This is a genomic window from Kosakonia sp., from assembly GCF_032104925.1.
Taxonomy (GTDB): Bacteria; Pseudomonadota; Gammaproteobacteria; order Enterobacterales; family Enterobacteriaceae; genus Kosakonia.
The window spans coordinates 1-56,675 of record NZ_DAMCGF010000008.1; the positions used below are offsets into that span (position 1 = coordinate 1).

At 55.6% G+C, this 56,675-nt stretch carries 57 protein-coding genes and 1 tRNA gene (1 of these 58 running past the window's edge); 39 read left to right on the top strand and 19 right to left on the bottom strand.

Annotation, left to right across the window (positions count from 1 at the left end; all coding sequences use genetic code 11):
- Positions 1–310: 310 nt before the first annotated feature.
- Positions 311–856, bottom strand: a complete 546-nt coding sequence (gene orn, locus RT644_RS16275; RefSeq protein ID WP_020456224.1) for an oligoribonuclease — start codon at positions 854–856, stop codon at positions 311–313.
- Between the two features lie 94 nt (positions 857–950).
- Here orn and rsgA point away from each other — a divergent pair, with 94 nt between their 5' ends.
- From rsgA to mscM, 3 genes are all read left to right on the top strand, one after another.
- Positions 951–2,006 carry a small ribosomal subunit biogenesis GTPase RsgA gene (rsgA, locus tag RT644_RS16280; protein ID WP_020456223.1) on the top strand — a complete coding sequence of 352 codons (1,056 nt, stop codon included), beginning with the start codon at positions 951–953 and terminating at the stop codon, positions 2,004–2,006.
- 98 nt (positions 2,007–2,104) lie between these two features.
- Positions 2,105–3,073: an archaetidylserine decarboxylase gene (gene asd / locus RT644_RS16285; protein WP_020456222.1), complete on the top strand. Its 969-nt coding sequence runs from the start codon at positions 2,105–2,107 to the stop codon at positions 3,071–3,073.
- A gap of 24 nt (positions 3,074–3,097) precedes the next feature.
- A complete protein-coding gene (mscM, locus tag RT644_RS16290) occupies positions 3,098–6,430 on the top strand; it encodes a miniconductance mechanosensitive channel MscM (protein ID WP_020456221.1) in 3,333 nt (1,110 codons plus the stop codon).
- Positions 6,431–6,482: 52 nt separating this feature from the next.
- Here mscM and epmA read toward each other — a convergent pair whose 3' ends face one another.
- Entirely contained in the window at positions 6,483–7,460 is a 978-nt protein-coding gene (gene epmA / locus RT644_RS16295) for an elongation factor P--(R)-beta-lysine ligase (protein ID WP_200552105.1), read from the bottom strand.
- Between the two features lie 307 nt (positions 7,461–7,767).
- On the opposite strand from epmA, the gene frdA reads away from it, so the two are divergent.
- The 5 genes from frdA to blc all read left to right on the top strand — a co-directional run bounded on the left by frdA (position 7,768) and on the right by blc (position 11,677).
- Positions 7,768–9,558: a fumarate reductase (quinol) flavoprotein subunit gene (frdA, locus tag RT644_RS16300; protein ID WP_020456219.1), complete on the top strand. Its 1,791-nt coding sequence runs from the start codon at positions 7,768–7,770 to the stop codon at positions 9,556–9,558.
- Positions 9,551–10,285 (top strand): succinate dehydrogenase/fumarate reductase iron-sulfur subunit, encoded by a 735-nt coding sequence (locus tag RT644_RS16305; RefSeq protein WP_020456218.1) that lies wholly within the window; start codon positions 9,551–9,553, stop codon positions 10,283–10,285. Before frdA ends, RT644_RS16305 begins: the two co-directional genes overlap by 8 nt.
- A 10-nt stretch (positions 10,286–10,295) precedes the next feature.
- Positions 10,296–10,691: a fumarate reductase subunit FrdC gene (gene frdC, locus RT644_RS16310; RefSeq protein WP_020456217.1), complete on the top strand. Its 396-nt coding sequence runs from the start codon at positions 10,296–10,298 to the stop codon at positions 10,689–10,691.
- Positions 10,692–10,701: 10 nt separating this feature from the next.
- Entirely contained in the window at positions 10,702–11,061 is a 360-nt protein-coding gene (gene frdD / locus RT644_RS16315) for a fumarate reductase subunit FrdD (protein ID WP_017459187.1), read from the top strand.
- A gap of 85 nt (positions 11,062–11,146) precedes the next feature.
- Complete coding sequence (gene blc / locus RT644_RS16320) at positions 11,147–11,677, top strand: outer membrane lipoprotein Blc (protein WP_313627296.1); 531 nt, start codon at positions 11,147–11,149, stop codon at positions 11,675–11,677.
- Here blc and sugE read toward each other — a convergent pair.
- Entirely contained in the window at positions 11,674–11,991 is a 318-nt protein-coding gene (gene sugE, locus RT644_RS16325) for a quaternary ammonium compound efflux SMR transporter SugE (protein ID WP_020456215.1), read from the bottom strand. The two genes, blc and sugE, sit on opposite strands and share 4 nt — an antisense overlap.
- Positions 11,992–12,256: 265 nt before the next feature.
- Between sugE and RT644_RS16330 the strand changes: the two genes are divergently transcribed.
- Complete coding sequence (locus tag RT644_RS16330) at positions 12,257–12,859, top strand: helix-turn-helix transcriptional regulator (RefSeq protein ID WP_020456214.1); 603 nt, start codon at positions 12,257–12,259, stop codon at positions 12,857–12,859.
- A gap of 29 nt (positions 12,860–12,888) precedes the next feature.
- Here the strand turns inward: RT644_RS16330 and ecnB are convergent, their stop codons facing one another.
- From ecnB to efp, 3 genes are all read right to left on the bottom strand, one after another.
- Positions 12,889–13,035 (bottom strand): lipoprotein toxin entericidin B, encoded by a 147-nt coding sequence (gene ecnB / locus RT644_RS16335; RefSeq protein ID WP_020456213.1) that lies wholly within the window; start codon positions 13,033–13,035, stop codon positions 12,889–12,891.
- Positions 13,036–13,141: 106 nt separating this feature from the next.
- The gene (locus tag RT644_RS16340) at positions 13,142–13,273 is read right to left on the bottom strand and encodes an entericidin A/B family lipoprotein (protein ID WP_071925253.1); all 132 of its coding nucleotides are present in this window, start codon (positions 13,271–13,273) and stop codon (positions 13,142–13,144) included.
- Positions 13,274–13,332: 59 nt separating this feature from the next.
- A complete protein-coding gene (gene efp, locus RT644_RS16345) occupies positions 13,333–13,899 on the bottom strand; it encodes an elongation factor P (protein ID WP_017459193.1) in 567 nt (188 codons plus the stop codon).
- Between the two features lie 40 nt (positions 13,900–13,939).
- On the opposite strand from efp, the gene epmB reads away from it, so the two are divergent.
- On the top strand, positions 13,940–14,968 hold the full coding sequence (gene epmB / locus RT644_RS16350) for an EF-P beta-lysylation protein EpmB (protein ID WP_020456212.1): 1,029 nt from the start codon (positions 13,940–13,942) through the stop codon (positions 14,966–14,968).
- A 73-nt stretch (positions 14,969–15,041) separates the two neighbouring features.
- On the opposite strand, the gene RT644_RS16355 is transcribed toward epmB, so the two are convergent.
- The 5 genes from RT644_RS16355 to RT644_RS16375 form a co-directional block, all read right to left on the bottom strand.
- On the bottom strand, positions 15,042–16,679 hold the full coding sequence (locus RT644_RS16355) for a methyl-accepting chemotaxis protein (RefSeq protein WP_045514347.1): 1,638 nt from the start codon (positions 16,677–16,679) through the stop codon (positions 15,042–15,044).
- 332 nt (positions 16,680–17,011) lie between these two features.
- Positions 17,012–17,365, bottom strand: a complete 354-nt coding sequence (locus RT644_RS16360) for a DUF4156 domain-containing protein (RefSeq protein ID WP_020456210.1) — start codon at positions 17,363–17,365, stop codon at positions 17,012–17,014.
- A 377-nt stretch (positions 17,366–17,742) separates the two neighbouring features.
- Positions 17,743–19,389, bottom strand: coding sequence for a chaperonin GroEL (gene groL, locus RT644_RS16365; protein WP_020456209.1), 1,647 nt, complete (start codon positions 19,387–19,389; stop codon positions 17,743–17,745).
- Positions 19,390–19,433: 44 nt separating this feature from the next.
- On the bottom strand, positions 19,434–19,727 hold the full coding sequence (locus RT644_RS16370; protein ID WP_007372708.1) for a co-chaperone GroES: 294 nt from the start codon (positions 19,725–19,727) through the stop codon (positions 19,434–19,436).
- A gap of 28 nt (positions 19,728–19,755) precedes the next feature.
- The gene (locus RT644_RS16375) at positions 19,756–19,935 is read right to left on the bottom strand and encodes a hypothetical protein (protein WP_097406599.1); all 180 of its coding nucleotides are present in this window, start codon (positions 19,933–19,935) and stop codon (positions 19,756–19,758) included.
- 32 nt (positions 19,936–19,967) lie between these two features.
- Between RT644_RS16375 and yjeH the strand changes: the two genes are divergently transcribed.
- Positions 19,968–21,224, top strand: a complete 1,257-nt coding sequence (yjeH, locus tag RT644_RS16380; protein ID WP_313627297.1) for an L-methionine/branched-chain amino acid transporter — start codon at positions 19,968–19,970, stop codon at positions 21,222–21,224.
- 31 nt (positions 21,225–21,255) lie between these two features.
- Here the strand turns inward: yjeH and RT644_RS16385 are convergent, their stop codons facing one another.
- Complete coding sequence (locus RT644_RS16385) at positions 21,256–21,726, bottom strand: FxsA family protein (RefSeq protein ID WP_313627298.1); 471 nt, start codon at positions 21,724–21,726, stop codon at positions 21,256–21,258.
- 337 nt (positions 21,727–22,063) lie between these two features.
- Here RT644_RS16385 and aspA point away from each other — a divergent pair, with 337 nt between their 5' ends.
- The 5 genes from aspA (at position 22,064) to RT644_RS16410 (ending at position 27,621) form a co-directional block, all read left to right on the top strand.
- Positions 22,064–23,500, top strand: a complete 1,437-nt coding sequence (aspA, locus tag RT644_RS16390; protein ID WP_020456206.1) for an aspartate ammonia-lyase — start codon at positions 22,064–22,066, stop codon at positions 23,498–23,500.
- Between the two features lie 112 nt (positions 23,501–23,612).
- Positions 23,613–24,914 carry an anaerobic C4-dicarboxylate transporter gene (locus RT644_RS16395; protein ID WP_269232377.1) on the top strand — a complete coding sequence of 434 codons (1,302 nt, stop codon included), beginning with the start codon at positions 23,613–23,615 and terminating at the stop codon, positions 24,912–24,914.
- Between the two features lie 84 nt (positions 24,915–24,998).
- Positions 24,999–25,322: a divalent cation tolerance protein CutA gene (gene cutA / locus RT644_RS16400; RefSeq protein WP_017459202.1), complete on the top strand. Its 324-nt coding sequence runs from the start codon at positions 24,999–25,001 to the stop codon at positions 25,320–25,322.
- A complete protein-coding gene (locus RT644_RS16405; RefSeq protein WP_313627299.1) occupies positions 25,298–26,998 on the top strand; it encodes a protein-disulfide reductase DsbD in 1,701 nt (566 codons plus the stop codon). Before cutA ends, RT644_RS16405 begins: the two co-directional genes overlap by 25 nt.
- Positions 26,999–27,045: 47 nt before the next feature.
- On the top strand, positions 27,046–27,621 hold the full coding sequence (locus tag RT644_RS16410; protein WP_017459204.1) for a transcriptional regulator: 576 nt from the start codon (positions 27,046–27,048) through the stop codon (positions 27,619–27,621).
- On the opposite strand, the gene RT644_RS16415 is transcribed toward RT644_RS16410, so the two are convergent.
- Both RT644_RS16415 and RT644_RS16420 read right to left on the bottom strand, forming a co-directional pair.
- Positions 27,618–28,223: a LysE family translocator gene (locus RT644_RS16415; protein WP_114413851.1), complete on the bottom strand. Its 606-nt coding sequence runs from the start codon at positions 28,221–28,223 to the stop codon at positions 27,618–27,620. The genes RT644_RS16410 and RT644_RS16415 overlap by 4 nt on opposite strands.
- Before the next feature lie 37 nt (positions 28,224–28,260).
- On the bottom strand, positions 28,261–29,106 hold the full coding sequence (locus tag RT644_RS16420) for an AraC family transcriptional regulator (RefSeq protein WP_020456201.1): 846 nt from the start codon (positions 29,104–29,106) through the stop codon (positions 28,261–28,263).
- A gap of 183 nt (positions 29,107–29,289) precedes the next feature.
- Between RT644_RS16420 and RT644_RS16425 the strand changes: the two genes are divergently transcribed.
- From RT644_RS16425 to RT644_RS16435, 3 genes are all read left to right on the top strand, one after another.
- Positions 29,290–29,365 (top strand) — tRNA-Phe (locus RT644_RS16425).
- A 427-nt stretch (positions 29,366–29,792) separates the two neighbouring features.
- The gene (locus RT644_RS16430) at positions 29,793–30,404 is read left to right on the top strand and encodes a DUF2238 domain-containing protein (RefSeq protein ID WP_020456199.1); all 612 of its coding nucleotides are present in this window, start codon (positions 29,793–29,795) and stop codon (positions 30,402–30,404) included.
- Positions 30,405–30,482: 78 nt separating this feature from the next.
- Positions 30,483–31,436, top strand: coding sequence for a nickel/cobalt transporter (locus RT644_RS16435; RefSeq protein WP_313627300.1), 954 nt, complete (start codon positions 30,483–30,485; stop codon positions 31,434–31,436).
- Between the two features lie 34 nt (positions 31,437–31,470).
- Here the strand turns inward: RT644_RS16435 and proP are convergent, their stop codons facing one another.
- Complete coding sequence (gene proP, locus RT644_RS16440) at positions 31,471–32,973, bottom strand: glycine betaine/L-proline transporter ProP (protein WP_020456197.1); 1,503 nt, start codon at positions 32,971–32,973, stop codon at positions 31,471–31,473.
- A gap of 653 nt (positions 32,974–33,626) precedes the next feature.
- On the opposite strand from proP, the gene kdgT reads away from it, so the two are divergent.
- Positions 33,627–34,625, top strand: coding sequence for a 2-keto-3-deoxygluconate transporter (gene kdgT / locus RT644_RS16445; RefSeq protein WP_020456196.1), 999 nt, complete (start codon positions 33,627–33,629; stop codon positions 34,623–34,625).
- Between the two features lie 204 nt (positions 34,626–34,829).
- On the opposite strand, the gene RT644_RS16450 is transcribed toward kdgT, so the two are convergent.
- Both RT644_RS16450 and crfC read right to left on the bottom strand, forming a co-directional pair.
- The gene (locus RT644_RS16450) at positions 34,830–35,708 is read right to left on the bottom strand and encodes a diguanylate cyclase regulator RdcB family protein (protein WP_020456195.1); all 879 of its coding nucleotides are present in this window, start codon (positions 35,706–35,708) and stop codon (positions 34,830–34,832) included.
- The gene (gene crfC / locus RT644_RS16455) at positions 35,705–38,059 is read right to left on the bottom strand and encodes a clamp-binding protein CrfC (protein WP_313627301.1); all 2,355 of its coding nucleotides are present in this window, start codon (positions 38,057–38,059) and stop codon (positions 35,705–35,707) included. The genes RT644_RS16450 and crfC overlap by 4 nt, the downstream gene beginning before the upstream one ends.
- 601 nt (positions 38,060–38,660) lie before the next feature.
- Between crfC and RT644_RS16460 the strand changes: the two genes are divergently transcribed.
- The 13 genes from RT644_RS16460 to RT644_RS16520 all read left to right on the top strand — a co-directional run bounded on the left by RT644_RS16460 (position 38,661) and on the right by RT644_RS16520 (position 47,885).
- The gene (locus RT644_RS16460) at positions 38,661–38,996 is read left to right on the top strand and encodes a zinc ribbon domain-containing protein YjdM (RefSeq protein WP_045511864.1); all 336 of its coding nucleotides are present in this window, start codon (positions 38,661–38,663) and stop codon (positions 38,994–38,996) included.
- Positions 38,997–39,089: 93 nt separating this feature from the next.
- The gene (gene yjdN / locus RT644_RS16465) at positions 39,090–39,536 is read left to right on the top strand and encodes a VOC family metalloprotein YjdN (protein WP_313627302.1); all 447 of its coding nucleotides are present in this window, start codon (positions 39,090–39,092) and stop codon (positions 39,534–39,536) included.
- Positions 39,537–39,724: 188 nt separating this feature from the next.
- Positions 39,725–40,450 carry a phosphonate metabolism transcriptional regulator PhnF gene (gene phnF / locus RT644_RS16470; protein ID WP_044489777.1) on the top strand — a complete coding sequence of 242 codons (726 nt, stop codon included), beginning with the start codon at positions 39,725–39,727 and terminating at the stop codon, positions 40,448–40,450.
- Complete coding sequence (phnG, locus tag RT644_RS16475) at positions 40,451–40,903, top strand: phosphonate C-P lyase system protein PhnG (protein WP_045511862.1); 453 nt, start codon at positions 40,451–40,453, stop codon at positions 40,901–40,903. It abuts the gene before it with no gap.
- Positions 40,900–41,484, top strand: coding sequence for a phosphonate C-P lyase system protein PhnH (phnH, locus tag RT644_RS16480; RefSeq protein ID WP_045511859.1), 585 nt, complete (start codon positions 40,900–40,902; stop codon positions 41,482–41,484). The genes phnG and phnH overlap by 4 nt, the downstream gene beginning before the upstream one ends.
- Positions 41,484–42,548: a carbon-phosphorus lyase complex subunit PhnI gene (locus RT644_RS16485; protein WP_313627303.1), complete on the top strand. Its 1,065-nt coding sequence runs from the start codon at positions 41,484–41,486 to the stop codon at positions 42,546–42,548. Before phnH ends, RT644_RS16485 begins: the two co-directional genes overlap by 1 nt.
- Positions 42,541–43,389 carry an alpha-D-ribose 1-methylphosphonate 5-phosphate C-P-lyase PhnJ gene (locus RT644_RS16490; protein ID WP_020456187.1) on the top strand — a complete coding sequence of 283 codons (849 nt, stop codon included), beginning with the start codon at positions 42,541–42,543 and terminating at the stop codon, positions 43,387–43,389. The genes RT644_RS16485 and RT644_RS16490 overlap by 8 nt, the downstream gene beginning before the upstream one ends.
- Positions 43,386–44,144, top strand: a complete 759-nt coding sequence (gene phnK / locus RT644_RS16495) for a phosphonate C-P lyase system protein PhnK (protein WP_020456186.1) — start codon at positions 43,386–43,388, stop codon at positions 44,142–44,144. Before RT644_RS16490 ends, phnK begins: the two co-directional genes overlap by 4 nt.
- Before the next feature lie 10 nt (positions 44,145–44,154).
- Positions 44,155–44,841: a phosphonate C-P lyase system protein PhnL gene (gene phnL, locus RT644_RS16500; protein WP_020456185.1), complete on the top strand. Its 687-nt coding sequence runs from the start codon at positions 44,155–44,157 to the stop codon at positions 44,839–44,841.
- Positions 44,838–45,974 (top strand): alpha-D-ribose 1-methylphosphonate 5-triphosphate diphosphatase, encoded by a 1,137-nt coding sequence (gene phnM, locus RT644_RS16505; RefSeq protein WP_313627304.1) that lies wholly within the window; start codon positions 44,838–44,840, stop codon positions 45,972–45,974. The genes phnL and phnM overlap by 4 nt, the downstream gene beginning before the upstream one ends.
- The gene (phnN, locus tag RT644_RS16510; RefSeq protein WP_313627352.1) at positions 45,971–46,522 is read left to right on the top strand and encodes a ribose 1,5-bisphosphokinase; all 552 of its coding nucleotides are present in this window, start codon (positions 45,971–45,973) and stop codon (positions 46,520–46,522) included. The genes phnM and phnN overlap by 4 nt, the downstream gene beginning before the upstream one ends.
- Positions 46,523–46,582: 60 nt before the next feature.
- Positions 46,583–47,341 (top strand): phosphonate metabolism protein PhnP, encoded by a 759-nt coding sequence (phnP, locus tag RT644_RS16515; protein WP_020456182.1) that lies wholly within the window; start codon positions 46,583–46,585, stop codon positions 47,339–47,341.
- A gap of 208 nt (positions 47,342–47,549) precedes the next feature.
- Complete coding sequence (locus RT644_RS16520; protein ID WP_020456181.1) at positions 47,550–47,885, top strand: low molecular weight protein tyrosine phosphatase family protein; 336 nt, start codon at positions 47,550–47,552, stop codon at positions 47,883–47,885.
- Between the two features lie 5 nt (positions 47,886–47,890).
- Here the strand turns inward: RT644_RS16520 and yjdP are convergent, their stop codons facing one another.
- Together yjdP and RT644_RS16530 are read right to left on the bottom strand one after the other, a co-directional pair.
- A complete protein-coding gene (gene yjdP, locus RT644_RS16525) occupies positions 47,891–48,202 on the bottom strand; it encodes a DDRRRQL repeat protein YjdP (RefSeq protein WP_020456180.1) in 312 nt (103 codons plus the stop codon).
- A gap of 80 nt (positions 48,203–48,282) precedes the next feature.
- On the bottom strand, positions 48,283–50,847 hold the full coding sequence (locus RT644_RS16530) for an ATP-binding protein (protein ID WP_313627305.1): 2,565 nt from the start codon (positions 50,845–50,847) through the stop codon (positions 48,283–48,285).
- Between the two features lie 124 nt (positions 50,848–50,971).
- Between RT644_RS16530 and RT644_RS16535 the strand changes: the two genes are divergently transcribed.
- The 6 genes in view from RT644_RS16535 to RT644_RS16560 are tightly spaced (at most 51 nt apart) and all read left to right on the top strand, a layout consistent with a single transcriptional unit that may run on beyond the window.
- Positions 50,972–52,495, top strand: a complete 1,524-nt coding sequence (locus tag RT644_RS16535) for a sugar ABC transporter ATP-binding protein (RefSeq protein ID WP_020456178.1) — start codon at positions 50,972–50,974, stop codon at positions 52,493–52,495.
- Entirely contained in the window at positions 52,488–53,489 is a 1,002-nt protein-coding gene (locus RT644_RS16540) for an ABC transporter permease subunit (protein ID WP_020456177.1), read from the top strand. Before RT644_RS16535 ends, RT644_RS16540 begins: the two co-directional genes overlap by 8 nt.
- 40 nt (positions 53,490–53,529) lie before the next feature.
- Positions 53,530–54,471 carry an ABC transporter substrate-binding protein gene (locus tag RT644_RS16545; protein WP_313627306.1) on the top strand — a complete coding sequence of 314 codons (942 nt, stop codon included), beginning with the start codon at positions 53,530–53,532 and terminating at the stop codon, positions 54,469–54,471.
- A gap of 51 nt (positions 54,472–54,522) precedes the next feature.
- The gene (locus RT644_RS16550) at positions 54,523–55,209 is read left to right on the top strand and encodes a D-lyxose/D-mannose family sugar isomerase (RefSeq protein WP_045511839.1); all 687 of its coding nucleotides are present in this window, start codon (positions 54,523–54,525) and stop codon (positions 55,207–55,209) included.
- A gap of 11 nt (positions 55,210–55,220) precedes the next feature.
- The gene (locus tag RT644_RS16555) at positions 55,221–56,081 is read left to right on the top strand and encodes a ketose 1,6-bisphosphate aldolase (protein WP_045511837.1); all 861 of its coding nucleotides are present in this window, start codon (positions 55,221–55,223) and stop codon (positions 56,079–56,081) included.
- Positions 56,081–56,675, top strand: the 5' portion of a protein-coding gene (locus RT644_RS16560; RefSeq protein ID WP_313627353.1) for a carbohydrate kinase family protein. It continues 398 nt past the right edge of the window; the window shows 595 of its 993 coding nt (coding positions 1–595); the start codon lies at positions 56,081–56,083; its stop codon lies beyond the right edge, outside the window. The genes RT644_RS16555 and RT644_RS16560 overlap by 1 nt, the downstream gene beginning before the upstream one ends.

Consider the following 56,675-nt stretch of genomic DNA (forward strand, 5'->3'; position numbering starts at 1 on the left):
AACTCGCGACCCCGACCTTGGCAAGGTCGTGCTCTACCAACTGAGCTATTCCCGCTTATCATCGATTTTTCAGTAAGTTGCTTACGCTTTTCACTAAAATTTCGTGATGCCGTGTTGCACATTTCTGTGTCTTCACGGGAGGCGCATTATACGAGAAATCCTTCCTGCTGCAAGCCCCCGAAAGCAAATTTTCGCTTTTTTTGTTCAAGTGCCGATTTAATCGACAAAACGCGCATTTTTCCAGCAAAGTCGCGCGGTTAGTGGCTTACAGAGCCGAAGCTAAAATTTCCGGCTCCGCGCCGCTTTTGTATTACAGCTTAATAAAATGCTCGCGATAGTAAGCAAGTTCCGCCACCGATTCGCGAATATCATCCAGCGCCTGATGCGTGTTCTGCTTTTTCAGCCCTTCAAGCACTTCCGGTTTCCAGCGGCGCGCCAGCTCTTTCAACGTGCTGACATCCAGGTAGCGATAGTGGAAATAGGCTTCGAGCTCCGGCATGTACTTAAACAGAAAGCGGCGATCCTGGCCGATACTGTTGCCGCAAATCGGCGATTTCCCCGCAGGTACCCACTCTTTCAGGAACGCTATAGTCGCCAGTTCTGCCGCACGGTCATCCAGTTGGCTGGCCTTGACGCGATCCACCAGGCCGCTACCGGTGTGCGTACGTACGTTCCAGTCATCCATCAGCGCTAACTGCGCGTCGGATTGGTGAACGGCAATTACCGGACCTTCCGCCAGAATGTTGAGGTTTGCATCGGTCACCAGCGTCGCGATTTCAATAATGCGATCGCGCTCGGGATCTAACCCCGTCATTTCAAGATCGATCCAAATGAGGTTGTTTTCATTTGCGCTCATGCTATTTTCCACCCTTCTCGCGTAACTATATTCATCTAAAATTGCGTGTATCATAGTCGTTTTGCCCATCCGGGGCGACCAGGAGCCAGCACGATTGAGTAAAAATAAACTCTCCAAAGGGCAGCAGCGCCGCGTCAATGCGAACCATCAGCGCCGACTAAAAACGTCTGCGGAGAAAGCTGACTACGATGACAACCTGTTCGGCGATCCGTCCGAAGGGGTGGTGATCAGCCGCTTTGGCATGCACGCCGATGTGGAATCCGCCGATGGCGAAGTGCATCGCTGCAACATACGTCGCACTATCCGCTCGCTGGTGACCGGCGATCGCGTGGTGTGGCGTCCGGGTAAAGAGGCGGCAGAAGGCGTCAGCGTGAAAGGCATCGTAGAAGCGGTCCATGAACGCACCTCGGTGCTGACGCGCCCTGACTTTTACGATGGCGTCAAACCGATCGCGGCAAACATCGACCAGATCGTCGTGGTTTCCGCTATCCTGCCGGAGTTATCGCTCAATATCATCGACCGCTATCTGGTGGCGTGTGAAACCCTGCAGGTTGAGCCGTTAATTGTGCTGAACAAAATTGATCTGCTGGATGACGACAGCTTGCGCTTCGTTAACGAGCAGATGGATATCTATCGTGGGATTGGCTACAAGGTGCTGATGGTTTCAAGCCATACGCAAGACGGGCTGGCACCGCTTGTTGAAGCCTTGACCGACCGCATAAGCATTTTTGCGGGTCAGTCCGGGGTGGGGAAATCGAGCCTGCTCAATGCGTTGCTCGATTTTCAGGAAGATCAAATCCTCACCAACGACGTTTCCGACGTCTCTGGTCTTGGCCAGCACACCACGACTGCGGCGCGGCTGTATCATTTCCCACATGGCGGCGATGTGATTGATTCACCTGGCGTTCGCGAGTTTGGCCTCTGGCATCTCGAACCGGAACAAATCACCAACGGCTTTGTCGAATTCCATGACTATCTTGGTCATTGCAAATACCGCGACTGCAAGCACGATACCGACCCAGGTTGCGCCATCCGCGAAGCGGTAGAGAAAGGCGAAATCGCCGAAAGTCGGTTTGAAAACTACCACCGCATTCTTGAGAGCATGTCGCAAGTAAAAACGCGTAAAAGCTTTTCTGAATCTGATGACTGACAACTACGCTTAGCGTCGCTAAAATCGTCCCCTTTTTAAAGGCTTCGGCGCTTACGCGCCGGGTCAGGAACGACAAAAACAATAGCCTGGAGGCTACCTTGTTAAACTCATTTAAACTTTCGCTTCAATACATTCTGCCTAAACTGTGGCTCACTCGCCTGGCGGGCTGGGGCGCGAGCAAACGTGCAGGCTGGCTGACCAAACTGGTTATCGATCTGTTCGTGAAATACTACAAGGTCGATATGAAAGAAGCGCAGAAGCCGGACACCGCCAGCTACCGCACTTTTAACGACTTTTTCGTCCGCCCACTGCGTGACGAAGTGCGCCCGCTCGATACTGACCCGAACGTGCTGGTGATGCCTGCGGACGGGGTGATTAGCCAACTTGGCGCTATCGACAACGACAAAATTCTGCAGGCCAAAGGGCACAACTACACCCTGGAAGCGCTGCTGGCGGGCAATTACCTGATGGCGGATCTGTTCCGTAACGGTAGCTTTGTCACCACCTATCTCTCGCCGCGCGACTATCACCGCGTGCACATGCCGTGCAACGGCATCCTGCGCGAGATGATTTACGTGCCGGGCGATCTTTTCTCCGTAAACCATTTGACGGCGCAGAACGTGCCGAACCTGTTTGCCCGTAACGAACGCGTGATCTGCCTGTTTGATACCGAGTTTGGTCCGATGGCGCAAATCCTTGTCGGCGCGACGATTGTCGGCAGCATCGAAACCGTATGGGCGGGCACCATCACTCCACCGCGCGAAGGCATCATCAAACGCTGGACCTGGCCTGCCGGTGAAAGCGAAGGCGCGGTTGCCCTGCTGAAAGGCCAGGAGATGGGCCGTTTCAAACTCGGTTCTACCGTAATTAACCTGTTTGCGCCGGGCAAAGTGAATTTAGTCGAGCAGTTACAGAGCCTGTCAGTGACCAAAATTGGCCAGCCGCTGGCGATTTCCGCCGAAACCTTCGCGCCTGTTGATGCACAACCGGCACCGCTTCCGGAAGCGGAAATCAAAGCAGAGCATGACGCCAGCCCGCTGGTAGACGACAAGCAAGACGAAAGCTAAGCCTTAACCATTCTGGAGACTGATGTGCGCCTGATTATCGTTTTTCTGATGGCCTGGTGCCTCAGCCTGGGGGCTATCGCCGCAACGGCCCCCGATGCCCGGCAAATCGCCCAGGAGCTGGAGCAAGCCAAAGCGGCGAAAAACACGCCGGATCAGGCCGAAACCGTCGAGGTGCTCCAGGCCGCGCTAAACGCGCTCGAAGAACGTAAAGGTTCACTCGAGCGCGCCAAACAATATCAAGAAGTTATTGATAACTTCCCCAAACTCTCCAGAACGTTGCGCGCGCAGCTCGATAACCTGCGTGATGAACCGAAACCTGTTCCGGCGGGCATGAGCAGCGATGCGCTGAATCAGGAGATCCTGCAAGTCAGCAGCCAGTTGCTGGAGAAAACCCGTTTAGCGCAGCAGGAGCAGGAGCGCGCGCGGGAAATTAGCGATTCGCTAAGTCAGCTACCGCAGCAGCAAACCGACGCACGCCGCCAGGTCACCGAAGTTGAACGCCGCCTCGGGGCGCAAAACAGCAATACCCCGCTGGCACAAGCACAAAACTTTGGCGCGCAGGCGGAATCCGCGAAGCTGAAAGCACTGGTTGACGAACTGGAGCTGGCACAGCTATCAGCAAATAACCGCCAGGAGCTGGCGCGCATGCGCTCCGAGCTGGCACAAAAACAGAGCCAGCAATTAGACGCGTATTTACAAGCGTTGCGTAATCAACTCAACAGTCAGCGCCAGCGCGAAGCGGAACAGGCGCTGGAAAGCACCGAATTACTGGCCGAAAACAGCGCCAACTTACCAGCGGGAATTGTCGAGCAGTTCCGCATTAACCGCGAGTTGTCACAGGCGCTGAACCAGCAGGCGCAGCGTATGGATCTGGTGGCCTCACAGCAGCGCCAGGCCACCGGGCAGACATTGCAGGTTCGTCAGGCGCTGAATACCCTGCGTGAACAATCGCAATGGCTTGGCGCGTCCAATATGCTCGGCGAAGCGTTGCGCGCACAGGTCGCTCGTCTGCCAGAGATGCCAAAACCGCAGCAGCTTGATACCGAAATGGCGCAGTTGCGTGTGCATCGCATGCGCTATGAAGATCTGCTGAACAAGCAGCCGCAACTGCGACAAATCCGCCAGGCGGATGGTCAGGCGCTGACAGCTGAGCAAAACCGCATTCTGGAAGCACAACTGCGCACCCAGCGCGAACTGCTGAATTCGCTATTGCAGGGCGGCGATACGCTAATCCTTGAACTCACCAAGCTCAAAGTTTCCAATAGCCAGTTGGAAGACGCGCTAAAAGAAGTGAATGAAGCTACGCACCGCTATCTGTTCTGGACGGCGGATGTCAGCCCTATCTCCTTCGCCTGGCCGATTGAGATCGTACAGGATCTGCGTCGCTTGCTTTCGCTCGATACCATCAACCAGTTGGGCAAAGCCAGCGCCATGATGCTCACCAGCAAAGAGACGCTATTTCCGCTGTTTGGCGCGTTGCTGCTGGTGGGCTTTAGCATTTACTCCCGTCGTCACTTTACGCGCTTTCTGGAGCGTTCCAGCGCGCGCGTGGGCAAAGTGACGCAGGATCACTTCTGGCTCACCATGCGTACGGTGTTCTGGTCGATTCTGGTTGCATCGCCGCTGCCGGTATTGTGGAAAACGCTCGGCTACGGTTTGCAGGAAGCCTGGCCCTACCCGCTGGCAGTGGCGATTGGCGACGGCGTAACCGCCACCGTGCCGCTGCTGTGGGTGGTGATGATCTGCGCCACGTTCGCCCGCCCGACCGGCTTATTTGTCGCCCACTTCGGCTGGCCGCGTAATCGTGTGGCAAGAGGGATGCGTTATTACCTGATGAGCATCGGTTTTATTGTGCCGCTGATCATGGCGCTGATCATGTTTGATAACCTTAACGATCGTGAGTTCTCGGCGTCGCTGGGGCGGCTCTGTTTTATTCTGATTTGCGGGGCGCTGGCGATTGTGACGCTAAGCCTGAAGCGTGCCGGGATCCCGTTGTATGTTGATAAAGCTGGCAGCAGTGAAAATATGCCCAACCACCTGCTGTGGAACCTGTTGCTCAGCGCGCCTCTGGCGGCGATTCTGGCTGCCTGCGTGGGTTATCTGGCTACGGCGCAGGCGCTGCTGGCGCGTCTGGAAACCTCGGTCGCCATCTGGTTCCTGTTGCTGGTGGTCTATCACATCATCCGCCGCTGGATGCTGATCCAGCGTCGCCGTCTGGCCTTTGAACGCGCCCGCCACCGCCGCGCGGAGATCCTCGCCCAGCGCGCCCGTGGTGAAGAAGATGTTCCCCATCACACCAGTACCGAAGGCACTGCCGAGGTGGATGAGCCGGAAGTCGATCTTGATGCCATCAGCGTACAGTCATTGCGCCTGGTGCGTTCGATCCTGATGCTGATCGCCCTGCTGTCGGTGATTGTGCTGTGGTCCGAAATCCATTCCGCCTTTGGCTTTCTGGAAAATATCCCGCTATGGGATGTCACCTCAACGGTACAAGGCGTGGAAAGCCTGGAGCCCATCACCCTCGGCGCAGTGCTGATCGCCATCCTGGTGTTTATTATCACCACCCAACTGGTGCGCAACCTCCCCGCCTTGCTGGAACTGGCGTTGCTGCAACATCTGGATCTGGCACCGGGCACGGGTTATGCCATCACCACGATCACCAAATATCTGTTAATGCTGTTTGGTGGATTGGTAGGCTTCTCGATGATCGGTATTGAGTGGGCCAAATTACAGTGGCTGGTCGCGGCACTCGGCGTTGGGCTGGGTTTTGGCTTGCAGGAGATTTTCGCCAACTTTATCTCTGGCCTGATTATCCTGTTTGAAAAACCAATCCGCATTGGCGATACGGTGACGATCCGCGATCTGACCGGTAGCGTCACCAAGATCAATACGCGCGCGACGACCATCAGCGACTGGGATCGCAAAGAGATCATCGTGCCGAACAAGGCGTTTATCACCGAACAGTTTATTAACTGGTCGTTGTCGGATTCGGTCACGCGCGTGGTGCTGACGGTACCGGCACCCGCCGATGCCAACAGCGAAGAGGTAACGCAAATTCTTTACACCGCGGCCGAACGCTGTTCGCTGGTGATTGATAACCCGGCGCCAGAAGTGTTCCTCGTCGATTTGCAGCAAGGTTTGCAACTGTTTGAGCTACGCATTTATGCGGCGGAAATGGGGCATCGCATGCCGCTGCGCCACGAAATCCACCAGCTGATTCTGGCGGGCTTCCGCGAACACGGTATCGATTTGCCGTTCCCGCCGTTCCAGATGCGTCTGGAGAGTCTCGACGGCAAACGCACGGCAAGGACGCTGACGTCCTCCGGCAAAAGCAGCCGCCCGGCGGGCAGTTTGTAAGCCAACAAAAAAGGCGCCTCAGGCGCCTTTTTACTGTTCATTCATCGGGTCATCAGGCCCGGTCGACGGTAAATGCAATCACATCCGCCAGGCTTTCAGCCTGCAGCGCCAGCATCACCAGACGGTCCACGCCCAGCGCAACACCGGAGCAATCCGGCAGACCGGCTTTCAACGCTTCGAGCAGGTTTACATCTACCGGTTGCTGCGGCAAACCGCGCGCGGCACGTTTGCGATTATCCTGCTCGAAACGCTGCTGCTGTTCGCGGGCATCGGTCAGCTCATGGAAACCGTTCGCCAGCTCAATACCTTTGAAATAAACCTCAAAACGCTCAGCAACGCGGTGATCTTCGGTACTGATCTGCGCAAGCGCCGCCTGGCTTGCCGGAAAGTGATACACAAAAGCCGGACGATCTTTACCGATCTGCGGTTCCACGCCCATGGTGAACAGCAGTTGCAGCAACGTGTCCCGGTCTTCTTCCGTATCGGCGATATTGCTCAGATCAAGCTTCGCCGCCGCTTCACGCAGCTGGGTTTTATCAGCGGAGAGTGGGTCGATTTCCAGATAACGCTGGAAAGCCTGCTGGTAAGAGAGCGACTCCGCCGCCGGGCACTCCAGCACCTGTTGCAGCAAATCATCCACTTCATTCATCAGACGATACATGTCGTAGTGCGGGCGATACCACTCGAGCATGGTGAATTCAGGGTTGTGATGACGGCCCATCTCTTCGTTACGAAAACTTCTGCACAGCTGGAATACCGGGCCACATCCCGCAGCCAGCAGGCGTTTCATGTGATATTCCGGGCTGGTCATCAGATAAAGATTGAGCCCCTGAGAGTGGCCTGGGCCAACAAAACGGGTTTCGAACGGGAACAGGTGAATATCTGTCACCGTCGCCTGGCTCATACAGGGCGTTTCCACCTCAAGCACGCCGCGATCGGCAAAGAAACGGCGAATTTCCGCCATAATTGCCGCGCGTTTCAACAGGTTGGGGATGGATGCGCTCGGCTGCCAGGTTGCCGTCTCGCTCATGGTACTTTCTCCGATTTCAGACAAGGGCACGAAGTCTACCCGCATCGATCCGCAGAGACAAATTTTGCGCAAAATAATTTCATTAATGTCGTCTATAACTAGATGGATAAACATTTAATGGTGATATCAATCAAGATCGATGACATATCACCGCATAGAACAGCAAAAAAATCGAACGCATCAAATTTCCCCCGAATATCTACGGTTATACTGCCCTTACCCAAAAAGGAGCAGTGGAACATATCCGCAACTACCTTGAGCGCTTCAGGCTTATCGTTGCGGAACAACAATAATCTGGAGGAATGTCGTGCATACCTTTCAAGCCGATATCGCTGTGATTGGCGCAGGCGGAGCGGGATTACGCACCGCGATCGCTGCGGCGCAAGCCCACCCCAACGCCAAAATCGCACTGATTTCAAAAGTCTATCCCATGCGCAGCCACACCGTTGCTGCGGAAGGCGGCTCTGCCGCCGTCGCCCAGGATCATGACAGCTTCGAGTACCATTTCCACGATACCGTTGCTGGCGGTGACTGGCTCTGCGAACAGGATGTCGTTGACTATTTTGTGCATCATTGCCCGACAGAGATGACCCAGCTTGAACAGTGGGGCTGTCCGTGGAGCCGCCGTCCTGATGGAACGGTCAATGTGCGCCGCTTCGGCGGGATGAAAATCGAACGTACCTGGTTCGCCGCCGATAAAACCGGCTTCCACATGCTGCATACCCTGTTCCAGACATCCCTTCAGTTCCCACAAATCCAACGTTTCGACGAGCATTTCGTACTGGATATCCTGGTCGATGACAACCATGCCCGCGGGCTGGTGGCCATGAATATGATGGAAGGTACGCTGGTGCAGATCCGCGCCAATGCGGTGGTGATGGCAACGGGCGGCGCGGGTCGCGTTTACCGTTACAACACCAACGGCGGCATTGTCACCGGCGACGGTATGGGCATGGCGCTGGCACACGGCGTGCCGCTGCGCGACATGGAGTTTGTGCAGTACCACCCGACCGGCCTGCCCGGCTCCGGCATTCTGATGACCGAAGGTTGCCGCGGTGAAGGTGGGATCCTCGTCAACAAGAACGGCTACCGCTATTTGCAGGATTACGGCATGGGCCCGGAAACCCCGCTCGGCGAGCCGAAAAACAAATATATGGAGCTTGGCCCGCGCGACAAAGTGTCGCAGGCGTTCTGGCACGAGTGGCGCAAAGGCAACACCATCTCCACACCGCGTGGCGATGTGGTACACCTCGATTTGCGTCATCTTGGCGCGAAGAAAATCAACGAACGTTTGCCGTTTATCTGCGAGCTGGCGAAAGCCTATGTTGGCGTCGATCCGGTCAAAGAGCCGATTCCGGTACGTCCAACTGCGCACTACACCATGGGCGGTATCGAAACCGATCAAAACTGCGAATCCCGTATCAAGGGTCTGTTTGCCGTGGGTGAGTGCTCGTCTGTCGGCCTGCATGGCGCAAACCGTCTTGGCTCGAACTCGCTGGCGGAGCTGGTGGTGTTTGGTCGCCTTGCCGGTGAACGCGCTATGGAACGCGCCGCAACCGCAACCGAGGCCAATGACAGTGCGCTGAACGCACAAGCCGCCGACGTGGAAAAACGCCTGAAAGCGCTGGTGAACCAGGACGGCACTGAAAGCTGGGCGAAAATCCGCGATGAAATGGGTGAATCCATGGAAGAAGGTTGCGGCATCTACCGTACGCCGGAACTGATGCAGAAAACCGTGGATAAGCTGGCGGAGTTGCAGGAGCGCTTTAAACGCGTACGCATCACCGACACGTCCAGCGTCTTTAATACCGATGTCCTTTACACCATTGAACTTGGCCACGGCCTGAATGTCGCCGAATGTATGGCGCACTCCGCGCTGGCACGTAAAGAGTCTCGCGGTGCGCATCAGCGTCTGGATGAAGGCTGTACCGAGCGCGATGACGTTAACTTCCTCAAGCACACGCTGGCTTTCCGTGATGCCGATGGCGCAACCCGTCTGGAGTACAGCGACGTGAAGATCACCACGCTGCCGCCAGCAAAACGCGTCTACGGTGCTGAAGCTGAAGCGACCGAGAAGAAGGAGACGAACAATGGCTGAGATGAAGAATCTGAAAATCGAGATTGTCCGTTACAACCCGGAAGTGGACAACGCGCCGCACAGCGCTTTTTACGATGTGCCCTACGATGAAGCCACTTCGCTGCTCGATGCGCTGAACTATATCAAAGATAACCTCGCGCCGGACCTGAGCTATCGCTGGTCGTGCCGTATGGCGATTTGCGGCTCCTGCGGCATGATGGTTAACAAAGTGCCGAAACTCGCCTGCAAAACCTTTCTGCGCGATTACGAGAAAGGGCTGAAAGTCGAAGCGCTGGCTAACTTCCCGATCGAGCGCGATTTGGTGGTCGATATGACCCACTTTATCGAAAGCCTTGAAGCGATTAAGCCCTACATTATTGGTAACGCGCGCACGCCGGATCAGGGGCCTAACAAGCAAACTCCGGCGCAGATGGCGAAGTATCACCAGTTCTCCGGCTGTATCAACTGTGGTTTGTGTTATGCCGCTTGCCCGCAATTCGGTCTGAACCCGGAATTTATCGGCCCGGCAGCGATCACGCTGGCGCATCGCTATAACCTCGATAGCCGCGACAACGGTAAGAAAGAGCGCATGGGGCAACTCAACAGCCAGAACGGCGTGTGGAGCTGTACGTTTGTCGGTTACTGCTCGGAAGTCTGTCCGAAGCATGTCGATCCGGCCGCCGCTATTCAGCAGGGCAAGGTAGAAAGCTCGAAAGACTTTCTTATCGCCACCCTGAAACCACGCTAAGGAGTGCATTATGACGACTAAACGCAAAGCCTGGGTTCGTCCCATGCCATCAACCTGGTGGAAAACCCTGCCGTTTTATCGCTTCTATATGCTGCGTGAAGGAACGGCGGTCGCGGCGGTCTGGTTCAGCCTCGAACTGATCTTCGGTCTTTTTTCGCTGAAACATGGGCCGGAAAGCTGGGCAGGGTTTGTACATTTTCTGCAAAATCCGATTGTGCTGATCCTCAACCTGATCGCGCTGGCGGCGGCACTGCTGCACACCAAAACCTGGTTTGATCTGGCACCGAAAGCCCAGCTCATTATTGTTAAGGGCGAAAAAATGGGTCCAGAGCCGGTTATTAAAGGGCTTTGGGTGGTAACGGCAGTGGTCACCGTGGTGATCCTGTTTGTCGCACTGTTCTGGTAAGGAGGCCAACGTGATTAACCCGAATCCAAAACGTTCTGACGAACCCGTTTTCTGGGGATTATTTGGCGCTGGCGGTATGTGGGGCGCGATTGTCACACCGGTTATCGTGCTGTTGATTGGCGTGCTGTTGCCGCTGGGGTTCTACCCCGGCGACGCGCTCGGTTACGATCGCGTGCTGGCGTTTGCGCAAAGCTTTATTGGCCGCGTCTTTATCTTTTTGATGATTGTATTGCCGGTGTGGTGCGGTCTGCATCGTATCCACCACATGATGCATGATTTAAAAATCCATGTTCCCAGCGGTAAATGGGTGTTTTATGGCCTTGCGGCCATTCTCACCGTCGTTACCCTGATCGGTGTTTTATTTCTTTGATAGCAGTCGCTCTCCTGCGTAAGCAGGAGAGCAAATTTCCCGCCAGCGTCTATACCCTAAAGAAAAGATCTGGAAGGAAAATCTCATGCGCCTGATGCTTCTCATCATGACTGTTATCGCTGCGCTGTTCATCTCCGGCTGTCGTTCTCCCACTCCTCCTGACGGCGTGACCGTCGTGCAAGATTTCAATACGCAACGCTATCTGGGTAAATGGTACGAAATTGCCCGCTTTGATCATGCATTTGAACGCGGGCTGGAAAGGGTCACCGCCACGTATAGCCTGCGCGACGATGGCGGTTTGACGGTAGTGAATCGCGGTTACAACACGGAACGCGGCATGTGGCAGCAAGCCACCGGCACCGCGTATTTTACCGGTGACCCACGCACCGCTGCGCTGAAAGTCTCCTTTTTCGGCCCCTTCTATGGCGGCTATAACATCCTTGCACTGGACAAAGATTACCGCTACGCGCTGGTTTGCGGGCCGGACCGCGACTATCTCTGGATATTGTCCCGCACGCCCACCCTGCCGGCAGACGTAAAACAGCAGATGCTGGACATCGCGGCCCGACAGGGGTTTGCCGTGGACAAACTGCTATGGATTAACCAGCCCCATTAATGGGCGCTCAGTTTCAATCCGATAATCCCGGCGACAATCAGACAGAGGCTGAGGATCCGCGCCACGCTTGCCGATTCGCCGAGCAGCACAATGCCGGCGACGGCGGCGCCGACTGCACCAATACCGGTCCAGATGGCGTATGCCGTTCCCACCGGCAATGTTTTCATTGCCCATGACAGCAGCACGACGCTTGCGACCATCGCCGTCACGGTAATCAGGCTTGGCATTAACCGGGTAAAACCGTGGGTATATTTCAGGCCGATAGCCCAAACCACTTCAAGAAGACCGGCAATAAGAAGAATTAACCAGGACATTTTTGGCTCCAGTGTGGGGCCGTCCCCATTGTGAATGAGCGCAAACGGGTCGTCCCGTTTGGCGTGTTAGAGAGGGAAATTTTGACGTTTTAGGCTCGTTATTTCAATATTTTTGTTCTTGCTCAATTTTAGGCGTTTTAAAGCGAGAAATAGCCACTGTTCGCAGCGGAATTCCGGCATTTATTCACCATATCTACCCCCTATGATAAATCCGCTCTCCTGAATTCAGGACGTTGTGCGACACTCTCTGACTGCGAAGAAAAATATGTTCAAGATTCTCGTGATTGACCGCTGTTACTTCACCCGCACAGGGATGGAATCCTGGCTCAATCAACCCGATTTGTTCCCCGCTTCCTTCCTGGTAACCGCGTTGCATAACTTGATGCTCGCCAAAGAACATATTGTGCAGTGGCAACCGGACCTGGTGATTGCCGACCTTCACGGATTCAAGAATGAAATACATCATATTCAACAGCTTGCGTCGTTTTTCTCTGTTTGTAGCGACCCCACGCAGGTGATGTTGTTAGAGTCTGGCGAAGATGCGCAACTGTCAGAATTTTGCGCGCAGTTTGCTATTCAGGCGACGCTGTTGAAAACAGAACCGCTGGAAAAACTGGCGAAAATTATCGACGCAATGGTGCTGGCGCGCCCGATCCGTGCGATACCGAAAATCGCCACTCCGCTGCTGACAAAGCAGGAAGAGAAAGTGCTGACGCTATGGATGGAAGGGAATAATAACCAGGCGATTGCCAGTAATCTCAGCATTAACGGTAAGACCGTTTACACCTACAAGCGCAATATCAGAATGAAGCTGGGGATGGGAAACCGTTTTACGCCGTTCTTATCACTGCCGGAAAACTCAAACTAACGGTACGGCAAGCGCCGTACCGACAGTGATTACTGTTGCGCTTTTGACGCCGCGCCAGAAATCGCGTTACCGCCATCGGAGATATCCTCTCCCACACCACGCGTGGTGTTACAGGCCGTCAGGACTGAGGAAAGAACCAGAACAGAAAAGATCGCAGCAATTGTCTTCTTAACCATAATATCTTCCTTTTGTAGCCAATATTGTTTGTGTATAGCCACTTAAGCATAGACAAAATCCGGGAAGGTTAGCGGAACGGAAGCATTTTTAGGAAGAGAGGAAGTTTTAGTTCGCTGCGCGGGAAATGACATGGCCCAGACTTTGGATGTCTTCGCCAACGCCACGGGCGGTATTGCAACCGGAAAGCAGTGCGCAACTGATAAGAAGTAGAGAGAAGAATTTCGTCAGACGTTTCATATCATCCCTGCCTGCAAAGTTCGACGGCGTAGCACGGCGCTACGCCGACGTCGTGAGGATTATTTCACGCGAGATACGTATTCGCCAGAGCGAGTATCTACTTTAATCACTTCACCAATCTGCACGAACAGCGGAACTTTAACCACTGCGCCAGTGCTCAGGGTAGCCGGTTTGCCGCCGGTACCTGCGGTGTCACCTTTCAGGCCTGGATCGGTTTCAATAACTTCCAGCTCAACGAAGTTCGGCGGGGTAACGGCGATCGGTTGGCCGTTCCACAGCGTTACGATGCACTCAGCCTGATCCAGCAGCCATTTTTCGCTGTCGCCAATCGCTTTTGCGTCAGCGGAAAGCTGTTCGAAGGTTTCGTTGTTCATGAAGTGCCAGAACTCACCGTCGTTGTACAGGTAAGTCAGGTTCATATCGACAACGTCCGCGCCTTCTGCGGAATCAGTAGATTTGAAAGTTTTTTCTACACGCGTACCGGTCAGCAGACGACGCAGTTTAACGCGTGCGAAAGCCTGGCCTTTGCCTGGTTTAACGAATTCGCTGGCTTCAACCGCATAAGGTTCGCCGTCCATCATGATTTTAAGACCGGCACGAAAATCGTTGCTATAGTAAGTCGCCATAAGGCCCTCTGAAATTGTTAACTGGTAGCTAAGCCACAAAATGGCGCATATTGTAACCCTAAAAACCCCATCCAGAGAAGATTGGTTAATACAACTTGCCGATGTAATCACCGATCCGGATGAACTGTTACGTCTTCTAAAGATAGACACTGATGAAAATTTAATCGCTGGCGGGGCGGCAAAGCGCTTGTTCCCGCTACGCGTTCCCCGCGCATTCGCAGCGCGCATGCAGCCGGGAAATCCGCATGATCCGCTTCTGCGTCAGGTACTTACTTCACAGGAAGAGTTTATTGCCGCGCCAGGTTTCAGCACCGATCCGCTGGACGAACAGAGCAGCGTGGTACCCGGTTTACTGCACAAATATCGCAATCGTGCGCTGCTGCTGGTTAAAGGCGGCTGCGCGGTAAATTGTCGTTATTGCTTCCGTCGCCACTTTCCTTATGCCGATAACCAGGGCAACAAACGCAACTGGCAAGGCGCGCTGGACTATATCGCGGTGCACCCGGAGCTGGATGAGATCATTTTTTCCGGCGGCGATCCGCTAATGGCAAAAGATCATGAGCTGGACTGGCTGCTTGCCCAACTGGAAGCAATCCCGCATATCAAACGCCTGCGCATTCACAGCCGTCTGCCGATTGTGATTCCGGCGCGGATCACCGATACGCTAAGCGCGCGTTTTGCCCGCTCATCGCTGCAAATTTTGCTGGTGAACCACATCAACCACGCCCAGGAAATCGGTGATGATTTTCGTCATGCCATGGCGCAACTGCGGCAGGCCAATGTCACGCTGCTGAACCAGAGCGTGTTGCTGCGCGGCGTGAATGATAATGCGCAAACGCTGGCGGATTTAAGTAATGCGTTATTCGATGCGGGTGTAATGCCTTATTACCTGCATGTGCTGGATAAAGTGCAGGGTGCGGCGCACTTTATGGTCAGTGATGACGAGGCGCGCACGATTATGCGCGAACTGCTGACGCTGGTATCGGGTTATATGGTGCCGAAACTGGCGCGTGAGATTGGTGGGGAACCCAGTAAAACGCCGCTGGATTTGCAGCTTCGTCAGAGTTAAAAAAAAACGGCTACGCGATGAGAGCAAACGTAGCCGCGAAACAGACGAGCCTACAGCGGCTCGTCGCTAAAACTTAAAAGGTTTCCCATCCATCATCTCCGCCACCCGCCACTGCTGGGCGCGGCTGTCTGACTGGCAACACGGAAGACCTCACGACAGCCGGTTGTTGACCGGGCAAACGGAAGACATCAACCAGCTGTTGCAGTTTGGTGGCTTGATCTTCGAGGCTACCGGCCGCCGCAGACGATTCCTGAACTAGCGCGGCGTTCTGCTGAGTGGTGGTATCCATCTCGGACATCGCCTGGGCAATCTGCGAAATGCCGCGGTTTTGTTCGTCGGACGCAGCGGCAATTTCCTGCATCAAATCTTTCACCTGCAGCACCGAGTTGACGATACCGCTCATGGTTTCGCCCGCCAGGTCAACCTGCCGTGAACCCTCTTCAACAAACGTGACCGATTCGCTGATCAACGCTTCAATCTCTTTTGCCGCCTGAGCACTACGCTGAGCTAATGAGCGCACCTCACCGGCCACCACGGCGAAACCTCGCCCTTGATCCCCGGCTCTTGCGGCTTCAACGGCCGCATTGAGCGCCAGAATGTTGGTCTGAAAAGCGATGCCGTTGATAACCGAGGTAATTTCCGAAATACGTTTGGAACTATCCATAATATCTTTCATGCGGCTGACCGCAGCTCCGACGACGCTCCCGCCCTGAGAAGCGGTATCAGAGGCGGTAAGGGCTAGCTGGCTGGCCTGATGCGCGTTCTCTGCGTTCTGTTTTACCGTGGAGCTTAGCTCTTCCATACTGGCGGCGGTTTCAACCACAGCGGCGGATTGCTGCTCAGTACGGGCAGAGAGTTCGTTGTTGCCCAGCGCTATCTCATTCGCGGCAGTGTTCACCGAACCGGAAGCGGCACGCACCATGGCCAGCGATTCGGCCACTCGCTCAACAAGATTATTAAAGGCACTTACTGCCTGGCCGATTTCGTCCAGACGTCCGGTCGGTAACGCATGGCTGAGATCCAGTTTTTCGCTAATTGTGACCATGCCGTCTTTCATGCCGTTCAGACGACGTTTGATATTCAGCACGGTGAACAATCCGAATAAACCCAGAATGAGGGTTGCGGCAATCGTCGCCGTTAAGGAGAGAATCATTGCCCGGGAAATTAAATTGTCGCTGTCCTGAACAGCCTTGGTCACTAATGATGAGTTGTACGCCACTTGCTCAGCAAAATCATTAATTAACAGCGCAATATTATCTGCGACAAACCCACCTTTCTGCATTGACTTAATAATGGCAACGCGGTCATTACTTTCTGAGACTTTAAAATACTGGTCCATTACAGAACGGAATTTTTCTAAATCACTTAATGTTTTATTAGATAAATCCTGATCATGTTGGTCAGAAACAAGATCTTTAAGGTAACCCTGGTGCATGGCGTAGAGTTCGTCATACAATTTTGTTGCATTCTGTTTTATTTCGGCCATCCCGGCGGGATCGTCCGTCAGACCATGTAAAAAGAGCTGCCCGCGAACTTTTAAGATCTGCAGTGTCTCTTTATTCATTGCATCCAGGCTGGGTAAGGTGTTTTCCTGAAAGTAATTTTGTGACTCACCAATTTTAGACAGTGAAATTATAGCGATAACATTAGTGCCGATGAGGCTTAAGATCAGTAATGAGAAAGCAAGTAACAATCTCTTTGTAATATTCATTCGTAACTCCCGACACCATCATGCATAAAATATATTGTTAGATTATACAGTCCCTCGTTTTTTGTCCTGAGGTAGGTATCGGCAAGTCGTAATATTACTTTAGTCGCCAACGCATTTCTTAGAGAAAAATTTATCCAAAGCTGTGAATATAATCACACTAGATAAATCTTAAGAAAACTTAATATTCAGGAAGATAGCAAGGTTAATTAGCAGAGGAATTATATTCACGCTTATTCATACTTAAATAATTAGAAGCAACCTGTTAAAAATAAAAGAGAGGTTATTTTAAATAGTTGCGCCCCGCCATTACTGGCGGGGCGCTATTAAATATCTCAGTTCGGGCATTTATACACTTGCGCATTCATTTCGCTGGCGGTCGGCACGAAGCTGGATAAGAAGCCTTGCGTCGGGCTTGAGACGCTGTACAACACGTTACCGCCCATGGCTGCAGCCTGGTTACGCAATGCATTCGCTGCGCCGCGCAGCGAGCCGCCTTCCTCACCATGCTGACCTGAGAGCCAGTTGCTCTGCGAACCCGTGGCGGTACCGAGGTACTGGCAGGTTGCCGCCGGTTTCTCCTCGACAAAGCGAACGTTCTGCCCGCCGGCGGTCAATTCATTATTGCTGCTACACCCTGCCAGCAACAGCGAGGCGCCAATAATCCCTGCTAAATGTTTTACGTACATGTTATTCCCCATAATCAATGAGCTGGACGCATGTCGCCCGTGTGTAAACCTTATACTAAAAAGATGACCAAAAGAAAAATGCCGCCATCTCAGGCCGCACAAATTGGGGAAAATAATGAAAAAAGATACGGTGCGAAGTATAAACATCCGACGTCATAGAAAGCGGCAGTGATTACGCTGCGAAAAGGCGTACCAACGTCTTAAAAAGATGCCGCCGCCAGTCGCGTTTAACGCCAAAACAATAAGACAGAGCCACGACCTGATAATGAGCGCACCCGCAGAACATGGTTTTCAGTTAACAAAAAAAGAGCGGGCCGAAGCCCGCTCTTTTTCGTTGAACTCGCGCCAGGTCGCCCTGAACGCGCGTCCGGCAGCGATTACATCATGCCACCCATACCGCCCATGCCGCCCATACCACCAGCAGCACCTAAGTCCGGCGCATCGCCTTTCGGCAGGTCAGTCACCATGCACTCGGTGGTGATCATCAGGCCAGCTACAGAGGCCGCGTACTGCAAAGCAGAACGAGTCACTTTAGTCGGATCCAGGATACCCATGTCGATCATGTTGCCGTACTCTTCGGTAGCAGCGTTGTAACCGTAGTTACCGTCGCCTGCTTTCACAGAGTTAGCCACAACAGACGGCTCTTCACCGCAGTTCAGCACGATCTGACGCAGCGGAGCTTCCATTGCGCGCAGCGCAACTTTGATACCCACGTTCTGGTCTTCGTTCTGGCCTTTCAGCTCGGCAAGTTTGCTTGCTACGCGGATCAGCGCAACGCCGCCGCCAGCCACAACGCCTTCTTCAACGGCAGCACGGGTCGCGTGCAGCGCATCTTCAACGCGAGCTTTTTTCTCTTTCATTTCAACTTCAGTTGCTGCGCCAACTTTGATAACGGCAACGCCGCCAGCCAGTTTCGCTACGCGCTCCTGCAGTTTTTCACGGTCGTAATCGGAAGTGGCTTCTTCGATCTGCTGACGAATCTGAGTCACACGCCCCTGAATTGCCGCTTCTTCGCCCACACCATCGATGATGGTGGTGGTGTCTTTGTTGATCACAACACGTTTAGCCTGGCCCAGATCTTCCAGGGTCGCTTTTTCCAGTTCCATACCGATTTCTTCAGAAATCACGGTACCACCGGTCAGGGTAGCGATGTCCTGCAGCATGGCTTTACGACGGTCGCCGAAGCCAGGTGCTTTAACCGCAGCCACTTTCACGATGCCGCGCATGGTGTTCACTACCAGCGTTGCCAGCGCTTCGCCTTCAACGTCTTCAGCGATGATCAGCAGCGGTTTGCCTGCTTTCGCAACGGCTTCCAGAACCGGCAGCATTTCGCGGATGTTGGAAACTTTTTTATCAGCCAGCAGGATGAACGGGCTTTCCAGTTCTACTGCGCCAGTTTCCGGCTTGTTGATGAAATAAGGAGAGAGGTAGCCGCGGTCAAACTGCATACCTTCAACCACGTCCAGTTCGTCCTGCAGACCGGTACCGTCTTCAACGGTGATCACGCCTTCTTTACCGACTTTATCCATCGCTTCAGCGATCAGTTTACCTACGGTTTCGTCGGAGTTAGCGGAGATAGTACCAACCTGTGCAATCGCTTTAGAGTCAGAGCACGGTACAGACAGGGCTTTCAGCTCTTCGACCGCAGCAGAGACAGCTTTGTCGATACCACGTTTCAGATCCATCGGGTTCATGCCCGCAGCAACAGCTTTCAGGCCTTCAGTGATGATGGACTGCGCCAGTACGGTTGCAGTGGTGGTACCGTCGCCCGCAGCGTCGTTCGCTTTGGAAGCCACTTCTTTCACCATCTGCGCGCCCATGTTTTCGAACTTATCTTCCAGTTCGATTTCACGTGCTACGGAAACACCATCTTTGGTGATGGTCGGTGCACCGAAAGATTTATCCAGAACCACATTACGGCCTTTCGGACCGAGGGTAACTTTCACTGCATCTGCCAGAACATTCACGCCGCGCAGCATTTTTACACGAGCGTCATTACCGAATTTTACGTCTTTAGCTGCCATTTTCTTTATTCCTTAAATTCGTTCAGGTTCGTTCGCGCGCGCTGTTACGCTTCCACAATTGCCAGAATGTCGCTTTCGGACATGATCAACACTTCTTCGTTGTCGATCTTCTCAGCTTTCACACCGTAACCATCGTTGAAAATCACGATATCACCCACTTTCACGTCCAGCGGTTGCACAGTACCGTTTTCCAGGATGCGGCCCTTACCGACAGCGATGATTTCGCCACGAGTTGATTTGCCTGCCGCAGAACCGGTCAGAACGATACCGCCAGCAGATTTAGACTCAACTTCTTTACGTTTGACGATCACACGATCATGTAACGGACGAATACTCATTGATAGCTCTCCTTTGAGAAAGTCTTTATCAGTTATGGATGACGCCGGGCCACAAACGGTTATCCGGCTGGTGACCTGAGAGATGGGGTTGGCTTTTTCCCCCTTCAAGGGGGAACAGCAAAAAAATTTGCGAAAATTTATCCGTAGATAAACCACCATTGCTGGCAGGGGCTACGGCAGCCATCAGCAAAACTGATTGTGATAACATCGACGCTCCTGACGATAAGCAGACAAAAGACAATGAGCGGATTAAAACAAGAGCTGGGGTTGGCTCAGGGCATTGGGTTACTTTCCACCTCTTTACTGGGCACCGGCGTGTTCGCCGTTCCGGCGCTGGCCGCACTGGCGGCGGGTAACAGCAGCCTGTGGGCATGGCCCTTACTGATCGTGCTCGTCTTCCCGGTCGCCATTGTTTTTGCCGCGCTGGGCCGCCACTTTCCCAGCGCGGGCGGCGTAGCGTATTTCGTCGGTATGGCCTTCGGCCCGCGTCTTGAACGCGTAACGGGCTGGTTGTTTCTCTCTGTTATCCCGGTTGGATTGCCCGCCGCGCTGCACATTGCTGCGGGTTTCTGGCAAGGCATGTTTGGCTGGCAGGGGCCGCAATTGTTGATGACTGAGTTGGGTACGCTGGCACTGATTTGGCTGTTGGGTACACGAGGCGCGGGTTCCAGCGCGAACCTGCAATCGATTATCGCCGGGCTGATTGTGGCGTTAATTGTGGCGATCTGGTGGCGCGGCGGCATACGTTTCAGCGATATCCCTTTTCCACCAATCTCAGAAGTGCACGTTTCGGCGATGTCGGCTTCGCTGGCGGTGATGTTCTGGTGTTTCGTCGGGCTTGAAGCCTTCGCCCATCTGGCCTCTGAATTCAAAAACCCCGAGCGGGATTTCCCGCGCGCACTGATGATTGGCCTGCTGCTGGCGGGCTCGGTTTACTGGGCCTGTACCGTTGTGGTGCTGCACTTCGATGTCTGGCGAACTCAGGGCGCAGCGGCGTCGCTGCCGGTGATTGTCGTTGAGTTGTTTGGTAAACACGCGCTGTGGATTGCCTGCATTATTGGTTATCTGGCCTGTTTCGCCAGCCTGAATATCTATATCCAGAGTTTTGCCCGGCTGGTATGGTCGCAGGCGGCATACAAGCCGGATAGCGCGCTGGCGAAGCTCTCCAGACGCCAGTTGCCCTTAAATGCGCTGAACGCGGTAATTATCTGCTGCATGTTCTGCACCCTCGCGATTTACGCCTTCAGCGTGAATCTTGATACGTTGATCATTTACGCGAACGGCATTTTCATCATGATTTATCTGCTGTGCATGCTGGCGGGCTGTCGTTTGTTGAAAGGGCGGTTCAAGGCGCTGGCGGTACTCGGCAGCGCGCTATGTTTGCTGCTGTTGGTGATCCCCGGCTGGAAGAGTCTTTACGCGGTTTTCATGCTGTTGGCATTGTGGTTGCTGCTGCCAAAGCGCCGCACAACCTCCATTCATTCCACTCAGCCATAAAAAGAAGCCCGGCATTGCCGGGCGTCAGAAATTAGCGATCGTCTTTGTTATCCAGACGATCGCGCGGATTGTCTTTGCGCTGATATTCGCCCTCAAATGTCTGCCCGTCAGCGCTGCCCGCGCCAAACCCGCCGCCCGGCATCCGCGAAAAACGTAAATGCGGCATCAGTTTCAGCGTCAGGTGTTTTTGCACCGGCGGCAACAGCAGCAGCAGGCCAAGGAAGTCGGTAAAGAATCCCGGCAGTACCAGCAACAAGCCAGCGATAATCAGCGAAACGCTTTTGATCATCTCCCCCGCCGGGCTTTCGCCCGCCGCCATCTTCTGCTGCATCAGCAAAAAGTTCTTAAATCCCTGGTTGCGCACCAGCGACATGCCAATCACCGAAGTGAAGATCACCAGAATCAGTGTCATCAGCACGCCAAAAACATGCGCGACCTGAATAAAGATCGAGATCTCGATGTAAACGTATAAAAAGACTGCAATAAACGGTATCCAGCGCACTGGCTTCTCCTGTCAATGAACAGCCGCGTCAGAGCGTCTGTCGAAATGGGTTTGCAAATCGCATCCTGATCAGATGGTGGCAAATGCGGAAAATTCAATTTCGCGGCGGTTGTAAATTTTTGTCTGTTACGAAGCGGTGACTTATTTCACATATTATTAATTATGATGCATTGACGGGGATAATAAGTGATCCCGATTACGGCATTTCCTTTCCTTCAGCATATAATTTCAGTCATCCGGCCGATTAAGGGGATAATCGTCGGTCGAAAAAGACACATAACCACATTAATTTTGTGTGTTTGGTGTATTCATTCGTAGCTTGAAAAAGAAGGTTCACATGTTAAACAACATTCGTATCGAAGAAGACTTGTTAGGTACCAGGGAAGTGCCAGCGGATGCCTACTACGGCGTGCATACTCTGAGAGCGATTGAAAACTTTTATATCAGCAACAGCAAAATCAGCGACATTCCTGAGTTTGTCCGTGGCATGGTGATGGTGAAAAAGGCGGCAGCGCTGGCGAACAAAGAGCTGCAAACCATCCCGAAAAGTATCGCCAACGCTATCGTTGCCGCATGTGATGAGGTCCTCAACAATGGCAAATGCATGGACCAGTTCCCGGTAGACGTCTATCAGGGCGGTGCGGGCACTTCCGTGAACATGAACACCAACGAAGTGCTGGCGAACATCGGTCTTGAGCTGATGGGCCATCAGAAAGGTGAATATCAGTTCCTCAACCCGAACGATCATGTTAACAAATGCCAGTCCACCAACGACGCCTACCCGACCGGGTTCCGCATCGCGGTGTACGCCTCCATCGTCAAACTGGTTGATGCCATCAAACAGCTCGGCGAAGGCTTCGAAAACAAAGCCGTGGAGTTCAAGGATATCCTGAAAATGGGCCGCACCCAGTTGCAGGACGCGGTGCCAATGACCCTCGGTCAGGAGTTCCACGCTTTCAACGTGCTGCTGAATGAAGAAACCAAAAACCTGCTGCGTACCGCCGAACTGCTGCTGGAAGTGAACCTTGGTGCAACGGCAATCGGTACGCGCCTCAACACCCCGGACGGCTATCAGCAACTGGCCGTGCAAAAACTGGCGGAAGTGAGCAATCTGCCGGTGGTTCCGGCGGAAGACCTGATTGAAGCGACCTCCGACTGCGGCGCCTACGTGATGGTGCACAGCTCGCTGAAACGCCTGGCGGTAAAACTTTCTAAAATCTGTAACGACTTGCGCCTGCTCTCCTCCGGGCCGCGCGCCGGGCTGAATGAGATCAACCTGCCGGAGTTGCAGGCGGGCTCATCCATCATGCCAGCAAAAGTGAACCCGGTGGTGCCGGAAGTGGTGAACCAGGTGTGCTTTAAAGTGATCGGCAACGACACCACCGTCACCATGGCGTCCGAAGCGGGCCAGTTGCAGTTGAACGTGATGGAACCAGTGATTGGCCAGGCCATGTTTGAGTCGGTGCATATTCTGACCAACGCCTGCTACAACCTGCTGGAAAAATGCATCAACGGCATTACCGCCAACAAAGCAGTGTGCGAAGGCTATGTCTATAACTCCATCGGCATCGTCACTTACCTCAACCCGTTCATCGGCCACCACAACGGCGACATCGTTGGCAAGATTTGCGCCGAAACCGGTAAGAGCGTGCGTGAAGTGGTGCTGGAGCGCGGCCTGCTGACGGAAGCGGAGCTGGACGACATCTTCTCGGCGCAAAACCTGATGCACCCGGCTTATAAAGCGAAGCGTTATACCGATGAAAGCGAACAGTAATTCCGACGGTTAGAAAGACAAAAGGCACGTCCTGAGCGACGTGCCTTTTTCTTTTGGATGGTTACTAAACTATAACAATTCGATATCACTTAGTTAAACAAGGAAGCCAACTATGTTTGCTGCAGAGCTTGTCCTCGTCCTGATTGCTATCTACCTTGGCGCCAGATTAGGCAGCATCGGCATTGGTTTTGCCGGTGGCCTTGGTGTACTGGTTCTCACCCTGTTCTTTCAAATCAAACCCGGGGCAATTCCCTTTGATGTCATAGAAATTATTATGGCGGTCATCGCCGCTATCGCCGCCATGCAGGTAGCGGGCGGGATGGATTATCTGGTGAGCCTGGCGGAAAAAATGCTGCGCCGCCATCCGAAGTACATCACCTTTCTCGCGCCGCTGGTCACCTGGTTTATGACCATTCTCGCCGGTACCGGGCACACCGCGTTTTCCACGCTGCCGGTAATTACCGAAGTGGCGAAAGAGCAAGGTATTCGCCCGTCGCGTCCGCTGTCGATTGCTGTCGTCGCCTCGCAAATTGCGATTACCGCGTCGCCCATCTCTGCGGCAGTAGTCTTTTTTGCTGGCATCCTTGAACCGCTTGGCGTGAGCTATCTGACGCTGTTGGCAATTTGTATTCCGGTGACGCTGATTGCGGTCATGTTGACGGCGGTGGTCTGTAACTTCCTCGGTTGCGAGCTGAAAGATGATCCGGTCTATCAGGAACGTCTGGCGAAAGGCGAAGTGAAGCTGCGCGGCAGCCAGGTTTTTACCATGAAGCCGCATGCCAAACGCTCGGTATTGCTGTTCCTGATTGGTATTGTCGCCGTGATGCTCTACGCCACCGCCATCAGCCCGACCGTTGGCTTAATCACCAACCCGGTGCTGCCGCGTAACGAAGCGATCGTGGTGTTTATGCTGACCATCGCCACGCTGATTTGCCTGACCTGCAAAATCGACACCGGCGAAATCCTGAATGCCAGCACTTTTAAATCCGGTATGAGCGCCTGTATTTGTGTGCTCGGCGTGGCGTGGCTCGGCGATACCTTCGTGAAACACCATATTGAAGATATCCAGACGGTGGCGGGCGATCTGCTCCATAGCTACCCGTGGCTGCTGGCGGTGGTGCTGTTCTTCGCCGCAACGCTGCTCTATTCGCAAGCCGCGACCACCAAAGCGCTGATGCCTGCTGCGCTGCTGCTCGGCGTCACCCCGCTGACGGCAATTGCGTCGTTTGCCGCCGTTTCCGCGCTGTTTGTGCTGCCAACGTACCCAACTCTGCTGGCGGCGGTCGAAATGGATGACACCGGCTCAACGCGCATCGGCAAGTTTGTTTTTAACCACGCGTTCCTCGTTCCCGGCGTGATCGCCATTGCCCTGTGCGTCATGCTGGGCTTTATCTTCGGCGGTATCTTGTTGTAAAGGTCTTAAAATCGGGTCGCCCGGCGGCCCGATCCTCTCACTTCGCGTGGTATAGTCGTGGCTTTCGCGCTTACGAGGTTGACGATGAACACGCCTGACGCCGTTGTTGTACTCTGCACCGCCCCGGATGAAGCCACCGCCCAGGATCTGGCGGCCAAAGTGCTGGCAGATAAGCTCGCTGCCTGTGTCACCATTTTGCCGGGCGCGACCTCGCTCTATTACTGGGAAGGCAAACTCGAACAAGAGTATGAAGTGCAACTGCTGCTCAAAACCGATGTCGCACATCTGGAAGACCTCTTCGCCAGCATCAAAGCGCACCATCCATACCAAACCCCGGAATTACTGGCTTTACCCGTCACCCACGGAGATTACGATTACCTCTCATGGCTCAACGCATCTTTACGCTGATCCTGCTGCTGTGCAGCACCACCGCTTCTGCGGGCTTATTCGACGCGCCCGGTCGCTCCAGTTTTGTGCCCGCCGATCAGGCGTTTATCTTTGATTTTCAGCAGCATCAGCATGACTTAACGCTCAACTGGCAGGTTAAAGAGGGTTACTACCTTTATCGCCAGCAAATTCACGTCACCCCGGCGCAAGCAACTATTGGCGCGTTAACGCTGCCAAAAGGGGAGATGCATGAAGATGAGTTCTACGGCAAAACGGAAATCTACCGCCAGCGCCTGAACCTGCCGCTCGATATCAACGCGGCGGCAAAAGGCGCAACGCTGACCGTCACTTACCAGGGTTGCGCCGATGCCGGCTTCTGTTACCCGCCTGAAACCAAAGTGGTGCCGCTGATGGAAGTCGCGGCGGCAACGACACAGGCGCCGGTGAATACACCGCCAGCCGCAACGCAGGACACCACGGAAAATCAGCTTCCCTTCTCTGCACTGTGGGCGCTGTTGATCGGTATTGGTATCGCCTTTACGCCCTGTGTGCTGCCAATGTACCCGCTGATTTCCGGCATTGTACTTGGCGGGAGACAGCGCCTTGCCACGCCGCGCGCGCTGCTGCTGGCGTTTATCTACGTGCAAGGAATGGCGCTCACCTATACGGCGCTGGGGCTGGTAGTCGCAGCGGCAGGATTATCATTCCAGGCGGCGCTGCAACACCCGTATGTGCTGATTGGCTTGTCGGTGCTGTTCACGCTGCTGGCGCTGTCGATGTTCGGCCTGTTTACCTTACAGCTTCCTTCTGCACTGCAAACCCGCTTAACCCTGTGGAGCAACCGCCAGCAGGGTGGCTCCGTGGGCGGGGTGTTTGCCATGGGCGCGATAGCCGGGCTGATTTGCTCGCCCTGCACCACCGCGCCGTTAAGCGCCATCCTGCTCTATATTGCGCAAAGCGGTAACCTGTGGCTCGGCGGCGGTACGCTCTATCTTTACGCGCTGGGCATGGGCCTGCCGCTGATCCTCGTGACGGTGTTCGGTAACCGGCTGCTGCCCAAAAGCGGGCCGTGGATGGAGCAGGTCAAAACCGCTTTTGGCTTTGTGATCCTCGCCCTGCCGGTTTTTCTGCTGGAGCGCGTGCTCGGTGAAACCTGGGGGCTGCGGCTGTGGTCGCTGCTCGGCGTGGCGTTTTTCGGCTGGGCATTTATCACCAGTCTGGGTGCGAAGCGTGCGTTTGTCCGCGTGCTGCAAATCGCCCTGCTCAGCGCGGCGCTGATCTGTGCGCGTCCGTTACAGGATTGGGCGTTTGGCACCCCCGCCGCGCAGACACACTCGCCGCTGGCCTTCACGTCCATTTCCACCGTCGACGATCTGAACCAGGCGCTGGCGCAGGCCAACGGCCGCCCGGTGATGCTGGATCTCTATGCCGACTGGTGCGTGGCGTGCAAAGAGTTTGAGAAGTACACCTTTAGCGACGCCCGCGTACAGGCGGCGCTGAAAGATACCGTGTTATTGCAGGCCAACGTAACGGCCAACAACGCGCAGGACGCTGCACTGCTGCGCCAGCTCAATGTGCTGGGTCTGCCGACGATCCTGTTTTTCGACGCGCAAGGCCGTGAGCAACCGGCAGCCCGGGTGACCGGGTTTATGGACGCCGCCGCGTTCGCCGCGCATTTGCGCAATCGCGCCCCGTAAACAACACTGTGTGGGGGAACTCGCTTCAGATAACGGAGGATATCACCGTGCAACGCGAAGACGTTTTGAGTCAAACTTTGCAATTACTTGAATTAAGAGGGATTGCGGACACCACTCTTGAAATGGTTGCCGAGCGCATCGACTATCCCATCGATGAGTTCCGCCGTTTCTGGCCAGACAAAGAGGCGCTGCTGTATGACGCGCTGCGTTACCTCAGCCAGCAGGTAGATGTCTGGCGCAGGCAACTGCTGCTGGACGAAACGCTCAGCAATGAGCAAAAACTGCTGGCGCGCTACGGGGCGCTCACCGAATGTGTGAGCAATAACCGCTATCCGGGTTGCTTGTTTATTGCCGCCTGCACCTTCTTCCCTGATCCGGCGCACCCGATCCACCAGCTTGCGGATCAGCAAAAGCGCGACGCACATGATTTCACCCATCAGTTGCTGACGCAGTTAGAAGTGGACGATCCGGCGATGGTGGCGAAGCAGATGGAGCTGGTGCTGGAGGGCTGTCTGAGCCGGATGCTGGTTAACCGCAGCCAGGCCGATGTCGATACGGCCCAGCGGCTGGCGGAAGATATTCTGCGTTTTGCCCGCTGCCGCCAGGGCGGTGCGCTGACCTAAGCGCCCAGAAATCCCGCCCAGGCGGAAAGCAACAGGCACAGTGCCATCACACGCTGAAACCAGAGTAGCGATGTGGTGGTGCGAAACAGCCGGTTGACCGCCTTGCCGAGCAGCGTCCACGCGCTCAGGCACAGCAGAGAGATCAACAAAAACCACAGTGACAGTAACGACACCTCGCGCAAAGGATGCGCGCCGTGCGGGGCAAACAGGCTTACCACCGCCAGCGCCATCATCCAGGTTTTCGGGTTAATCAGTTGCAGCATCGCCGCCGCACGGCCGCTAAACGGTCGCTGCGCTTCGCCCTGCAAATCGGCCGCGGGCGCGGTAAATAATTGCCAGCTCAGCCAGCTTAACCACAACGCCCCTGCCCAGCTCATCACCTCACGTACCAGCGGATAGCTGCGCAGCACTTCACCCGCGCCCGCGCCGGAGATAAAGACAATCAGGCTGGCCGCCACGCAGGCGCTCACCACCGCAGGCAACGTCGCTTTGATGCCAAAGCGCTGGCTGCTGGTCAGGATCAAAATGTTGGTTGGGCCAGGAGTAATCGATGCCACAAACGCGAAGAGTAAAAACGGCAGATAGCTATAAAACAGGTTCACAGGCAGGCTCCTTATTAATGAGCCTTAGACTGTCGCGTTATTTGCTGTCGTCGTCTGGAAGATTTGTGCACAGCCTGCGGTAGTGCGCGGGCGAGAGGCGATATGCGCGCTGAAACCAGCGCCCAAGATGGCTTTGATCGGCAAATCCCAGCGCGGCAGCAACGCTTGCTGGCGTCTCCCCTTTCGCCAGCTGCGAACGTGCGGTGGCGAGCCGCAGTTGGATCAGCCAGGCGTGCGGGCTTAAATGGAACTCGCGTTTAAAACAGCGCGTCAGTGTAAAGCGATCGGTTCCCGTTTCGCGCGCCAGATCCGAAAGGCCAACGTTATCGCCAATGTGCGCATGCAGATAATCACGCGCACGGTGTGCAATGGCTGTGCTTTGCAATTGCGACGGCAGCCGTTTGCGCCACTGGCAATGGTGCGTAAGCTGGCTGAGCAGCCCATCCATGGCGCTTTGCTGGATGATGCGCATCTCTTCGCTGTGCAGTGCGTAAAAGGTCCTGGCAATCGCGCGGATCAGTTGCGGTTCCCTGGCAATAGTGTGGGAAAAATGCAGTGAATAGCTCGACGGCACCGATTCATATAGGCCGCGTAATGTGTCGCTGAGCCAGCGATCATCAAGGTAAAAGGTCAGATAGGTAAACCCGCCTTCTACCGGGGCGTCACCATCGTGGATCTCGCCCGGCTCCAGTAGAAAGGCATCGCCCGGCGTACTGCGGTGGCGCTCCCGCCGACAGTGAAACTGCTGCGTACCGGAAAGCGTAATGCCCACCAGGTAGCTATCGTGCCAGTGCGGATCGTAAGCGTGCCCTTCAAAATGTGCGCGGATGGTTTCAATTCCCGTGTCCGCGTGTTGCCGCAGTTCCAGCCAGTCTTTCGCCATATCGCCTCCAAAGTGCCACCGGAAGTTAGCATTCATATCTTTAAGGTATAAGTCTGGAAGATTTGTGCAATGGTCGATTTGTGCCGCGCAATTGCTCAGATTGCCGTAAAGTTGAGCAACTGGATAGAATTGAAGGAAATAAAGTTGACGCCTTAAGACGATTAAGGTTTAATGCGCCCCGTTGCCCGGATAGCTCAGTCGGTAGAGCAGGGGATTGAAAATCCCCGTGTCCTTGGTTCGATTCCGAGTCCGGGCACCACTATTTAAAGAACCCGCCCAAAAGGCGGGTTTTTGCTTTTGGAGATATGGACTCTCCATCGAACTGCGTTCGATTATTCGCCGCAAGCGGCTCCCCCCTTCGGGGCCAGCGCGACAAGCGCGCTGTTCAACGCCTGACGGCGTTAGTCCGGGTCCAGGCACCATTATTTTAAAGAACTCGCCCAAAAGGCGGGTTTTTGTTTCGGAAATGCAGCCCCTTCATCAAACTACGTTCGATTATTCGCCGCGCATGTTCAGTAACCGACCCTGCACCATGCGGCTCTTCGCCACGCTGGAATGATTTTCAGCGCACCCGATCTTCCATTGCTCTCTCCTTTCCCGCCACATTGTTCTACTGGAAATCGCAGCACCTTGTTTTTCCATGCGATCGCGTCAATAGTGTCGTTTTTCCTGAAACGGATATTCCTATGGTTAAGAGCGTGAATCGCGCCTCGCTGTCTGCGGCGGCGCTGGTGCTGTTAGTGATCCTTATCTATACCGGCTGGTTTGCCAAAGACCGGGTGACCTGGCTGATGGAAGTGGTTCCGGTAATGGTTGTCGTGCCATTGTTGCTCGTCACCTGGCGCCGTTATCCGCTGACATCGCTGCTGTATGTGCTGATCTTTTTCCACGCCATTATTCTGATGGTCGGCGGCATGTATACCTACGCGAAAGTCCCGGTTGGTTTTGATGTGCAACATCTTTTGGGGCTGAGCCGTAACCCGTATGACAAACTCGGCCACTTCTTTCAGGGGCTGGTGCCGGCGCTTGCTGCCAGAGAAATACTGCTGCGCGGGCAATATGTGCGGGGCGGGAAGATGCTCGACTTTATCGTCTGCTGCATTGCGCTGGCGATTAGCGCCACCTATGAATTAATTGAATGGTGGGCGGCGCTGGCTATGGGCCAGGGCGCAGATGAGTTTCTCGGCACCCAGGGCGATCCGTGGGATACCCAGTCGGATATGTTCTGCGCCCTGCTTGGCGCGCTGACTACGGTGCTGGTTCTGGGGCGCTGGCACAAACGCCAGCTCAACGTGTAAGACAAAGCGCGGCGAAGACTGGAGCCAACGGTATTCGCCGCCTATACTCCGGAGATTCCCCCCAACGCCCACATACCTATGACCACGCAACTTCTCACTCGTGACTGGCGCTTACCCGCCGCCGTTGCCCTGCTGGCGGTGGTGCTGGCAGCGGCCTTCGTTTTACATGCGCACTGGGCGGCCTTTTTGCAATGGTGTCTGGCAACGCAAATCACCCTGCACCGCTATCTGGTGATGTATTTACTGCAACTGAACAACCACCAGTACAGCGGCGGCTTATGGCTGCTGACCGGCGCGTTCTTTTATGGCGTGCTGCACGCGATTGGCCCAGGCCACGGCAAATTCATCGTTACCACCTGGCTTAGCACTAACAACGAAAGCCAGATTGCGGCGCGCGTCGTTCCCGTGCTGGGCAGCCTGATGCAAGGCGTCAGCGCTATTCTGTTCGTCTTTATTCTGGCGGTCGGTTTCAACCTTGCCGCAGGCGATCTCAGTGAAAGCCGCTGGTACGTTGAGAAAATAAGCGCGGTGATGATTGGCGGTTTCGGTGCGTATGTCGTCTGGAATGCACTCAAAACCCTGCAGCCACGAAAACTGGCAATCCGCTCACTGGCTCCCGCACATCAGCACGACGATCATTGCGGCTGCGGCCATCACGGCGTTGGCATGAGCACGCAAGGCGACTGGAAAACGCGTCTTGGTGTGATCCTCGCTATTGGCGCACGCCCGTGCAGCGGTGCGATCATGATTTTGCTCTTCGCCAATGCGCTCGGCATCGTGAGTTGGGGCATTGCGGCGGTGATGACCATGGCGGTCGGCACGGCACTGTCGATCGCCGGATTGTCGCTGGCGGTGCGCTATGCGCGTAACAGCACGGCGGCGTTTTTTGGCGGTGAGGCAAGCACATTACACAAGTTCGTTCCGGTGCTGAAAATCGCCGGTGGCGTGGCGCTGATCCTGTTCGCGCTGGTGCTGTTTTTAACAGTTATTCCGGTGAGTGCAAACGGAGATTATATTGCGGCGGGATGCTAAAAATCCCGGATGACCGCGCCATCCGGGATTGGCATTACTCGTTGATTTTTGGATGTTGCTGCACAAGGCGCGCACGTTTTTCCTGCAACTGAGCGATCTCCTCATCGATATCTTCGATTTTCTGCTCAATATTATCGTGATGTTCCTGCAAGATTTCCCGCGCTTCCTGCAGATCCGACGCCGCCGGGGTCGCTCCTTTGAGCGGTAGATTCGCTGTCTCTTTCATCGTCAGGCCAGTAATCAGGCCAATCACCGCAACCACCATCAGGTAATAGGCAGGCATCAGCAGATTGGCTGAACTTTCCACCAGCCAGGCCGTCAGCGTCGGCGTCAGACCGGCAATCAGGATAGAGATGTTGAACGCGCTCGCCAGCGCGCTGTAGCGAATGTGCGTCGGGAACATCGCTGGCAACGTTGACGCCATCACGCCGGTAAAGCAGTTCAGCACCACCGCCAGCATCAGCAGACCCGCGAAGATCAGGCCAATAATGTTGCTGTTAATCATGATGAAGGCCGGGATCGCCAGCACAAACAGCGCAATGCTGCCCAGAATAACAAACGGACGGCGGCCAAAGCGGTCGCTCAACAGCCCCATTACCGGCTGCACAAACAGCATACCAATCATGATAGCAATGATGATCAGCACGCCGTGGTCTTCGGAATAGTGCAGGTTATGCGACAGGTAACTTGGCATATACGTCAACAGCATGTAGTAGGTCACGTTGGTGGAAATCACCAGACCAATACAGGCCAGTAGGCTGCGCCAGTGTTTGGTCGCAATCTCTTTAAATGAGACTTTAGGCCCATCCTGCAACCCCTGACGATCGCCCTGCTCCAGTTTGTCGACGTGCTGCTGGAAGGCAGGCGTCTCTTCCAGTGCGTGGCGCAGATAGAGACCGATTAACCCCAGCGGGAGCGCCAGGAAGAACGGGATACGCCAGCCCCAGTCGAGGAAGTTCTCCTCACCGACAATGGTAGAGAGCAGAACGACGACGCCCGCGCCGAGCACAAAACCGGCGATGGAACCAAAATCCAGCCAGCTGCCCATAAAGCCGCGTTTTCGGTCCGGCGAGTATTCGGCGACAAAGATGGATGCCCCGGTATATTCGCCGCCCACCGAAAAGCCCTGCGCCATCTTACACAGCAGCAGTAAAATCGGCGCCCAGATACCAATGGTGGCATACGACGGGATCAGACCAATACAGAAGGTACTGACGGACATGATCACTATCGTTATTGCGAGGATTTTTTGTCGGCCGTATTTATCGCCCAACATGCCGAAGAACAGGCCGCCTAACGGACGAATCAAGAACGGAACGGAGAACGTCCCGAGCGCGGCAATCATCTGCACGCTGGGGTTTGCATCGGGGAAGAACACCTTACCAAGGGCGTAGGCGACAAAGCCGTAAACGCCGAAATCAAACCACTCCATGGCGTTACCCAACGATGCGGCGGTAATCGCTTTACGCAATTTGCCATCATCGATAATGGTTACATCACGCAAGGTGATGGGTTTAATTTTTTTCCTTTTTAGCATGCATCTATTCCTCTTTAGACTTTCGCCCTGAACCGCCCGGCGTACTCTCCCTGCCGGGCGTTTTAAATGGCTTTTCAGCCTTCCTGTTCAAGCGTAGCAGGTTTACTTACACGGACTGTTTAAAGCCTGTACAACCGAACCTGTTGACGCCTGCCGGGCAATGAATGACCTTTTTACCCTAACAGGGTTTAAAAATGTGATCAAATTCACATAGTTTTACCACGCAATAATCCTCCTCATAGTTTTAACGCTTTTTCTCTCATCGGGAATAAGAAACATCTAATGCGCAGCAGGCTAAAAATATGCCGGTAATCACCTTGGTGATTATTATCTTCCTTGCCATCTCCCCCATATATTTCTTCACAACTCATTTACAGCAAAAATAAATAAACAAATATCAGATTATCTTTACGCAAAATATGTGATCGGCATAACTAAAACATTGTTTCATTCTTCTTGAATAGATATTCCATTGATCGGATGATAACGACATAACCCCGCAGAGTGGCGCAACACAGCGTCTTTAAATGCGGCGACCAGCGGCAATCGATAGCGAGTGCCCTGCCTGAGAAATTCTTTAATGAATTGAAAATATTCACTATTAATTTTTAGCTTTCCTCGTTCATGGCAATGACGAGCAGTGAGGATTTATTATGAAAATCAAGGCCACGATAGAACGCATTCCTGGCGGGATGATGCTGGTTCCGCTGCTGTTAGGCGCAATGTTGAATACGCTGGCACCGGATACCGGTGCTTATTTTGGCTCATTCACTAAAGGGATGATTACCGGCACAGTACCCATTCTTGCAGTGTGGTTTTTCTGTATTGGCGCATCCATTGATTTACGCGCTACCGGCACCGTTTTACGTAAATCCGGCACGCTGGTGCTGACAAAAATTGCCGTCGCCTGGGTAGTGGCGATGATCGCCGCATCGTTTATTCCGGACACCGGCATCCAGACCGGATTCTTTGCCGGGCTTTCCGTGCTGGCGCTGGTATCCGCCATGGATATGACCAACGGCGGTCTGTACGCGAGCCTGATGAACCAGTACGGCAGCAAAGAGGAGTCCGGCGCGTTTGTGTTGATGTCGCTGGAATCCGGCCCGTTGATGACCATGGTGATCCTCGGCTCCGCCGGTCTGGCCTCGTTTGAGCCGCACCACTTTGTCGGCGCCGTGCTGCCGTTCCTGATTGGTTTCGCGCTCGGTAACCTCGATCACGATTTGCGCGCTTTCTTCAGTAAAGCAACGCCGGTGCTGATCCCGTTCTTCGGCTTCGCGCTGGGTAACACCATCAACCTGAGCGTTATCATGCAAACCGGCCTGCTGGGCATCTTCCTCGGCGTTGCGGTGATTATCATCACCGGTATTCCGCTGATTATCGCCGACCGTGTAATCGGTGGCGGCAACGGAACGGCAGGTGTGGCAGCCTCTTCTGCGGCAGGCGCGGCGGTGGCGAACCCGGTGATTATCGCGCAGATTAACCCGGCATTTGAACCGGTTGCCGCATCCGCAACCGCGCTGGTCGCCGCAAGTGTGATAGTGACGGCCATTCTGGTGCCGATTATCACCGCGCTGTATGCGAAACGCTTCGGTCATGTGCCGCACGCGAAAGAGGAAGCAGAGAACCCGATCGAGTCGACAGGACACTAAACGTGCTCGATCAAAAAAGCCCCTGATGGGGCTTTTTTAATGCCAGTTGAAAAGCGCATCCGGCGGGCGTGATCCGCAAGAGTTGGCTTTGCCATGCTCGCGCGCATGACCGGGAGAAAATGCCCGTTGCGGGTTTTGATTACCCCTCTCACCGTTACTCACCGCTGTCTTTATATGAGGGATGTTTACGGGTATGAAAGCGGGTTACTCACCAAACACTTCGTCCACCATCGCCGTCGCGATGCGTGTCGCGGAACAGAGCCGCGGCATGCCGAGCGCCACCGTTTGCCAACTCTGGGTGACAGACCAGCAGATCGGATGGCGTTCAGCATCACACCAGTCGCCAAGCCAGCCGAGTAAATCTTTATAGTCCATCAATCCTGGTGTCGAAGGTGTCGCCAGCCATTGGTGGTAGAAATGTCGGGTTGCCGGCGAAGCATTAATCCCCTGCGCCAGAAAATCGGCAGCCATCGCGCGCAGATTATCTTTCAGCATCGTCGCCACACCTTCATTCGCCAGGCGGCAGGCATCTCCAAACGCCCCCCAGCGCAACTCTTCCAGCGCGATGTAGCAGCGTCCGGCCATCGACCAGCCGTTGTAATTCCCGGCACGCCAGTGGGCAAAAACTTGCTCGCTATGGTTGCCCGCCTGTACGGCCAGTCCGCGCTGGGTCAGCGCTTTCTCTTTCCACGCCGCACGTTGGCTGAAATGCTCAACCAGTTCGTCATATTGCTGCTGCACGCCAGGCGTCGCATTGGCAGGACGGCGCTCCGCTTGTTGCAATGCCGCCAGCCGCTCGGTAATGCGGGTTAATGCCAGATATCCCGGATCAAGCATGCTGGCCAGTTTTTCCGCCAGCCCCAGACGCAGCGCGTCGTTCTCATTTAATACGCCAGACATTGCCCACGGGCGCAGCTGCGTTTGCGCCATGATCTCCTGCGTCAGCCGCTCACGAAACAACTGCTGTTGAGGCACAATCGGCGTCTGGCGCGGCGCATCAACGCCCTGCACCAAATCCACGATAAATTTCGGGTGAATACACTCAAGTACGCGCCCCGGGCCGTCCAGTAGTCGATTTTTCATGGTAGATCTGCCGCGAAGAGGGTTTGTATATCATCGCGTAACAGGCGTGCGTCCTCATGGATCCAATTGGCCGTCCTGATGCTCTGCTGCAACTGCTGGCGCAACGCCAACACTGACGACTCGTTCTGCTGTCGTATCGCCAGGCTGTCACGCAAACTTTCCTGTAGTCCCGCGAGACTTAACGAGAACTCGGCAAAAAATGTCGCCATTCCCGCCGTAACAGAAACATCGACCTGCGCGCTTAAAGCTTTACGAATTTGTTCACAAAAATGAGCAACATGGTCGATGAGTTTCTTATTTAACGCCGTAAGGTCGATCACATAGCGGGTACGCGTGGCGACATAATCGTCCCAGCCCCAGTTGGGGTTGTTGAGCCAGCGCGACACGGTTTCCCGCATGCTGCCAGCGCGCGGCGCCTGCCCGGCAGGCAAATCTTGCGGCGCGATCACATTGGTAAACAACGAACGGGCGTTAAAGTTGAGCGCGCTTGCCTGGAACGCCGGGAAACTGATACGGGCGCGAAAACCAGCGTGCGTAAGTTCCTCTTTAATACGGGTTTCGATGGGGCGCATCGCATCGTTCAACGAGCGCGCCAGCGTATTTTCCAGTTCGTCGAAACGCTGTGCCAGCTCACGGCTGATGCGCTCCTGCGCCGCGACTAAAATCGTCTCGCACACCGAGCGGATTTTACTGAGCGCGACCTGCGCCTGGCCTTCATTTTCCAGCACCAGTTGCCCCGGCGCGAAATGTTCATCGAAACGCAGGTCGGCATGGCTTTCTCTGACCATTGTCATTAACTGACCATCATGGAACCAGGCATCAATGGCTTCGACAATTTCAAATTGTTGGCCATGAATATAGATTTCGGCTGCGGCGAGCGCCTCTTCCACTTCATGTTCAATTTCATCGCTAACGCCTTCCTGGCAGCTACGCAGCAGCGCCATGTCCTCTTCCAGCCGGGAGATGTTTTGCTCCAGCTTTTCATAGGCCACGGTTAATCCCTGATAGCGAAAATCAAGGTACTCGCGGGCGCTTTGGGTGTAGTTCAGCAGCTTATGCGACGCCGAACGCAGCGCATAAAGCGAGGCGTTCGCGTGTGCGGCATGCAGCAGTGTGCGAATCGGTTTTTCAAACAGCGAATCTTCCCACAGCAGATCGGCGGCATGGCGGATATGCTCAATATCCTCTAAATCGGCGTTGCGCCAGCGGCGTCCGAGCGCGGCTTCGGCAAAGTCCTGCACCCAGCGCTGCTCTTGCGGATCCGGCAAACGCCCCTGGTGCTGCAACTCATGGCGGGCGCGGTTCGCCAGATAGCCCCACATTGAAGAGACCGGGAAAATCTGGGTCGGGTTAATGTTTCCTTTCATTAACGTACCGGAAATCAGCGCCTTCACCTGATCTTCATCGTCGCTGTTGCGATCTTTTTGATCGAATTTATTCACCAGTGCGTACAGCGGCACCGAGCGGCCGACCGAGGAGATCGCGCGGCGCACTTCCTCATCAGAGATGGATTTAAGCTGTGTGTAGTCCATCACCGCCAGCACCGCCGAAGCGCGCGCCAGTTGCTCGCTGAGCATTTTTTGCAGATGTGGCTGCCCGGCTTCATTCGGCCCGGGGGTATCCAGCAGTGTCAGTTGGCCCAGTTGATTATCGAGCCCGGCCAGATGCACAAACTCCACCTCAATCACCGGAATGTGTTCAATCGCCGCATACGCGGAAAAGGGGAAGTCCACATCCAGCGCTTTGGAGAGGCGCACCAGATCATTGAGGCTTTTCAGGCAGTGGAAGATCGGCTGTGCGCCCAGATAGTGCTTATCAAAGGCATCGCCTTGCGCAATACGATCCAGCAGCGCGGCCATGTCTTTATCGATTTCAATTTTTTGCGCCAGCTTTTCACGGTTGTAATTAAAAAGCCGCGTCTGAAGCTGTTGCGCAAGCGCGTCGATAGGCCCGACGTGAGAAAAGTGCAGCACCGGCTCTTTTTGACCAGGTGTGTGGCGAATAAGGGTGGGCAGCGCAGTCATCGGCCGGTTGCGGTTGGGCAGCACTTCCGTGCCAACAATCGCGTTGATGGTGGTCGACTTTCCTGCCTTCATGGTACCGACAATCGCCAGCACCATTTCCAGCCGGGTAATTTTCCGTAATTCGTTATGCAGCGTCGCCTGCTGCGCTTCAACGCCGCGCGCGCTGAAATGCAACGGCAAAACATTGGCGTTTTCCGCCTTACCGGTGGCGTTCGTCTCATCAAACGTCGCCGTCGGTATTTTTTTTAAAGCCTGGAGATTGTGCAAGGAAAGTTGCAACAATCTTTCTGCTTCCTGGCTTAATTCAAAAATTGTTTGTGTGTGCATGTCAAAAGTCTTTCCTTAACGCAAATTTTCTTACTTTTATTTAGCCGGAATGTTTTATTAGTGAAGTTTCGGCTTTTATAATTACGTGTGGAAAATATCTTCGAAAAGATAAACGCCTGATGATACTCAGGAAAATATATATTTTTTTTCTCAAAAAATGACAGCGGCGCAACTCCGGTGATAAAAACCAGAGAGTTTGAGCTTAGCTCATTTTCAGGAACAACCAGGATATATCATCATTTATTTACCCACCCAATTTGAGAGGTAATAACCACCATTGCTGGCAGCGTAGCAGGCATGACAGTTCGGGTTCGAATTACACCAGATACTACACGCCACCTTATATGAATTAGTAAATGCTGGCAATTTCCACCAGAAAATAATCTAAATAACTGGTGTAAGAATTTACTCATCATGTTTCTGGGATAAGCATCGCTTAACCGAATGACAGGTTGTGTCACTACTTTCATCTTTTTATGTTTTTTCTGAAAAAAATAATAACAACGGCAACTGTACGGTTTTGCTGTATAATCGCAGCCTTTCTGGCGCTGAGCCTTTGTGCGGTTTATCCCGCTCTGTATGTACTTTTGAGGAACTCCCTATGCAACTCCCCCACTGCCCAAAATGTAATTCCGAATACACCTATGAAGATAATGGCATGTTCATTTGCCCGGAATGCGCCCACGAGTGGAACGATGCGGAACCTGCTCACGATGCAGATGAATTAATCGTCAAAGATGCTAACGGCAATCTTTTAGCCGATGGTGATACCGTCACCGTAATTAAAGACTTGAAAGTAAAAGGCAGTTCTTCAATGTTGAAGATTGGCACCCGGGTAAAAAATATTCGTCTGGTGGAAGGCGATCATAATATCGATTGTAAAATCGACGGTTTTGGTCCAATGAAACTCAAATCTGAATTTGTTAAAAAGAATTGATGTTTTGACGGGAAGCATTCGCTTCCCGTCTGGTTTACTTTTTCCCGCGGCGACTACACTTTATGGCAGATTTCGTTACCCGAGGTAATGATTATGCCGCTCAGTCCCTACATCTCTTTTTCTGGCCAGTGCCAGCAGGCCATCGAGTTTTACCAACAGGCACTCCATGCCGAATTAACCTACAAGATAACATTTGGTGAAATGCCTAAATCTCCGCAAGAGAGCAATAGCGATGAAAGCTGCGCTGCGGGTCAGGCTTTCGCCGATAACGATATTGCCCATGCGAATTTACGCATTGCCGGTAGCGAAATCATGATGAGCGACGGCAGGCAAAACAGCGGGGATTACAGCGGTTTTACCTTAAGTCTCGCCACACAGAATGTCGATCAAGGCAAAGCCTGGTTCGACGCGCTTGCCGCCGACGGGCGCGTCACCATGCCGTGGCAGGAGACATTCTGGGCGCACGGTTTTGGCATGGTGACTGATAAATTCGGCATTCCCTGGATGGTGAATGTCGCCAAAGCACCGCCCGCCGCTTAATCTCTTCATTTAACTTGATATCTTTAATGAAAAAGGAGCCAGCGGCTCCTTTTTCATTTTCATACCGCCATACGGCTTCTCCCCGTTTGCCAAGATTCATCCCGGCGCAATCACCGCATAACCAAAATGCAACATTTGCACTTCACGATAAGACCACTTTTTACCTGGCCCGCGGAGCTACTATGAGCATGCACTTGTCCAGACATCCGACCAGCTACCCCACGCGCTATCAGGAAATCGCCGCAAGGTTAGAGCAGGAACTGCGCAGCAACTATCGCTGCGGTGACTGGCTGCCTGCAGAACAACAACTGGCCACGCGCTTTGAGGTTAACCGCCACACACTGCGCCGCGCGATCGATCAACTGGTGGAAAAAGGCTGGGTACAGCGCCGCCAGGGCGTTGGCGTGATGGTGCTAATGCGCCCGTTCGACTACCCCCTCAATGCACAGGCGCGCTTTAGCCAAAACCTGCTCGATCAAGGCAGCCATCCCACCAGCGAACGTCTGCTGGCGGTGCTGCGTCCGGCGTCGCAACACGTCGCCGATGCATTAGGCATCCAGGAGGGCGACAACGTGATTCACCTGCGCACTCGCCGTCGGGTGAATGGCGTGGCGCTGTGCCTTATCGATCACTATTTCTCCGATCTGCAGTTATGGCCGCTGCTGCAACAATTTGACAGCGGTTCGCTGCATGACTTTTTACGTGAACAGGCAGGGGTCAGCCTGAAACGCACCCAGACGCGCATCAGCGCCCGTCGCGCACAAGTTAAAGAGAGCCGCTGGCTGGAGATACCCAATATGGCGCCGCTGCTCTGCGTGCGCACCCTCAACCATCGTGAAGGCGAGGTCAACGCCACGGAATACTCCGTCAGCCTGACGCGCGCCGACATGATCGAATTCACCATGGAGCACTGAATGCATTTTGATACGCCAACCCGACAGCGCTGGATGGCCGCACTCGCGCACGCCACGCCGGAGATGCTGCGCGGCCGAATGCGCACGCTCGGACTCGCCCCGGAATATGAACAGGTGCGCGCCCCGCAGACAGGCCTGGTGCAGATCCAGGCACGCATGGGCGCGACCGGCGATCGTTTCTTTCCCGGCGATGCAACATTAACGCGCGCGGTTATTCGCCTGGAATGCGGCACGCTCGGTTTCAGCTGGGTGCTCGGGCGCGATAAAGGCCACGCCGAACGTTGCGCCGTGTGTGATGCGCTGTTGCAGGACCCTTCCTATTTCCAGACGTTGATGGAAACCCTTATTACCCCGCTGGAAGCGGACCGCGCCGCGCGACTTACTGCGCGTCAGGCCGAAATCAACGCCAGCCGGGTCGACTTCTTTACGCTGGTTCGCGGAGATAACGCATGACCTTACAACCCGCTTTCGCGTCGGCGGTTCACGATGCCCAACACTGTTTTCGCCGTCTGTTAAAAGCCATGAGCGAGCCGGGTGTGATTGTCTCGCTGCCGCAGTTAAAACATGGCTGGCCGCCGCTCAACCCGGCCACCACCAGCGTATTGCTGACGCTTGCCGATAACGACACACCGATTTGGCTTTCCGCCGCCGTGGATAACGACCTCGTGCGTCAGAACCTGCGCTTTCACACCAACGCGCCGCTGGTCGATCAACCGCAACACTCGCTGTTCGCCATTGCCGATCACACCCTCAGCGCCGAGCAACTGAGCGCCCTGCCAGGCGGCACGGATATCAGCCCGGAAAGCAGCGCGACCCTGATTTTACAGCTCCCGGCACTGAGCGGCGGGCGCATGCTGCGCCTGACCGGGCCGGGCATTCTGGAAGAACGCATGGTTGCCCCGCAGTTGCCGGAGTGCATTACCGATGAGTTTACCGACCGCCCGCACTCGTTTCCGACAGGCATCGACGTGATCCTGACCTGCGGCGAACGCGCGCTGGCGATACCGAGAACCACGCTGGTGGAGGTGTACTGATGTACGTTGCTGTCAAGGGGGGCGAAAAGGCCATCGCCGCAGCCCACGCACTGCAGGAGCATAAACGCCGTGGCGACGCGGAGCTTTCGGAGCTGAGCGTTGCACAAATCGCCGACCAGTTGCACCTCGCGGTCGACCGCGTGATGACCGAAGGCGGCATTGCCGATCGGAAACTGGCGGCGCTGGCGTTAAAACAGGCGAGCGGCGATAACGTCGAAGCCATTTTTCTGCTGCGCGCTTACCGCACCACGCTGCCGCGCCTGGCGGTGAGCGAACCCATCGACAGCGCGAAAATGCGTTTAGAACGCCGTATCTCAGCGGTTTACAAAGATATTCCCGGCGGCCAGTTGCTTGGCCCCACGCACGATTACACCCACCGCCTGCTCGATTTCACCCTGCTCGCCGAAGGCGAAACGCCGACGCTCACCACGCGCGAAGCGCAGCAGGACGCCGCCCCGCACGTTTTCAGTTTGCTGGTCAACGAAGGGCTGGCAAAAGCCGAAGAAGATAGCGGCGCAACCCCGGACGACATTACCCGTAATCCCCCGGTTTACCCCTGTTCACGCGCTTCACGTTTGCAGCAACTGGCGCGCGGCGATGAGGGTTACTTGCTGGCGCTCGCCTACTCCACTCAGCGCGGTTACGGGCGCAATCACCCGTTCGCCGGTGAGATCCGCAGCGGGTATATCGATGTGGAAATTGTGCCGGAAGAGCTGGGTTTTGCGGTCAACATCGGCGAACTGCTGGTAACCGAATGCGAAATGGTCAATGGCTTTGTCGCACCGCATGATGAGCCGCCACACTTTACCCGCGGCTACGGGCTGGTGTTCGGCATGAGCGAACGCAAAGCGATGGCGATGGCGTTGGTCGACCGCGCCCTGCAAGCCGCCGACTACGGCGAGCCGATTAAAAGCCCGGCGCAGGACGAAGAGTTTGTGCTGGCGCACGCGGATAACGTCGAAGCCGCAGGTTTTGTCTCGCATCTGAAACTCCCCCACTACGTTGATTTCCAGGCCGAACTGGATTTGCTCAGACAGCTGCAACAGGAGAAACATCGTGGCTAACGCGCTAACCGGTTACAACTTTGCTTTCCTTGATGAGCAAACCAAACGCATGATCCGCCGCGCGCTGCTGAAAGCAGTGGCGATCCCCGGTTATCAGGTGCCGTTTGGCGGGCGCGAAATGCCAATGCCCTACGGCTGGGGCACCGGCGGCATCCAGATCACCGCCAGCGTGATCGGCGAAGATGACGTGCTGAAAGTGATCGACCAGGGCGCGGACGATACCACCAACGCCGTCTCCATCCGCCAGTTCTTTACCCGCGTTACCGGCGTGGAAACCACCGAACGCACCGCCGACGCCACGCTGATTCAGACGCGTCATCGCATTCCCGAAACGCCGCTCAAAGAAGATCAAATTCTGATTTACCAGGTGCCGATCCCGGAACCGCTGCGCTTTATCGAGCCGCGCGAGACGGAAACCCGCACCATGCACGCGCTGGAAGAGTACGGCGTGATGCAGGTGAAGTTGTACGAAGATATTGCCCGTTTTGGCAACTTCACTACCCGCTACGCATGGCCGGTAAAAGTGAACGCCCGCTACGTGATGGACCCGTCGCCAATCCCGGCGTTCGATAACCCGAAAATGCACATGATGCCCGCCCTGCAACTGTTTGGCGCCGGGCGTGAAAAACGCATCTACGCCGTGCCGCCCTATACGCAGGTGGTGAGCCTCGATTTTGAGGATTACCCCTTCGCGCCGCAAAAGTGGGATCAGCCGTGTGCCATTTGTGGTTCCACCCATAGTTACCTGGATGAAGTGGTGCTGGATGATACCGGCACGCGCATGTTCGTCTGCTCCGACACCGATTTCTGCCGCCAACAGAGCGAGGCTTTACGCAAATGACCCAACCGCTGCTTTCGGTGACTCACCTTTCCCATCTTTATGCGCCAGGCAAGGGCTTTCAGGACGTCTCTTTCGATTTGTGGCCGGGCGAAGTGCTGGGCATTGTCGGTGAATCTGGCTCTGGCAAAACCACGCTGCTGAATGCCATTTCGGCGCGCCTGGTGCCTCAGCACGGCACCATTACGTACCAGGCGCGCGACCTCTACGCGATGAGCGAAGCCGAACGCCGTCGCCTGCTGCGCACCGAGTGGGGCGTGGTCCATCAGCATCCGCTCGATGGTCTGCGCCGCCAGGTTTCCGCTGGCGGCAATATCGGCGAACGTCTGATGGCAACCGGGGCGCGGCATTACGGCGATATCCGTGCCCGCGCTGAGCAGTGGCTCAGCGATGTCGAGATCCCGCCGTCACGCATCGACGATTTGCCTACCACTTTTTCCGGCGGCATGCAGCAACGTCTGCAAATTGCCCGTAACCTGGTCACCCGCCCGAAACTGGTGTTTATGGATGAGCCTACAGGCGGGCTGGATGTTTCCGTACAGGCGCGTTTGCTCGACCTGCTGCGCGGCCTGGTGGTGGAGATGAACCTTGCCGTGGTGATGGTGACCCATGATTTGGGCGTTGCGCGGCTGCTGGCGAACCGCTTGCTGGTGATGAAACAAGGTCAGGTGGTGGAAAGTGGGTTAACCGATCGGGTGCTCGACGATCCGCACCACCCTTACACCCAATTGCTGGTCTCCTCGGTATTGCAAAATTAAGGAGTGGATGATGACTGTTTTGCGTGTGGAAAATGTCAGCAAGACCTTCGTTCTGCATCACCAAAACGGCGTGCGCCTGCCGGTGCTGCGCGAAACATCGCTCAGTGTCGGGGCCGGTGAATGTGTGGTGCTGCATGGCCATTCCGGCAGCGGGAAATCGACCCTGCTGCGTTCGCTGTACGCCAACTACCTGCCCGACGCCGGACATATTCATGTCAAACACGGCGATGAATGGGTGGATCTGGTGCAGGCTCCGGCGCGTAAAGTGCTGGAAGTGCGCCGCCACACCATCGGCTGGGTGAGCCAGTTTTTACGCGTTATCCCCCGCGTTAGCGCGCTGGATGTGGTAATGCAACCGCTGCTGGAACAGGGCATTGCCCGCGAACAGTGCGCGCAAAAAGCGGGTGAACTGCTCACCCGGCTGAATGTGCCGGAACGCTTGTGGCATCTCGCTCCCGCCACCTTTTCCGGCGGTGAACAGCAGCGCGTTAATATCGCGCGCGGGTTTATTGTCGACTACCCGATTTTGCTGCTCGATGAACCTACCGCTTCGCTGGATGAGAAAAACAGCGCCGCTGTCGTTGAACTGATCGCGCAGGCGAAAGCGCGCGGCGCAGCGATTGTCGGCATCTTTCACGATGGCGCCGTGCGCGAACATGTCGCCGACCGCCTCTACCCGATGGGGATCTCCGCATGATAATCAACAATGTAAAACTGATCCTCGAAGATGAGGTGATCAGCGGCTCGCTGGAAGTTCGTGACGGCGTAATTCGTGCTTTTGCCGAAACCCAAAGCCGCCAGCCCGGCGCGCATGATGGCGACGGCGGCTGGCTGATGCCTGGGCTTATTGAACTGCATACGGATAACCTGGATAAGTTCTTCACCCCGCGGCCGAAAGTGGACTGGCCCGCCCATTCCGCGATGAGCAGCCACGACGCGCTGATGGTCGCCAGCGGGATAACAACGGTGCTGGACGCGGTAGCGATTGGCGATGTGCGCGATGGCGGCGACCGGCTGGAGAATCTGGAAAAGATGATCAACGCCGTGGAAGATTCGCAAAAGCGCGGGTTGAACCGCGCCGAGCACCGCCTGCATCTACGCTGCGAACTGCCGCATCACACCACTCTGCCGCTGTTTGAAAAACTGGTTAGCCGCGAGCCGGTCGCGCTGGTGTCGCTGATGGATCATTCGCCAGGACAGCGCCAGTACGCCAGCTATGAGAAGTATCGTGAATATTATCAGGGTAAATATCACCTCACCGATGAGCAGATGGATCAGTTCGAGCAGGAGCAACTGGCGCTCGCCGCACAGTGGTCGCAGCCCAACCGGTTAGCCATCGCCGCGATATGCAATGCGCGTAATCTGCCGCTAGCCAGCCACGATGACGCAACGCGCGAGCATGTTGTCGAATCGCACCAGCTCGGCAGCGTGATTGCTGAATTCCCGACCACTTTCGCGGCGGCGGAAGCCTCGCGAGACCATGGATTAAGCGTGCTGATGGGCGCGCCCAATATCGTGCGCGGCGGTTCCCACTCCGGCAACGTGGCGGCACATAAGCTGGCGCAACTTGGCATGCTGGATATTTTGTCATCCGACTACTACCCCGCCAGCCTGCTGGATGCGGTGTTTCGCGTAGCCAGCGATGAAGAGAATGATTTCAGCCTGGAGAAAGCGGTTCACCTGGTGACCAAAAACCCGGCACAGGCGCTGAATCTTAACGATCGCGGCGTGATCGCCGAAGGGAAGCGGGCGGATCTGGTGCTGGCGCACCACAAAGGCGACCACGTACGCATTGATCATGTCTGGCGCGAGGGGAAAAGGGTGTTCTGATGGGCAGACTGATCTGGTTAATGGGGCCGTCCGGCGCGGGCAAAGACTCGCTACTGGCGGCGCTGCGCCAGCGAGAGCATCCGCAATTACTGGTCGCGCACCGCTACATTACCCGCCCGGCCAGCGCCGGGAGCGAAAACCATATCGCGTTGAGTGAAAAAGAGTTTTTCACCCGTGCCGAGCAGCATCTGTTTACGCTGAGCTGGCATGCCAACGACTTTTATTACGGCATTGGCGCAGAGATAGACCTCTGGCTGCAGGCCGGGTTTGATGTGGTGGTAAACGGTTCGCGCGGGCATCTGCAACAGGCGCAAGCGCAATATGGCGACACGCTGATGCCGGTGTACGTGCAGGTAGCGCCCGGCATTTTGCGCCAACGCCTGGAAAAACGCGGGCGGGAGAGCCCCGCAGAGATTGAAGCGCGGCTGGAGCGCGCGGCGCGTTACCAGCCAGGCAATTGCCTGACGCTGAATAACGATGGCAGTTTGCTACAGTCAGTAGAAGGACTGGTCATGCTGATTCGTGCGCAACAAGGGAAAAGCGCGTAATGATGTCGGCGTAGCGTTGCTGCGCCGGTTACGTTGACTCAACCGTTAAAGCGAGGCGCTATGAGCCTGACAATCACCCTCACCGGCACCGGCGGCGCACAACTGGTGCCGGTTTTTGGTTGCGACTGTGCAGCCTGCCGCCGTGCCCGTCAGAATGAAACCCATCGCCGTAAACCCTGTAGCGCCGTGGTGAAGTTTAACGACGCAGTGACCTTACTCGACGCCGGTATCCCCGATCTGATGGATACCTTTCCCGCCGGTCACTTTCAGCAGTTCCTGCTTACTCACTATCACATGGATCATGTGCAAGGGCTGTTTCCGTTGCGCTGGGGCGTGGGCGAGAAAATCCCGGTCTATGGCCCACCGGATGAACAGGGTTGCGACGATCTGTTTAAGCACCCCGGCCTGCTTGATTTCAGCCATACCGTTGAACCGTTTGTGGTGTTTGACCTGCAAGGTTTACAGGTGACGCCACTGCCGCTGAACCATTCGAAACTCACCTTTGGCTATTTGTTCGAATCGGCGCACAGCCGGGTGGCATGGCTGTCTGATACCGCCGGGTTACCGGACAAGACGTTAAAGTTTCTGCTCAATAATCATCCACAAGTGGTGGTGATAGATTGTTCTTATGAACCGCGTGCGCAAACGCCGAAAAATCACAGCGATTTGAACACGGTTATCGCCCTGAATGAGGTGATTGGCTGTCCAAGAGTTATCCTAACGCATATCAGTCATGTCTTTGATCAATGGATGATGAAAAACCCGCTGCCGACGGGGGTTGAAGCAGGGTATGATGGCATGCGGATTGTGCTGGATTAGACCGCATAATACCGATATATTCGTCGCATCTTTTCCGGTGGAAGCGGAATAAGCAGACGCAGCCTGTAAAGAGGTCGTTTGAGGGATTAAGCGTACAGACTCGAAGCAAAAAAAAGTTGTTGCGCATAACGCAACGGGGTCTTACTTACCCGCGTGTGACCTGGCAGTTATTAGCACATCGCGGCTTTGACAGAGTATTGAGCTTGCCATGAATGTGCTTTTTATTTGTAGCCGAAACCAGTGGCGCAGCCCCACGGCTGAGCAGGTTTTTCGCCGCTACCCGGGGCTAAATGCCCGTTCCGCTGGCACGCAGCGCCAGGCGAGAAAAACCGTCTCCCCCGCCATTCTCTCCTGGGCGGATGTTATCTGCGTCATGGAAGAACATCACAAGAGCCGGATTCTGGAAGACTTCAGCCGCCTGGTGCAGCATAAACCGGTTTACGTGCTGGATATTCCTGACCATTACCACTTTATGGATCCGCAACTGATCGCGTTGCTGGAAGATGTTGTTCCGGCGCGTTTAGGTTTGCGCATCCCTGCGTAGCCGCGTTAGCGATAATCATCGTCTTCCAGCCTGCGCTGTTCATCTTCCAGCTGGCGCCGCTCGCGATCTAGCTGGCGCTGGCGGTCATCCAGTTGACGACGCCGATCCTCAAGCTGCTGATAACGGTCGTCGTACTGCCTGCGCTGATCGCGGCTTTGGTAGTCGTCATCGCGCCTGTCATCGCGGCTATCTGTGTTATACGCCTCGCCAATCGCCCGCTGGATATTACCAATCGCATCATCAATCACATCCGCGTGGGCAACCTGACCACTGAGTAAGAGAGCGCCGAGCACCAGCGCGTTCGCGTAACGTTTCATAAAGGCCAGCCTCAAATAGGGACGAGGCTTACGTTAATTCAGCCACGCGCGCGCCGGGTAGCGGAGGAATCTCAAATCCACTACGCCGCAATACGCCGCAACGCCTGGGCGAGTTGTAGGCGGGTAAACGGTTTGCGCAACAGCTCAACATCCGGCAGCGCAGGGTTATGCGCCGGACGCAGATCTTGGCCGCTTATCAGCAACAGCGGCAGTTGCGGATAGTGCTGACGCGCAAGGTTAATCACTTCCGCCCCGCTTAACGTACCGGGCAACATCAGGTCACTAATCAGCGCGCCAATCTCCGGCGATGCGCTCAGTAGTTGCAACGCCTGCTCGCCGCTTTCGGCCTCCAGCGTTAGATACCCCAGCTCATGCAGCTGTTCACACAGCGTCTGGCGCACATCCGCTTCATCTTCCAGCACCAGAATCAGCGTGTCGCGGGTATCACGCGTTTGCGCCAAATCGGGTTCGGGATGATTGACCACCTGCACCGCCGCGCGTGGCAGTTGCAAACGCACCGTGGTGCCCTGCCCTAGCGCGCTTTCGATCTCTACTCGCCCACCGGACTGACGGACAAAACCGTAAACCATCGACAGCCCTAACCCACTGCCGCTGCCGGTCTGCTTGGTAGTGAAGAACGGTTCAAATACCTGTGCTTTGACCTCTTGCGACATCCCGCAGCCGTGATCCACCACTTCCAGCGCCACCATATCCTGCTTGCGCCCGTCGCTGCGGGTCACGCGCTGGTTCCAGGTGCGCACTTTGATAACGCCGCTCTCTCCTTCCATGGCATCGCGGGCGTTCATCACCAGGTTAATGATGGCGTTTTCCAGTTGCCCGACATCGATCCACGCGGGCCACGCCGGGTTCTGCGCCTCAATCTCCAGCGTCAACGTCGCCGGCAGGGAATGGCGCATCAGCTCGCCGAGGTTTTCCAGCAGCGGCTGCATCTCTACCGCGTGCGGATGCAGCGACTGTTTACGTGAAAACGCCAGCAGGCGCTGCGTGAGTAACGCCCCGCGCTCGGCGGCTTTCAGCGCCCGCGAAATACGCGGCGCATCCGGCGAACCGGGCGCGACCAGTTCGAGGCTTCCGATGATCACCGCCAGCAGGTTGTTAAAGTCGTGCGCCAGCCCACCGGTCAGTTGTCCGACCGCTTTCATCTTCTGGCTGTGCAGCAATGCGGCTTCCAGCCCTTTACGTTCGGTTCGGTCCAGCACCACGTTAACCATCCCGCGCCCTGGCACCGGGCTGAAGCGCAGCTCAATGGTACGGTCATCCGCCAGCCGCAATTCTTGCGGTTTTGGCAGCACCCGGGCGAGATTCTCCTGCACATGGTTGGGTAAATCACTCACCTGGTGCAGCAAACGCTGGTAATGCTGGCCGCGCTGAAGCGCATCGGCGGTTAACCCCAGCAGCAGCGGATATTGCGGGTTCCACACGACCAGACAGCCCTGGTTATCAAACAGGGCAAAGCCGTCGCGCATGGCGTGAAACGTGGTTTCCAGTTGCGTACTTTTCTCTTTCAGTAGCTTTGAGGTGTGCTCCAGCGAGGCGGTGTTGCGCGCAAAGACGTTAAACGCCCGCGCCAGTTCGCCCAGCTCATCACGCCGCTGCAAACCCGGTACGGAAACGTCCTTTTCACCGTGCGCCAGCCGCGACATCGCGCGCGAAATCGCGGTTAAATTAGACCCCAGGTTACGGTAGATATACCAACCGGCAAAGCCAGTGATCACCAGCGCCAGCAGGGCGAAAACGCTGATAAACGCAATGATGGATCGCATCTCCTGATGGCTCTGGGTGGTGCGCAGCTCAGAGGCGTTCGCCACTTCCGAGACATACTGGTTAATGTCGCTGTTGAGCAGCGCCACCAGCGCTTTGATGTGAAACATCGACCAGCTAATCGCCAGATCGCTCTCTTCCAGTTGCAGCGACAGCGGCTCCAGTTTGCGCAACTCGGCACTGAAATCGGGCAGGATAAACGCCACCGTTGGGCTGGCGCTTTGCAGCGGTAATGTCGCCATCACTTCAGACAGTTGCTTGACGGTCGGGCGCGGGGAAGGCGTTTGAATAGCGGCGATGATGAGCCGGTCCATCTCTTCCAGCAGGCGGCTGTCGGGGATATTTCCCCCTTCCCGCGTATTTATCTCCTGTAAATGACGCAAATAACTTTGGCTCTGGTAGAGCGAGCTGAGCAGCGCATTACGCTCCAGGTGGCGGCGCTGTCCGCGTTGCAGCATCTCGGTGACGCTTTGCTGCAACTCATGACTGCGCCGTGTGATCTGCGCCACCAGTTGCGGCTCCAGTTGCGCAAGCGGCGCGTTCGCCAGCTGGTTTAGCGAGTGTTGTAGCGCACTTTGCGTTGCTTTCAGCCGCTCGGCTTCACCTTTGTACTCCAGCGCGCCGACCACCTGCGATAAACGCACCGCCGCCGTGGCAACGTTGGCGGTATCGCGCGCCAGGTTCATGCTGCCGGTCATATCGTCCAGCGTTTGCTGTTGCACCTGTTCCTGGATCTGGCTGGCATGGCGAAAGCCAAGTACCGCCACGCCGCACACCATTAAGGTCACTGCCACCACTAACACATTAAAAAACAGCAGCCGCCCACGGGCGCTGGAAAAGAACGGATTCGCGCGATACGGCATAGTGGCTCCATAAGAGGCTCAACGCGGGTATGGGCGTCACTATGACAAATATGAACAGCTTCTGACATTGTGCATTTACGAACGTGTGATGAAGTGCGGATATCGTCCTTCCGAGGAGCCTGACATGAGCACAACGCCCGTTCTGGAGATGCGCAATATTGCCAAAGCGTTTGGCAAATTTTACGCGCTCAAAGGGGTGGACCTGACGGTCTGGCCCGGCGAGATCCACGCGCTAATGGGGGAAAACGGCGCGGGGAAAAGTACGTTAATGAAAATTCTTGCCGGGGCGTACAGCGCCACCAGCGGCGAGATCCTGATTGACGGCCAGCCTTACAGTATCAAAGGCCCGAAAGATGCGCTGGCGGCGGGCATCACCTTGATTTACCAGGAGATGCAGCTCGCACCCAATCTTACCGTCGCTGAAAACATCTTTCTCGGCAGCGAAATAGCCCGTGGCGGGCTGGTGCAGCGCAAAGAGATGGCCGCGCAAGCCCAGGCGGTAATCGATCGCCTTGGCGCCAATTTCAAAGCCACCGACCGGGTGATGACGTTAACCATCGCCGAACAACAGCAGGTGGAGATCGCCCGCGCATTGCACCGCAACAGCCGCATTCTGGTAATGGACGAACCCACCGCCGCCCTCTCCTCGCGTGAAACTCACCGCCTGTTTGAACTGATCCTGCGCCTGCGCGATCAAGGCATGGCGATTATCTACATCAGCCACCGCATGGCGGAAGTGTATGAGCTTTCCGATCGCGTCAGCGTGCTGCGCGACGGGCAATACGTCGGCAGCCTGACCCGCGACAAACTGAACGCCTCCGAGCTGGTGCGCATGATGGTCGGGCGACCACTCAGCGATCTGTTTAACAAAGAGCGCGATATTCCGCTCGGCAGCCCACGTCTGAGCATTCACCACCTGACGGATAACGAAAAGATCCAGCCGGTTAGCTTGCATGTCCGCGCCGGGGAGATCGTCGGTCTCGCCGGGCTGGTTGGTGCGGGGCGATCGGAACTGGCGCAGTTGATCTTCGGCGTGCGTAAAGCTACCGGCGGCATGATCGAAGTGGATGGCGAACCGGTGGTGATCCACTCCCCGCGCGCCGCCATTGATTTGGGCATCGGTTTTTTGACCGAAAACCGCAAAGAGCAAGGGCTGTTTCTCGAACTGGCGGCGCAGGAGAACATCACCATGGCGACGCTTGAGCGCGACGCCGCCTGGGGAATGCTCGATCGCAAAAAAGCGCAGTCGATCTCCGATGATGCCATCAAGCTGCTCAATATCCGCGTACCGCACGCGCAAGTACGGGCGGGCGGGCTTTCCGGCGGCAATCAACAGAAACTGCTGATCTCGCGCTGGGTGGCGATTGGCCCCCGCATTTTGATCCTCGACGAGCCAACGCGCGGCGTCGATGTCGGCGCGAAAAGCGAGATCTACCGGATCATGAACCAGATGGCGCGCAAAGGCGTGGCGATCCTGATGATCTCCAGTGAGTTACCGGAAGTGGTCGGCATGAGCGATCGCGTGTATGTGATGCGCGAAGGCGAGATTGCCGGTGAGTTACTCAACGGCGACATCACCCAGGAAAACATCATGACGCTGGCGACCGGCGTTAACGAATCCCTACATCCGGCGGTACACCATGACTGATTACAAAGAAAATACAGCCACCGAGGTCGCCAAATCGGCCTCCGCCAAAAAAATGTTAATGGGCGATCTGATGCAAACGGTCGGCATTCTGCCGATTTTGATCCTCATCGTCGCCGTGTTTGGCTTTATCGCGCCGAACTTCTTTACCGAAAGCAATTTGCTGAATATCACCCGCCAGGCGTCGATCAACATCGTGCTGGCAGCAGGGATGACCTTCATCATTCTGACCGGCGGCATCGACCTGTCTGTCGGGTCGATCCTTGGTACTACAGCAGTGGCAGCAATGGTGGTGTCGTTGACACCGGAGCTCGCCATGCTGTCGGTGCCGGCGGCGCTGATGCTTGGCCTGGTGCTGGGGCTGTTTAACGGTGCGCTGGTGGCGTTCGCCGGGTTGCCGCCGTTTATCGTCACGCTCGGCACTTACACCGCGCTGCGCGGTGCGGCCTATCTGCTGGCTGACGGCACCACAGTGATTAACTCCGACATCAGTTTTGAGTGGATCGGCAATAACTATCTTGGCCCGGTGCCGTGGCTGGTGGTGATCGCGCTGGCGGTGATTGTGGTGTGCTGGTTTATCCTGCGCCGCACCACGCTTGGCGTACATATTTACGCGGTGGGCGGCAATATGCAGGCCGCACGCCTGACCGGCATCAAAGTGTGGCTGGTGTTGCTGTTCGTCTATGGCATGAGCGGGTTGCTTTCCGGTCTTGGCGGGGTGATGAGCGCCTCGCGCTTATACAGCGCCAACGGCAACCTCGGCATGGGCTATGAGCTGGACGCCATCGCGGCGGTGATCCTCGGCGGTACCAGCTTTGTCGGCGGCATTGGCACCATCACCGGTACGCTGGTGGGGGCGCTGATTATCGCCACCTTAAACAATGGGATGACGCTGATGGGCGTCTCCTACTTCTGGCAATTGGTGATCAAAGGGGCGGTGATCATCATAGCGGTGCTGATCGACAAATACCGTACCCGGCATCATCAGGCAGCATAACAATACCCTACAAAACAGTAACATAAGCGAGGATTACAGCATGCGTCTTAAACCTCTTGTCACTGCGCTCTGCGCGGGTGCTCTGCTGGGCAGCGCCCCGTTCGCGCAGGCCAAAGAACTGAAGTCCATCGGCGTGACGGTGGGCGATCTGGCCAACCCCTTCTTCGTGCAAATCACCAAGGGAGCGGAGCTGGAAGCGCGCAAACTGGCGGGCGATAAGGTCAAAGTGACGCTGGTTTCCAGCGGCTACGATCTCGGTCAGCAAGTGGCGCAGATTGACAACTTTATCGCCGCCAAAGTCGACATGATCATCCTCAACGCCGCAGATTCCAAAGGCATCGGCCCGGCGGTGAAACGGGCGAAAGACGCCGGGATCGTCGTCGTGGCGGTTGACGTGGCGGCGGAAGGCGCTGACGCCACCATCACTTCCGATAACACCCAGGCGGGTGAAATGGCGTGTAAATACATCACCGATCGTCTGAAAGGCAAAGGCAATGTGGTGATCATCAACGGGCCGCCGGTTTCCGCCGTACAGAACCGTGTCGAAGGTTGCCAGACCGAGTTTAAACGCCACCCGGACATCAAGGTGCTTTCCGATAACCAGAACGCCAAAGGCAGCCGTGAAGGCGGGCTGGAAGTGATGACCTCACTGCTTGCCGCTAACCCGAAAATCGACGGCGTGTTTGCGATTAACGATCCGACGGCGATCGGTGCCGATCTGGCTGCTAAACAGGCGCAACGCAACGAGTTCTTTATTGTTGGCGTCGACGGCAGCCCGGACGGTGAAGAGGCGCTGAAACGTAAGAACTCGCTGTTTGTCGCCACCCCGGCGCAGGATCCCCAAGTGATGGCCGCCCGCGCGGTGGAAATTGGTTATGACATCCTGCAAGGCAAACCCGCGCCGAAAGCGCCGGTGCTGATCCCGGTGACCATGATCGATAAACAGAATGTCGGCAGTTACAAAGGCTGGACGGTGAAATAACGGTTTATCCCTCTCCCGCAAGGGAGAGGGAGTGCCAACACAGGGGATACCATGAAACGCTCCGCCATTAATGAGATTCTCGGCCATACACGACAGTTCTTCTCGATGCACGATGTGCATCTGCCTCCTTTTGCCAGTTTTCCACCAACCAAATGGCAACAGCTGGACAGAGAGGCCTGGCGCGAAGTGTTCGATCTGAAGTTAGGCTGGGATGTCACCGCCTTCGGCAGTTCGAATTTCTACGCCCAGGGGCTGACGCTGTTTACGCTGCGCAACGGCTCGCCCAACGGCGCGCCCTATGAAAAATGTTATGCGGAAAAGATCATGCATGTGCGCGACGCACAGGTGACACCGATGCATTTTCACTGGCGCAAGCGCGAGGACATCATTAATCGCGGCGGCGGTAATTTAATTATTGAACTGTGGAACGCCGGAGCGAATGACGAGACGCTCAACACCGACGTTACCGTGGTCATTGATGGCTGCATTCAGACACACGCGGCGGGCAGTCAGCTGCGCCTCTCACCAGGGGAAAGTATTTGCCTGCCACCGGGGCTGTATCACAGCTTCTGGGGCGAACCCGGCTTCGGCGATGTGCTGGTCGGGGAAGTGTCGTCGGTAAACGATGACGAGCATGACAACCACTTCCTGAATGCCATGGATCGCTACAACAACATTCTGGAAGACGAACCGGCGCTGCTGGTGCTGTGCAACGAGTATCATCTGTTTCTGAGCTAAAGGAGTTTGCTATGCCGCTGATTTCTCTTGCCGAAGGCCTGGCCCACGCCCGCGAACATCACTACGCCCTGGGCGCGTTCAACGTGCTCGACTCCCACTTTCTACGCGCCCTGTTCGCCGCCGCGAAACAGGAGCGCTCGCCGTTTATCATCAACATCGCCGAAGTGCATTTTAAGTACATCTCGCTGGACTCGCTGGTCGAAGCGGTGAAATTCGAGGCCGCCCGCAGTGACATTCCGGTGGTCTTAAATCTCGACCACGGGCTGCACTTTGAATCCGTGGTGCGCGCGCTGCGGCTCGGCTTTAGTTCGGTGATGTTCGATGGCTCGACGCTGGAGTACGAAGAGAATATTCGCCAGACGCGGGAAGTGGTGAAGATGTGCCACGCGGTAGGCGTGTCCGTGGAAGCCGAGCTGGGCGCGGTGGGAGGCGATGAAGGCGGTGCGTTGTACGGTCACGCCGATGAAGCCTGTTTCACCGATCCGGCGCTGGCGCGGGATTTTGTGGATCGCACCGGCATCGATACGCTGGCGGTCGCCATTGGCAATGCGCACGGCAAGTACAAAGGCGAGCCGAAACTCGATTTTGAGCGCCTTGACGCCATTCGCCAGCAAACCGGCCTGCCGCTGGTGCTGCACGGCGGTTCCGGCATCAGCGATGACGATTTCCGCCGCGCCATCTCGCTCGGCATTCATAAAATCAATTTCTACACCGGCATGTCGCAAGCCGCACTGGGCGCCATCGAGCAGCGCATGAGCAACCGCCAGCCGCTATATGATGAGTTCGCGCAGCTATTGCTCAGTGTTGAAGAAGCCATTACCGATACCGTCGCCGGGCAGATGCGCATCTTTGGCAGCGCGGGGCAACTGTGATGGAACGTAAAGGGGTTATCGCCGCCGGAAATATGCTGGTCGATCATGTCCACCAGATTGTGCAGTGGCCGGAGCGCGGCTGGCTGGCGGAAATCACCCACAGCGAGCGCTCCACCGGCGGTGCGCCGCTGAATGTCCTGCTGACGCTGGCGAAAATGCACGTTGGCCTGCCGCTACAGGCGGTCGGGCTGGTGGGCGAAGACAGCGACGGCGATTATATTCTGGCGATGCTGGAGCAGTACCACGTCAACCGCCAGCATGTACAGCGCACCACGTCGGCACCGACGTCCATGTCGCAGGTGATGACCGATCCTTCCGGACAACGCACCTTTTTCCACTCGCCCGGAGCCAATCGTCTGCTGGATCTGCCCGCCTTTGACGGGCTGGATGGCAGCATGAAGATTTTCCATCTCGGTTACTTACTGCTGCTCGATAGCCTGGATAAACCCGATGAGGAATTTGGCACCCGCAGCGCACGCCTGCTGGCGCAAATGCGCGAACAGGGCTTTGAAACCTCGCTCGATTTAGTGTCGCGCAAAGGCGATCCGCGCTATCAACCGCTGGTGCTGCCCTGCTTGCCGCATCTCGATTATC

Excerpts from the sequence above, each read along its gene's own strand:
- RT644_RS16550 (WP_045511839.1), top strand. The coding sequence starts at position 54,523 with ATGAAACGCTCCGCCATTAATGAGATTCTCGGCCATACACGACAGTTC.
- yjdN (WP_313627302.1), top strand. The coding sequence starts at position 39,090 with ATGCCGCTCAGTCCCTACATCTCTTTTTCTGGCCAGTGCCAGCAGGCC.
- yjdP (WP_020456180.1), bottom strand. The coding sequence starts at position 48,202 with ATGAAACGTTACGCGAACGCGCTGGTGCTCGGCGCTCTCTTACTCAGT.
- RT644_RS16370 (WP_007372708.1), bottom strand. The coding sequence starts at position 19,727 with ATGAGTATTCGTCCGTTACATGATCGTGTGATCGTCAAACGTAAAGAA.
- phnG (WP_045511862.1), top strand. The coding sequence starts at position 40,451 with ATGCATTTTGATACGCCAACCCGACAGCGCTGGATGGCCGCACTCGCG.
- RT644_RS16435 (WP_313627300.1), top strand. The coding sequence starts at position 30,483 with ATGACCACGCAACTTCTCACTCGTGACTGGCGCTTACCCGCCGCCGTT.
- cutA (WP_017459202.1), top strand. The coding sequence starts at position 24,999 with ATGAACACGCCTGACGCCGTTGTTGTACTCTGCACCGCCCCGGATGAA.
- RT644_RS16330 (WP_020456214.1), top strand. The coding sequence starts at position 12,257 with ATGTTCAAGATTCTCGTGATTGACCGCTGTTACTTCACCCGCACAGGG.
- RT644_RS16355 (WP_045514347.1), bottom strand. The coding sequence starts at position 16,679 with ATGAATATTACAAAGAGATTGTTACTTGCTTTCTCATTACTGATCTTA.
- RT644_RS16405 (WP_313627299.1), top strand. The coding sequence starts at position 25,298 with ATGGCTCAACGCATCTTTACGCTGATCCTGCTGCTGTGCAGCACCACC.
- RT644_RS16520 (WP_020456181.1), top strand. The coding sequence starts at position 47,550 with ATGAATGTGCTTTTTATTTGTAGCCGAAACCAGTGGCGCAGCCCCACG.
- aspA (WP_020456206.1), top strand. The coding sequence starts at position 22,064 with ATGTTAAACAACATTCGTATCGAAGAAGACTTGTTAGGTACCAGGGAA.
- orn (WP_020456224.1), bottom strand. The coding sequence starts at position 856 with ATGAGCGCAAATGAAAACAACCTCATTTGGATCGATCTTGAAATGACG.
- RT644_RS16430 (WP_020456199.1), top strand. The coding sequence starts at position 29,793 with ATGGTTAAGAGCGTGAATCGCGCCTCGCTGTCTGCGGCGGCGCTGGTG.
- RT644_RS16540 (WP_020456177.1), top strand. The coding sequence starts at position 52,488 with ATGACTGATTACAAAGAAAATACAGCCACCGAGGTCGCCAAATCGGCC.
- phnH (WP_045511859.1), top strand. The coding sequence starts at position 40,900 with ATGACCTTACAACCCGCTTTCGCGTCGGCGGTTCACGATGCCCAACAC.
- RT644_RS16450 (WP_020456195.1), bottom strand. The coding sequence starts at position 35,708 with ATGAAAAATCGACTACTGGACGGCCCGGGGCGCGTACTTGAGTGTATT.
- efp (WP_017459193.1), bottom strand. The coding sequence starts at position 13,899 with ATGGCGACTTACTATAGCAACGATTTTCGTGCCGGTCTTAAAATCATG.
- RT644_RS16375 (WP_097406599.1), bottom strand. The coding sequence starts at position 19,935 with ATGTTATCACAATCAGTTTTGCTGATGGCTGCCGTAGCCCCTGCCAGC.
- epmA (WP_200552105.1), bottom strand. The coding sequence starts at position 7,460 with ATGAGCGAGACGGCAACCTGGCAGCCGAGCGCATCCATCCCCAACCTG.
- proP (WP_020456197.1), bottom strand. The coding sequence starts at position 32,973 with ATGCTAAAAAGGAAAAAAATTAAACCCATCACCTTGCGTGATGTAACC.
- RT644_RS16340 (WP_071925253.1), bottom strand. The coding sequence starts at position 13,273 with ATGAAACGTCTGACGAAATTCTTCTCTCTACTTCTTATCAGTTGCGCA.
- phnP (WP_020456182.1), top strand. The coding sequence starts at position 46,583 with ATGAGCCTGACAATCACCCTCACCGGCACCGGCGGCGCACAACTGGTG.
- RT644_RS16485 (WP_313627303.1), top strand. The coding sequence starts at position 41,484 with ATGTACGTTGCTGTCAAGGGGGGCGAAAAGGCCATCGCCGCAGCCCAC.
- RT644_RS16545 (WP_313627306.1), top strand. The coding sequence starts at position 53,530 with ATGCGTCTTAAACCTCTTGTCACTGCGCTCTGCGCGGGTGCTCTGCTG.
- RT644_RS16305 (WP_020456218.1), top strand. The coding sequence starts at position 9,551 with ATGGCTGAGATGAAGAATCTGAAAATCGAGATTGTCCGTTACAACCCG.
- phnM (WP_313627304.1), top strand. The coding sequence starts at position 44,838 with ATGATAATCAACAATGTAAAACTGATCCTCGAAGATGAGGTGATCAGC.
- phnF (WP_044489777.1), top strand. The coding sequence starts at position 39,725 with ATGCACTTGTCCAGACATCCGACCAGCTACCCCACGCGCTATCAGGAA.
- RT644_RS16460 (WP_045511864.1), top strand. The coding sequence starts at position 38,661 with ATGCAACTCCCCCACTGCCCAAAATGTAATTCCGAATACACCTATGAA.
- RT644_RS16360 (WP_020456210.1), bottom strand. The coding sequence starts at position 17,365 with ATGTACGTAAAACATTTAGCAGGGATTATTGGCGCCTCGCTGTTGCTG.
- sugE (WP_020456215.1), bottom strand. The coding sequence starts at position 11,991 with ATGTCCTGGTTAATTCTTCTTATTGCCGGTCTTCTTGAAGTGGTTTGG.
- RT644_RS16530 (WP_313627305.1), bottom strand. The coding sequence starts at position 50,847 with ATGCCGTATCGCGCGAATCCGTTCTTTTCCAGCGCCCGTGGGCGGCTG.
- phnL (WP_020456185.1), top strand. The coding sequence starts at position 44,155 with ATGACTGTTTTGCGTGTGGAAAATGTCAGCAAGACCTTCGTTCTGCAT.
- phnK (WP_020456186.1), top strand. The coding sequence starts at position 43,386 with ATGACCCAACCGCTGCTTTCGGTGACTCACCTTTCCCATCTTTATGCG.
- groL (WP_020456209.1), bottom strand. The coding sequence starts at position 19,389 with ATGGCAGCTAAAGACGTAAAATTCGGTAATGACGCTCGTGTAAAAATG.
- crfC (WP_313627301.1), bottom strand. The coding sequence starts at position 38,059 with ATGCACACACAAACAATTTTTGAATTAAGCCAGGAAGCAGAAAGATTG.
- kdgT (WP_020456196.1), top strand. The coding sequence starts at position 33,627 with ATGAAAATCAAGGCCACGATAGAACGCATTCCTGGCGGGATGATGCTG.
- epmB (WP_020456212.1), top strand. The coding sequence starts at position 13,940 with ATGGCGCATATTGTAACCCTAAAAACCCCATCCAGAGAAGATTGGTTA.
- RT644_RS16395 (WP_269232377.1), top strand. The coding sequence starts at position 23,613 with ATGTTTGCTGCAGAGCTTGTCCTCGTCCTGATTGCTATCTACCTTGGC.
- RT644_RS16555 (WP_045511837.1), top strand. The coding sequence starts at position 55,221 with ATGCCGCTGATTTCTCTTGCCGAAGGCCTGGCCCACGCCCGCGAACAT.
- RT644_RS16420 (WP_020456201.1), bottom strand. The coding sequence starts at position 29,106 with ATGGCGAAAGACTGGCTGGAACTGCGGCAACACGCGGACACGGGAATT.
- yjeH (WP_313627297.1), top strand. The coding sequence starts at position 19,968 with ATGAGCGGATTAAAACAAGAGCTGGGGTTGGCTCAGGGCATTGGGTTA.
- blc (WP_313627296.1), top strand. The coding sequence starts at position 11,147 with ATGCGCCTGATGCTTCTCATCATGACTGTTATCGCTGCGCTGTTCATC.
- frdC (WP_020456217.1), top strand. The coding sequence starts at position 10,296 with ATGACGACTAAACGCAAAGCCTGGGTTCGTCCCATGCCATCAACCTGG.
- ecnB (WP_020456213.1), bottom strand. The coding sequence starts at position 13,035 with ATGGTTAAGAAGACAATTGCTGCGATCTTTTCTGTTCTGGTTCTTTCC.
- RT644_RS16535 (WP_020456178.1), top strand. The coding sequence starts at position 50,972 with ATGAGCACAACGCCCGTTCTGGAGATGCGCAATATTGCCAAAGCGTTT.